The 53,885-nt window shown below is 66.9% G+C and carries 55 protein-coding genes, 1 tRNA gene and 1 riboswitch (1 of these 57 running past the window's edge); of the genes, 29 read left to right on the top strand and 27 right to left on the bottom strand.

The features are described from left to right. The 5 genes from cbiB to cobT form a co-directional block, all read left to right on the top strand. Positions 1-772: the 3' portion of an adenosylcobinamide-phosphate synthase CbiB gene (gene cbiB, locus AC1Q5S_RS06600; protein WP_303833890.1), read on the top strand. The gene continues 215 nt to the left of window position 1, outside the view; the window shows 772 of its 987 coding nt (coding positions 216-987); the start codon falls outside the window, past its left edge; it ends in the stop codon at positions 770-772. Next, a complete protein-coding gene (locus AC1Q5S_RS06595) occupies positions 769-1,980 on the top strand; it encodes an aminotransferase class I/II-fold pyridoxal phosphate-dependent enzyme (protein WP_303833888.1) in 1,212 nt (403 codons plus the stop codon). Before cbiB ends, AC1Q5S_RS06595 begins: the two co-directional genes overlap by 4 nt. 32 nt (positions 1,981-2,012) lie before the next feature. Next, the gene (locus AC1Q5S_RS06590) at positions 2,013-3,464 is read left to right on the top strand and encodes a cobyric acid synthase (protein ID WP_422204053.1); all 1,452 of its coding nucleotides are present in this window, start codon (positions 2,013-2,015) and stop codon (positions 3,462-3,464) included. A 21-nt stretch (positions 3,465-3,485) separates the two neighbouring features. Then, a riboswitch (cobalamin riboswitch) is annotated at positions 3,486-3,838 on the top strand. Positions 3,839-3,884: 46 nt separating this feature from the next. Next, complete coding sequence (gene bluB, locus AC1Q5S_RS06585) at positions 3,885-4,646, top strand: 5,6-dimethylbenzimidazole synthase (protein WP_492238561.1); 762 nt, start codon at positions 3,885-3,887, stop codon at positions 4,644-4,646. A gap of 97 nt (positions 4,647-4,743) precedes the next feature. Then, positions 4,744-5,805 carry a nicotinate-nucleotide--dimethylbenzimidazole phosphoribosyltransferase gene (gene cobT / locus AC1Q5S_RS06580; RefSeq protein ID WP_492238560.1) on the top strand — a complete coding sequence of 354 codons (1,062 nt, stop codon included), beginning with the start codon at positions 4,744-4,746 and terminating at the stop codon, positions 5,803-5,805. A gap of 131 nt (positions 5,806-5,936) precedes the next feature. On the opposite strand, the gene AC1Q5S_RS06575 is transcribed toward cobT, so the two are convergent. From AC1Q5S_RS06575 to AC1Q5S_RS06545, 7 genes are all read right to left on the bottom strand, one after another. Beyond that, entirely contained in the window at positions 5,937-6,659 is a 723-nt protein-coding gene (locus AC1Q5S_RS06575) for a lipoprotein intramolecular transacylase Lit (protein ID WP_303833939.1), read from the bottom strand. A gap of 31 nt (positions 6,660-6,690) precedes the next feature. Beyond that, entirely contained in the window at positions 6,691-7,146 is a 456-nt protein-coding gene (locus AC1Q5S_RS06570) for an anion permease (RefSeq protein WP_492238559.1), read from the bottom strand. Positions 7,147-7,276: 130 nt separating this feature from the next. Then, positions 7,277-8,407, bottom strand: coding sequence for a GGDEF domain-containing protein (locus AC1Q5S_RS06565; RefSeq protein WP_422204033.1), 1,131 nt, complete (start codon positions 8,405-8,407; stop codon positions 7,277-7,279). Between the two features lie 292 nt (positions 8,408-8,699). After that, entirely contained in the window at positions 8,700-9,620 is a 921-nt protein-coding gene (locus AC1Q5S_RS06560) for a dioxygenase family protein (protein WP_492238558.1), read from the bottom strand. A gap of 44 nt (positions 9,621-9,664) precedes the next feature. Beyond that, entirely contained in the window at positions 9,665-10,654 is a 990-nt protein-coding gene (locus AC1Q5S_RS06555; protein WP_303833878.1) for a tripartite tricarboxylate transporter substrate binding protein, read from the bottom strand. 32 nt (positions 10,655-10,686) lie between these two features. Next, positions 10,687-10,962, bottom strand: coding sequence for a muconolactone Delta-isomerase (catC, locus tag AC1Q5S_RS06550; protein ID WP_026435659.1), 276 nt, complete (start codon positions 10,960-10,962; stop codon positions 10,687-10,689). Between the two features lie 11 nt (positions 10,963-10,973). Then, positions 10,974-12,158, bottom strand: a complete 1,185-nt coding sequence (locus AC1Q5S_RS06545; protein ID WP_492238557.1) for a muconate cycloisomerase family protein — start codon at positions 12,156-12,158, stop codon at positions 10,974-10,976. Between the two features lie 150 nt (positions 12,159-12,308). On the opposite strand from AC1Q5S_RS06545, the gene cynR reads away from it, so the two are divergent. Then, complete coding sequence (gene cynR / locus AC1Q5S_RS06540; protein WP_303833871.1) at positions 12,309-13,217, top strand: transcriptional regulator CynR; 909 nt, start codon at positions 12,309-12,311, stop codon at positions 13,215-13,217. Between the two features lie 129 nt (positions 13,218-13,346). Here the strand turns inward: cynR and nth are convergent, their stop codons facing one another. Next, positions 13,347-13,985: an endonuclease III gene (gene nth / locus AC1Q5S_RS06535; RefSeq protein WP_303833870.1), complete on the bottom strand. Its 639-nt coding sequence runs from the start codon at positions 13,983-13,985 to the stop codon at positions 13,347-13,349. A 114-nt stretch (positions 13,986-14,099) separates the two neighbouring features. On the opposite strand from nth, the gene AC1Q5S_RS06530 reads away from it, so the two are divergent. The 4 genes from AC1Q5S_RS06530 to AC1Q5S_RS06515 all read left to right on the top strand — a co-directional run bounded on the left by AC1Q5S_RS06530 (position 14,100) and on the right by AC1Q5S_RS06515 (position 17,204). After that, positions 14,100-15,290 carry an aminotransferase-like domain-containing protein gene (locus AC1Q5S_RS06530; RefSeq protein ID WP_303833868.1) on the top strand — a complete coding sequence of 397 codons (1,191 nt, stop codon included), beginning with the start codon at positions 14,100-14,102 and terminating at the stop codon, positions 15,288-15,290. A gap of 11 nt (positions 15,291-15,301) precedes the next feature. After that, positions 15,302-15,529 (top strand): SlyX family protein, encoded by a 228-nt coding sequence (locus tag AC1Q5S_RS06525; RefSeq protein ID WP_303833866.1) that lies wholly within the window; start codon positions 15,302-15,304, stop codon positions 15,527-15,529. Between the two features lie 233 nt (positions 15,530-15,762). Beyond that, positions 15,763-16,758 (top strand): aldo/keto reductase, encoded by a 996-nt coding sequence (locus AC1Q5S_RS06520; protein WP_303833860.1) that lies wholly within the window; start codon positions 15,763-15,765, stop codon positions 16,756-16,758. A gap of 92 nt (positions 16,759-16,850) precedes the next feature. After that, the gene (locus AC1Q5S_RS06515) at positions 16,851-17,204 is read left to right on the top strand and encodes a DUF6172 family protein (protein ID WP_492238556.1); all 354 of its coding nucleotides are present in this window, start codon (positions 16,851-16,853) and stop codon (positions 17,202-17,204) included. 10 nt (positions 17,205-17,214) lie between these two features. On the opposite strand, the gene AC1Q5S_RS06510 is transcribed toward AC1Q5S_RS06515, so the two are convergent. Next, the gene (locus tag AC1Q5S_RS06510; RefSeq protein ID WP_492238555.1) at positions 17,215-18,471 is read right to left on the bottom strand and encodes a DEAD/DEAH box helicase; all 1,257 of its coding nucleotides are present in this window, start codon (positions 18,469-18,471) and stop codon (positions 17,215-17,217) included. 268 nt (positions 18,472-18,739) lie between these two features. On the opposite strand from AC1Q5S_RS06510, the gene AC1Q5S_RS06505 reads away from it, so the two are divergent. From AC1Q5S_RS06505 to AC1Q5S_RS06495, 3 genes are read left to right on the top strand one after another with little or no spacing between them, the layout of a single operon-like run. After that, on the top strand, positions 18,740-19,219 hold the full coding sequence (locus AC1Q5S_RS06505) for a DUF2721 domain-containing protein (RefSeq protein WP_303833854.1): 480 nt from the start codon (positions 18,740-18,742) through the stop codon (positions 19,217-19,219). Positions 19,220-19,229: 10 nt separating this feature from the next. Then, complete coding sequence (locus tag AC1Q5S_RS06500; protein WP_492238554.1) at positions 19,230-19,598, top strand: translation initiation factor Sui1; 369 nt, start codon at positions 19,230-19,232, stop codon at positions 19,596-19,598. After that, positions 19,598-19,843 (top strand): DUF3820 family protein, encoded by a 246-nt coding sequence (locus tag AC1Q5S_RS06495; protein ID WP_303833850.1) that lies wholly within the window; start codon positions 19,598-19,600, stop codon positions 19,841-19,843. The genes AC1Q5S_RS06500 and AC1Q5S_RS06495 overlap by 1 nt, the downstream gene beginning before the upstream one ends. Positions 19,844-19,915: 72 nt before the next feature. Here the strand turns inward: AC1Q5S_RS06495 and AC1Q5S_RS06490 are convergent, their stop codons facing one another. From AC1Q5S_RS06490 to AC1Q5S_RS06465, 6 genes are all read right to left on the bottom strand, one after another. After that, positions 19,916-20,536, bottom strand: coding sequence for a hypothetical protein (locus AC1Q5S_RS06490; protein ID WP_492238553.1), 621 nt, complete (start codon positions 20,534-20,536; stop codon positions 19,916-19,918). After that, positions 20,533-21,171 (bottom strand): SCO family protein, encoded by a 639-nt coding sequence (locus tag AC1Q5S_RS06485; protein WP_492238552.1) that lies wholly within the window; start codon positions 21,169-21,171, stop codon positions 20,533-20,535. The genes AC1Q5S_RS06490 and AC1Q5S_RS06485 overlap by 4 nt, the downstream gene beginning before the upstream one ends. Before the next feature lie 173 nt (positions 21,172-21,344). Continuing rightward, positions 21,345-21,935, bottom strand: coding sequence for a c-type cytochrome (locus AC1Q5S_RS06480; protein WP_422202637.1), 591 nt, complete (start codon positions 21,933-21,935; stop codon positions 21,345-21,347). A 12-nt stretch (positions 21,936-21,947) separates the two neighbouring features. Then, positions 21,948-22,568 (bottom strand): cbb3-type cytochrome c oxidase subunit II, encoded by a 621-nt coding sequence (locus AC1Q5S_RS06475; RefSeq protein ID WP_492238551.1) that lies wholly within the window; start codon positions 22,566-22,568, stop codon positions 21,948-21,950. Then, positions 22,558-24,225, bottom strand: coding sequence for a cbb3-type cytochrome c oxidase subunit I (locus tag AC1Q5S_RS06470; RefSeq protein WP_303833841.1), 1,668 nt, complete (start codon positions 24,223-24,225; stop codon positions 22,558-22,560). Before AC1Q5S_RS06470 ends, AC1Q5S_RS06475 begins: the two co-directional genes overlap by 11 nt. 292 nt (positions 24,226-24,517) lie before the next feature. Next, positions 24,518-25,429: an HTH-type transcriptional regulator ArgP gene (locus AC1Q5S_RS06465; protein ID WP_422202636.1), complete on the bottom strand. Its 912-nt coding sequence runs from the start codon at positions 25,427-25,429 to the stop codon at positions 24,518-24,520. 70 nt (positions 25,430-25,499) lie between these two features. Between AC1Q5S_RS06465 and AC1Q5S_RS06460 the strand changes: the two genes are divergently transcribed. Next, the gene (locus tag AC1Q5S_RS06460; RefSeq protein ID WP_422202638.1) at positions 25,500-26,135 is read left to right on the top strand and encodes a LysE/ArgO family amino acid transporter; all 636 of its coding nucleotides are present in this window, start codon (positions 25,500-25,502) and stop codon (positions 26,133-26,135) included. A gap of 319 nt (positions 26,136-26,454) precedes the next feature. Here AC1Q5S_RS06460 and AC1Q5S_RS06455 read toward each other — a convergent pair whose 3' ends face one another. Both AC1Q5S_RS06455 and ytfE read right to left on the bottom strand, forming a co-directional pair. Beyond that, positions 26,455-26,925 (bottom strand): group III truncated hemoglobin, encoded by a 471-nt coding sequence (locus AC1Q5S_RS06455; RefSeq protein WP_492238550.1) that lies wholly within the window; start codon positions 26,923-26,925, stop codon positions 26,455-26,457. Beyond that, positions 26,916-27,653 carry an iron-sulfur cluster repair protein YtfE gene (ytfE, locus tag AC1Q5S_RS06450; protein WP_422202634.1) on the bottom strand — a complete coding sequence of 246 codons (738 nt, stop codon included), beginning with the start codon at positions 27,651-27,653 and terminating at the stop codon, positions 26,916-26,918. The genes AC1Q5S_RS06455 and ytfE overlap by 10 nt, the downstream gene beginning before the upstream one ends. A gap of 91 nt (positions 27,654-27,744) precedes the next feature. Here ytfE and AC1Q5S_RS06445 point away from each other — a divergent pair, with 91 nt between their 5' ends. After that, positions 27,745-28,233, top strand: a complete 489-nt coding sequence (locus AC1Q5S_RS06445; RefSeq protein ID WP_303837235.1) for an RrF2 family transcriptional regulator — start codon at positions 27,745-27,747, stop codon at positions 28,231-28,233. Between the two features lie 59 nt (positions 28,234-28,292). Here the strand turns inward: AC1Q5S_RS06445 and serB are convergent, their stop codons facing one another. The 3 genes from serB to mfd all read right to left on the bottom strand — a co-directional run bounded on the left by serB (position 28,293) and on the right by mfd (position 33,335). Then, complete coding sequence (serB, locus tag AC1Q5S_RS06440; RefSeq protein WP_422202633.1) at positions 28,293-29,009, bottom strand: phosphoserine phosphatase SerB; 717 nt, start codon at positions 29,007-29,009, stop codon at positions 28,293-28,295. Between the two features lie 131 nt (positions 29,010-29,140). Then, positions 29,141-29,800, bottom strand: coding sequence for a hypothetical protein (locus AC1Q5S_RS06435; RefSeq protein ID WP_492238549.1), 660 nt, complete (start codon positions 29,798-29,800; stop codon positions 29,141-29,143). Between the two features lie 70 nt (positions 29,801-29,870). Further along, entirely contained in the window at positions 29,871-33,335 is a 3,465-nt protein-coding gene (gene mfd / locus AC1Q5S_RS06430; RefSeq protein ID WP_303837229.1) for a transcription-repair coupling factor, read from the bottom strand. Positions 33,336-33,429: 94 nt separating this feature from the next. Between mfd and AC1Q5S_RS06425 the strand changes: the two genes are divergently transcribed. Both AC1Q5S_RS06425 and ispF read left to right on the top strand, forming a co-directional pair. Continuing rightward, the gene (locus tag AC1Q5S_RS06425) at positions 33,430-34,272 is read left to right on the top strand and encodes an IspD/TarI family cytidylyltransferase (RefSeq protein WP_303837227.1); all 843 of its coding nucleotides are present in this window, start codon (positions 33,430-33,432) and stop codon (positions 34,270-34,272) included. 25 nt (positions 34,273-34,297) lie between these two features. Continuing rightward, positions 34,298-34,777 carry a 2-C-methyl-D-erythritol 2,4-cyclodiphosphate synthase gene (ispF, locus tag AC1Q5S_RS06420; RefSeq protein WP_303837225.1) on the top strand — a complete coding sequence of 160 codons (480 nt, stop codon included), beginning with the start codon at positions 34,298-34,300 and terminating at the stop codon, positions 34,775-34,777. 48 nt (positions 34,778-34,825) lie between these two features. On the opposite strand, the gene AC1Q5S_RS06415 is transcribed toward ispF, so the two are convergent. Both AC1Q5S_RS06415 and ompR read right to left on the bottom strand, forming a co-directional pair. Continuing rightward, the gene (locus AC1Q5S_RS06415) at positions 34,826-36,355 is read right to left on the bottom strand and encodes an ATP-binding protein (protein ID WP_303837223.1); all 1,530 of its coding nucleotides are present in this window, start codon (positions 36,353-36,355) and stop codon (positions 34,826-34,828) included. A gap of 7 nt (positions 36,356-36,362) precedes the next feature. Further along, positions 36,363-37,094 carry an osmolarity response regulator transcription factor OmpR gene (ompR, locus tag AC1Q5S_RS06410; protein ID WP_026435637.1) on the bottom strand — a complete coding sequence of 244 codons (732 nt, stop codon included), beginning with the start codon at positions 37,092-37,094 and terminating at the stop codon, positions 36,363-36,365. 216 nt (positions 37,095-37,310) lie between these two features. On the opposite strand from ompR, the gene AC1Q5S_RS06405 reads away from it, so the two are divergent. Further along, entirely contained in the window at positions 37,311-38,024 is a 714-nt protein-coding gene (locus tag AC1Q5S_RS06405) for an SIMPL domain-containing protein (RefSeq protein WP_303837221.1), read from the top strand. Between the two features lie 17 nt (positions 38,025-38,041). Here the strand turns inward: AC1Q5S_RS06405 and AC1Q5S_RS06400 are convergent, their stop codons facing one another. Further along, on the bottom strand, positions 38,042-38,446 hold the full coding sequence (locus AC1Q5S_RS06400; protein ID WP_422202630.1) for a hypothetical protein: 405 nt from the start codon (positions 38,444-38,446) through the stop codon (positions 38,042-38,044). Between the two features lie 71 nt (positions 38,447-38,517). On the opposite strand from AC1Q5S_RS06400, the gene AC1Q5S_RS06395 reads away from it, so the two are divergent. Beyond that, positions 38,518-39,417, top strand: coding sequence for an AraC family transcriptional regulator (locus AC1Q5S_RS06395; RefSeq protein ID WP_492238548.1), 900 nt, complete (start codon positions 38,518-38,520; stop codon positions 39,415-39,417). A 123-nt stretch (positions 39,418-39,540) separates the two neighbouring features. Here the strand turns inward: AC1Q5S_RS06395 and AC1Q5S_RS06390 are convergent, their stop codons facing one another. Then, positions 39,541-40,323: a 3-hydroxybutyrate dehydrogenase gene (locus AC1Q5S_RS06390; protein WP_492238547.1), complete on the bottom strand. Its 783-nt coding sequence runs from the start codon at positions 40,321-40,323 to the stop codon at positions 39,541-39,543. A 69-nt stretch (positions 40,324-40,392) separates the two neighbouring features. Between AC1Q5S_RS06390 and AC1Q5S_RS06385 the strand changes: the two genes are divergently transcribed. From AC1Q5S_RS06385 to rimO, 5 genes are all read left to right on the top strand, one after another. Next, positions 40,393-41,415: an alpha/beta fold hydrolase gene (locus AC1Q5S_RS06385; protein WP_303838167.1), complete on the top strand. Its 1,023-nt coding sequence runs from the start codon at positions 40,393-40,395 to the stop codon at positions 41,413-41,415. Next, positions 41,412-43,625: a RelA/SpoT family protein gene (locus AC1Q5S_RS06380; protein WP_303838169.1), complete on the top strand. Its 2,214-nt coding sequence runs from the start codon at positions 41,412-41,414 to the stop codon at positions 43,623-43,625. The genes AC1Q5S_RS06385 and AC1Q5S_RS06380 overlap by 4 nt, the downstream gene beginning before the upstream one ends. Before the next feature lie 108 nt (positions 43,626-43,733). Continuing rightward, positions 43,734-43,810, top strand: a tRNA-Val gene (locus AC1Q5S_RS06375). A 254-nt stretch (positions 43,811-44,064) separates the two neighbouring features. Then, a complete protein-coding gene (phaR, locus tag AC1Q5S_RS06370) occupies positions 44,065-44,628 on the top strand; it encodes a polyhydroxyalkanoate synthesis repressor PhaR (RefSeq protein ID WP_303838171.1) in 564 nt (187 codons plus the stop codon). A gap of 180 nt (positions 44,629-44,808) precedes the next feature. After that, the gene (rimO, locus tag AC1Q5S_RS06365) at positions 44,809-46,200 is read left to right on the top strand and encodes a 30S ribosomal protein S12 methylthiotransferase RimO (protein WP_492238546.1); all 1,392 of its coding nucleotides are present in this window, start codon (positions 44,809-44,811) and stop codon (positions 46,198-46,200) included. A 124-nt stretch (positions 46,201-46,324) separates the two neighbouring features. On the opposite strand, the gene efp is transcribed toward rimO, so the two are convergent. From efp to AC1Q5S_RS06350, 3 genes are all read right to left on the bottom strand, one after another. Continuing rightward, the gene (gene efp / locus AC1Q5S_RS06360) at positions 46,325-46,879 is read right to left on the bottom strand and encodes an elongation factor P (RefSeq protein WP_303838337.1); all 555 of its coding nucleotides are present in this window, start codon (positions 46,877-46,879) and stop codon (positions 46,325-46,327) included. A 148-nt stretch (positions 46,880-47,027) separates the two neighbouring features. Further along, positions 47,028-48,161, bottom strand: coding sequence for an elongation factor P maturation arginine rhamnosyltransferase EarP (gene earP, locus AC1Q5S_RS06355; protein WP_492238545.1), 1,134 nt, complete (start codon positions 48,159-48,161; stop codon positions 47,028-47,030). Then, the gene (locus AC1Q5S_RS06350; RefSeq protein ID WP_422204648.1) at positions 48,158-49,063 is read right to left on the bottom strand and encodes a LysR family transcriptional regulator; all 906 of its coding nucleotides are present in this window, start codon (positions 49,061-49,063) and stop codon (positions 48,158-48,160) included. Before AC1Q5S_RS06350 ends, earP begins: the two co-directional genes overlap by 4 nt. 138 nt (positions 49,064-49,201) lie before the next feature. On the opposite strand from AC1Q5S_RS06350, the gene AC1Q5S_RS06345 reads away from it, so the two are divergent. The 5 genes from AC1Q5S_RS06345 to AC1Q5S_RS06325 all read left to right on the top strand — a co-directional run. After that, entirely contained in the window at positions 49,202-50,422 is a 1,221-nt protein-coding gene (locus AC1Q5S_RS06345; RefSeq protein ID WP_492238544.1) for a CaiB/BaiF CoA transferase family protein, read from the top strand. Beyond that, the gene (locus AC1Q5S_RS06340; protein WP_492238543.1) at positions 50,419-51,405 is read left to right on the top strand and encodes a hydroxymethylglutaryl-CoA lyase; all 987 of its coding nucleotides are present in this window, start codon (positions 50,419-50,421) and stop codon (positions 51,403-51,405) included. The genes AC1Q5S_RS06345 and AC1Q5S_RS06340 overlap by 4 nt, the downstream gene beginning before the upstream one ends. Before the next feature lie 47 nt (positions 51,406-51,452). Next, positions 51,453-52,436: a Bug family tripartite tricarboxylate transporter substrate binding protein gene (locus tag AC1Q5S_RS06335; protein ID WP_492238542.1), complete on the top strand. Its 984-nt coding sequence runs from the start codon at positions 51,453-51,455 to the stop codon at positions 52,434-52,436. A 73-nt stretch (positions 52,437-52,509) separates the two neighbouring features. Next, positions 52,510-53,490, top strand: a complete 981-nt coding sequence (locus tag AC1Q5S_RS06330) for a Bug family tripartite tricarboxylate transporter substrate binding protein (protein ID WP_303838306.1) — start codon at positions 52,510-52,512, stop codon at positions 53,488-53,490. A 152-nt stretch (positions 53,491-53,642) separates the two neighbouring features. Further along, positions 53,643-53,885 (top strand): transposase family protein (locus AC1Q5S_RS06325; protein ID WP_492238541.1); only part of this gene is annotated, 243 nt, incomplete at its 3' end.

The raw sequence follows: 53,885 nt of genomic DNA, 5'->3' as shown, positions 1-53,885 counted from the left end.
CGCGTTTGTCTGGTGTGCGCTGGCTGCTGTGGTTTTGGTGATTTTCTGGGGCGCCCAATGGGTTGCGCTGCAACTGCACTGGCTGTTGGCGGCGGCCTTGCTGGCGCTGCTGCTCAAGCCGCTGTTTGCCTGGCGCATGCTGTGCGACGAAGTGCTGGCCGTGGAAGCAGCCCTGGCCCGTTCGCTGCCCGAGGGCCGCGAACGCCTGGCGCGCCTGGTGAGCCGCGATGTGGCGCAGCTCGATGCGCTGCAAGTGCGCGAATCGGCCATTGAGTCGCTGGCCGAGAACCTCAACGACTCGGTGGTGGCGCCGCTGTTCTGGTTCGCGCTGCTGGGCCTGCCGGGCGCTGCGCTGTACCGCTTTGCCAACACGGCCGATGCCATGTGGGGCTACCCCGGCATGCGCGGCGGGCGCTACTGGCAATGGGCGGGCAAATGGGCCGCGCGCGCGGACGATGCGCTGTCGTGGCTGCCCGCGCGCCTCACGGCGTTGCTGCTGGCGCTGGCCACGCGGGGGCTGTCGCTGCGCGAGCTGGCGCGCCAGGCGCGCAAGACCCCGTCACCCAACAGCGGCTGGCCCATGGCGGCGATGTCGATGGCCCTGGGCGTGCGGCTGGCCAAGCCGGGCGTGTATGTGCTCAACGGCAAGGGCCGGGATGCCGGGCCGCTCGATACGCGGCGCGCCGAAAAGCTGGTGTCCATGGTGGTGATGGTGCTGGTGCCGCTGGCCGCGGTGGTGCATGTCCTGGTGGTGCTGGTGGCGGCAGCATGAGCGTTTTGTTGGCAGCCCTGCCCCCCCATGGCGGCCCCGATGCGGCGGGTGTGCCACTGCACGATTTTTCGACCAACAGCAACGCCTGCGGCCCTTGCCCCGAGGCGTTGCACGCCGTGCAGCAGGCCGACGCCACCTGTTACCCCGACCCAGCCTACACCGCGCTGCGCGAAAGCCTGGGCGCCTTTCATGGCGTTGCGCCAGAGCGCATCGTGCTGGCCGGCAGCGCCAGCGAATTCATCCACCGGATCACGGCGCTGGCGGCGCAGCAGGGCGCGTGCGCGGTGGCGCTGCCTGCGCATTGCTATGGCGACTACCCGCAGGCAGCCCAGGCGCGGGGCCTGGCGCTGCTGCGGTCTCTAGGAGCCTATCGGACTTGGAGCGTCGAAAGCGAAAATCGGCCCCAGCGAGCCCAGTTTTTGCCGGAATCGCAGCCCCATAGCCGAGCTATGGGGCAAAAATACGGTGAAAAATGGGCCGCTGCGGTCGATTGGCAGCCGACGATTTCCAAGTCCGATAGGCTCCTAGATGCGGGCAGCGCCAGCCTGCAGTGGGCCTGCGAGCCGGGCAGCCCGCAAGGCCTGGCAGACCCCGCGCTGGGCCTGTGGGCGCAGGCCGCTGCCGATGCGGACCCCGCTGCTCCCCCGGTCCTGCGCGTGCTCGACTGCGCCTACGCGCCCCTGCGGCTGGACGGCGCGGCGTGGCCCGAGTCTTTCGCACCGTACTGGCAGCTGTGGACGCCCAACAAGGCCCTGGGCCTGACGGGTGTGCGGGCTGCTTACGCCGTGGCCCCGCCGGGCAGCGGGGCGCAGGTGCAGGCACTGTCTGCGCTGGCGCCATCATGGCCTGTGGGGGCCCATGGCGTGGCCATGCTGCAGGCCTGGGTGCAGCCCGGCGTGCAGCGCTGGCGGGCCGCCAGCCTGGTCACCCTGGCGGTCTGGAAGCAACGCCAGCTGGCCCTGTGCGAGCGGCTGGGCTGGGCCGTGCAGGGCGGCAGCCTGGCCAACTATTTCTGTGCCTTGCCTCCCGGCGGCCTGCAAGAGCGCGATGGGGCGCACCTGCGTGCTGCGGGTATCAAGCTGCGCGAGTGCACCTCGTTCGGTCTGCCGGGCTGGGTGCGACTGGGCGTGCGGCCCCCGGCTGCGCAAGATGCCCTGCAGGTCGCATGGCGTGCCCGCGCGCCAGATGCGGGAAAGAAGGATTCATGACACCACAAAACCCACCCCTGGCCCGCTGCGTGATGGTGCTGGGCACCACCAGCGGCGCCGGCAAAAGCTGGCTCACCACCGCGTTGTGCCGCTGGTACAGCAACCAGGGCCTGAAGGTCGTGCCGTTCAAGGCGCAGAACATGAGCAACAACGCCCGTGTGGTCGAAGGCGTGGAGGGTGCCTGGGGCGAGATCGGCAGCGCCCAATACTTTCAGGCCTTGGCCGCACGCGCCGCACCCGATGTGCGCATGAACCCGCTCCTGCTCAAGCCCGAGGCCGACACGCACAGCCAGGTCGTGCTGATGGGTCAGGTGAGCGCCGAATTGACCGCGCTGCCCTGGCGCGGGCGCAGCGAAAAGGTCTGGCCGCAGATTGCCGGGGCGCTCGACGCGCTGCGCGCCGAGAACGACGTGGTGGTGATCGAGGGCGCGGGCTCGCCCGCCGAGATCAACCTGCACGCCAGCGACATCGTCAACATGCGCGTGGCCCGCCATGCGCAGGCCCGCTGCCTGCTGGTGACCGACATCGACCGTGGCGGCGCCTTCGCCCACCTGTACGGCACCTGGGCGCTGTTGCCCGAGGACGAGCGTGCACTCATCCACGGTTTCGTGCTCAACAAGTTTCGCGGGGATGCCGCGCTGCTCGCGCCCGCGCCGCAGATGCTGCAGAACCTGACCGGCGTGCCCACCGTGGCCACCATCCCCATGCAGTGGCACCACGGCCTGCCCGAGGAAGATGGCGTGTTCGACGACCGCAGCACGGCGGCGGGTGCCGTGCACACCACCATCGCCGTGGTGGCCTACCCGCGCATCAGCAACCTCGACGAATTCCAGCCGCTCAAGAACGTGCCCGGCCTGCGCCTGCAGTGGGTGCGCAGCCCGGCCGACGTGGCGGGCCTGCGGCCGGCCGACTGGATCGTGCTGCCCGGCTCCAAAGCCACCGCCGCCGATCTGGCCTGGCTGCGCGCGCAAGGGCTGGACCGTGCGATTGCCGTGCATGCAGGGCAGGGCGGCACCGTGCTGGGCGTGTGCGGCGGCCTGCAGATGCTGGGCGAAGCGCTGATCGACCCCGAGGGCATCGACGGCAACGGCCCCGGCCTGGGCCTGCTGCCGCTGGTCACCGTGTTCGAGCCCGCCAAAACCGTGCGGCGCACGGCCGCGCAGTTTGGCCCGCTGGTGGGCGCCTGGGCGCCGCTCTCGGGCGTGCGCGCCGAGGGCTACGAAATCCACCACGGCCAGACCGCCCAGCACCCCGCCATGGCTGCCAAGGGCGACGTGGCGCGCGAGGTCATGCCCGGCATCGCGTGGCAGAACCCGGCGGGCAACGTGCTGGGCGTGTACCTGCACGGTTTGTTCGAGGACGCCGCCGTGCTGCATGCCCTGTTTGGGGCCCAGGCGCCCACGCTGGAGACGGTGTTTGAGGGGTTGGCCAATGGTGTGGCCCGGCACTTTGAACCGGGCGTGCTGGATGCGCTGATCGCGTAAGAAATACGCGGCCATCGGCTGCTATCATCGCGCCCCTCAGGTGCCCAATGCCGCAATGGCAAAGGGAGAATCGGGAAGGCGGTGCAAATCCGCCGCGTGCCCAACGCTGTAAGGACGATGCCGCGCACAAATGCCACTGGCTGCCTAGTGCAGTGTTTCACGCTATCTGTCACATAAAAAGGCGTCTTTTCGGCCCTGGCTGCGTTGCAAATCCTCGCGATACCGCCTGGTATCGCTGTGGTTTGAGCCTTGCCAGAACCAAAAATCCATCCTTTTTATTTGTGCCATCAAGCGTAAAACATTGCACTGGCCGGGAAGGTGTGCCAAGGCAGACGACTCCAAGCCAGAAGACCGGCCTGAGCCATTTTTAGCGCTGCAAGGCCGGGCAGCGCTGCCACTATTCACGCACAGGGGACTGCCATGAATACCAGCGCGGCGGCGCAAGCCACGCCCAGCGTTCACGCCTTCACACAAGAAGCGCGCGACGCCATTTACCACGCCATCTTTTCACGCCGTGATGTGCGCGGGCAGTTTCTGCCCACGCCCGTGCCCGACGAGGTTTTGAGCCGCATCCTCACCGCCGCGCACTACGCGCCCTCGGTGGGCTTCATGCAGCCCTGGAACTTTCTGGTGGTGCAGTCGCAAGACACCAAGCGCCGCGTGCACAGCGCCTTTGCCAAGGCCCATGCGGAAGCCGCCGACATGTTCGGGGGCTACAGGCGCGCCACCTACCAAAAGCTCAAGCTCGAAGGCATCGTCGAGTCGCCCGTAGGCATCTGCATCACCTGCGACCGCGAGCGCACCGGCCCGGTGGTGGTGGGCCGCACCCACATGAAGACCATGGATCTGTACAGCAGCGTGTGCGCCGTGCAGAACCTGTGGCTCGCCGCGCGCGCTGAGGGGCTGGGCGTGGGCTGGGTCAGCATCTTCCACCAGGCGGACTTGCAAGAGGCACTGGGCATCCCCAAGGGCATCACGCCCATCGCCTATCTGTGCGTGGGCTACGTGAGCCACTTCCACGACAAGCCCGAGCTGGAAACCGCCGGCTGGCTGCCGCGCTTGCCCATGGAAGACCTCGTGTACTTCGACCAATGGGGTCAGCGCGACGACCAGCAGCCCCTCATCGCCCACCTGCAGCGCGACCAGGCCGCCGCCCAGCGCGGGCGCGAAGCCATCGCCTGACCCTGCCGCCAAGCACCGCCCTGGTGCGCACCGCCATCCAATGCGCGGCCCCCTGTGTGCGGGCTGCGCCAAACCCCCATTGAAAGTTGAACAAACCATGAATGCCCACCTGCCGCTGATTGCCGGCATCGCCAACCCGCAACTCACCCAGGCCCTGCAGCACAAGCTGGACCACAAAACCAAACCGCTGGGCTCGCTCGGCCGCCTGGAAGCCCTGGCGCTCACGCTGGGGCAGATTCTGGGCACCGAAACCCCGGCGCTGAAGCAGCCGCAAATGGTCGTCTTCGCGGGCGACCACGGCCTGGTGGCGCGCGGCGTGTCGGCCTACCCCAGCGACGTCACCTGGCAGATGGTCGAGAACTTCCTGGCCGGCGGCGCCGCCGTGAGCGTGCTGGCGCGCCAGCACGGCCTGGCCCTGAATGTGGTGGACTGCGGCGTGGCCCGCGACATCGCGCCGCGCGAGGCCGCACCTGGCCAGCCCCGCCTGTGGCTGCGCAAGGTGGCTCCAGGTACGCAAGACGCCAGCATCGGCCCGGCCATGAGCGCCGCGCAATGCGCGCAGGCGCTGGCCAACGGCATGGAGGTGGTGCGCGGCCTGCCTGGCAATGCGCTGCTGCTGGGTGAGATGGGCATTGGCAACACCTCGGTGGCCTCGCTTTTGCTGGCGCGCTTGTGCGGTGTGTCGTTGAACGATTGCACCGGTGCCGGTACGGGCCTGGACACGGCCGGCATCGCCCGCAAGCGCGCGGTGCTGGAGCAGGCGCTGGCCGCCAATGCCCACGCCACGGCGCCGCTCGACGCCCTGGCCGCACTGGGCGGCTTCGAGGTCGCCACCATGACCGGCGCCGTGCTGCAGGCCGCCGCCGAGCGCCGCGCCATCGTGGTCGATGGCTTCATCACCACCGCCGCCGTGCTGGTCGCCGCGCGCCTGCAGCCCGCTGTGCTGCAACGATGCGTGTTTGCCCACAGCTCGGGCGAACCCGGCCATGCGCTCATGCTGGCGCAGCTGCAGGCCGAGCCCCTGCTGGACATGGGCCTGCGCCTGGGCGAGGGTTCGGGCGCCGCGCTGGCCTGGCCGCTGCTGCAGTCGGCCTGCGCCGTGCTGCGCGAGATGGCGAGCTTTGAGGCGGCGGGGGTGTCGGAGCGGGGTGCGGCGTGATGGGACCCCGGTGCTGAACGCGCAGGTCGCCATCGGCCTGTGGAAAGGCGGCGGTGTTGCTGCTGAATAAATAGCTGCCAGCGCTGAACCAATCAGGGCTGGCAGCCCTGTTTGGAACGCGACGGATCGCTCTATTTGCCGGGGCGGTATTTCAGCAGTCGGGGAAGGCCATACAACGCCACGCACCAAAGGGTCGTGAATACCGCCAGCAGCAGCACGGCGATAAAGGCAAAAATATCGGGCGCTTTCATCAGCGTGGTCATCAGCGAATCCTGGTAATAGAAGAACCACTGGTGGCCTGCGGGAAAGGCCTGTTCGTGAAACCAGTAAAACACCGCTGTGGGGCCGATGGCGAAGACGGCGGCGGCGATCACGGAAAAACCCACCAAAAATCCCCGCAGGATTTGATGCACGGGGGGCCATGGCATGTGCCGTTGCCACAGGATGAAAATCAAGACGAACCACAGCGCCAGGCTGGCCATTCCCACGCCATACAGCACATCAATCAGATGGGCCACGTCTTGCAGGTGGATGATTTCTGCCGCGTGCAACAGAGCGGCGGGTTGCCCGTTTTTCAGGGGGTAGGTGATTTCGGCCAGGCCTTTGCCGCCCGCATGCACGGCGTCGCTGATTTGTCCAAACAGGCGCCAGTGGTCTGGGGGTGTGGTGAATTCAAAATCCGCCTTGAAGCGGTTGTGGGGCGCGTATTGGGCAATGGTCTGGTCCAGCCCCAAAAGCCGGTAACCCACCGGGTAGGCAAAATGGCACTGCGCCAGCAATACCCAGCTGATCCAGGCAAGGGCGAGCAGTTGGCTGGTGAAGAACAGGGGCCAGAAAATGAATCGCTCCGTCATGGCGCAGTGGTTTGGTAGCTCCGATGGCTCTTTACATGAGAGCTGCGGGCGAATTATGCATAGGCGCCCGCAGCTCTTTTGATGCGTGCCCGTGGCCCAGCCGGCAGACAGCGTCATGTGGTCCACCATGGGCCAGTGAGTCAGCGAGAAAATCACCAGCAGCACCATGGCCACCAGGGTGAGAACGAAGCCGGTGCGCACGAAGTTGCGCGGTGAAGGTGCCGGTGCCGCAGGCAATCATGGCCTGGGGCGAGTTCACGGGCAGGATGAAGCCGATGCCCACCACGTACTGCAGCAGCATGGCCATGCCGATCACGTTGATGCCCGGCGTCTGCACGGCCATGAGCACGCTGATGACGATGGGAATCATGGTCGAGGCCAGGGCGATGGCGCTGGCACAGCCCAGGTGGGCCACGATGAGGTTGGCCAGCCAGCCAGCCAGCCAGCCAGCCAGCCAGCTGGCGGCGTAATTCCTTGCCTCGGTCATCCAGACGATCACGGCAAAGGCAGGATGCCCAGCATCCCCTGGTCCGCCACCGCCAGGCCCTGCGCAGCGGGCATCAGCACGATGGCGGCCAACGCCAGCCTGACCGGCTTGCTCGGGCAACGGCGCTGCGTTATCCCGAACAGGTCTGGTTGCGTCCCAGGTCCTTGGCCTGGTAGAGGGCCGCGTCGGCGCGTGTCAGCATGGCATCCAGGGTGTCCTGCGGGCCTTGCCAGGTGGCCACCCCGATGCTGAACTGGCAATCGAGCGGGTGCCCTGCCTGGAGCAGGGCATGGATGCGTTGTGCTGCATGGCGGGCTGCCGCGGCATCGGTGTCGGGCAGCAGAATCAGAAATTCCTCGCCACCGTAACGACCCAGCCGGTCTCCGCTGCGCAAGACAGACGCCGTGCAGGCCGTGAAATGCACCAGCACGGCATCACCGTGCTGGTGGCCGTGCGTGTCGTTCACCGCCTTGAAGTGGTCCAGGTCGAGCATCATGATCGACGGCCCTCGGCCATGGCGGCGGGCGCCCTCCAGTTCCTCGTGGCACAGCTGCATGATGGCGCGGCGGTTGAGCGTCTGTGTGAGCGAGTCGTGCATGGCCAGGTGCTCCAGCTCGGTGCGCAGCCGGTCGGTCGCCAGCAGGACGGCGCCAATGGACAGCATCAGCACCGTCAGCACATAGGCGCCGATGTAGGCCGTCTGGAAATGCGAAGGCTCCATCAGGTCGCTGTTGGCTTGGCCCATGGCGATCAAGGCGAAGCGCGCTACCAGTACCAGGATGTGCAACGCCAGCACGACCTGCACCAGCCGCATGGGAAAGCCCTTGCCGCCGTGGCGCCAGAGAAAGCGCAGATGCGCGCCATACAGCACCGCCATCAGCAGCGCGAAAATGGCAACCCGCAATCGATAGTTGGGCGCGACGTAGGTCAGCCATGTCAGCACCAGCAGGGACGCGGCGGCAACGCTGCCCCACAAGATCCACCCTCCGCCATGCCCCAGGAACCGGCGGCTACCGATGTAATAAACCGTTGCGCCCAGCAGCAGCGCCTGGTTCGCCAGCACGACGGTGAGGACAGGGGAGAGTTGACCCCGGCCGCTGAAGAGCAACGTTGCGACCAGCCACAGCACCGGGCTTGCCGCCCAATAGTCCAGCCCGCGGATGCTGGGCGGGTAATTGCGCCGCATGAGCCACAGCACCACCGCCATCATGGCCGACATGAGGCTGCCCATGGCAATGAGGGAGCGCGGATCGAGTGGCATCTTCCGGCAGGGGGTGATGGAACGATGTTGTAAGAAAATGTTTATTCCAGTATAGCCAGGCCACGTTTTCCGGGGGAGTCAATTGGTGGAGCGGCTGCCGGTTTTGCGGTGCAAATCCCGCAAAACCGGATGCAAAAAAGCCGCCCACGGATGGGGCGGCTTGCGGGGGTGCGAGCGCCGGGCCGCTCATGCGGTTTCGCTTTCAAACGTATAACTTCGTTGGGTCGCCTCGCCGTGCTGCAGCACGGTCGTCGGCTCACCGCCCGGTTATTCGCTTGAATGCAAAACCGTATCAGGCGGGGGTGGTCACACGTTCCATGCGCGTCAGCGGCAAGGCCTCGTCGGCGCTGGCGGCGTTTTGCATCACGAAGTTGAACCGGGTGCGCGTGAAGGGCGCGCTGATGCCCAGCGACTCGTAGCCCGCGGGCGCCACGTTCTTCTCCAGGCCCACGATGAGGCCATCGCGCGTGGCGAAGGCAAAGTCGTCGTCGATGTAGCTGTCGCCAGGAATGTTGACCTGCGTGGTCAGCGTGCGCATGCCGGGGGCCGCCACCAGGAAGTGGATGTGCGCAGGGCGGTTGCCATGGCGGCCCAGGGCCTCAAACAGCTCGGAGGTGGGGCTGTTCGGGGGAATGGCATAGCCCGGCGGCAGGAAGGAGCGAAAGCGGTACTGGCCCTTGGCATCCGTCTCGATGCGGCGGCGCAGTTCGTAGGGCTTCATGCCGGGGAAGAAGTGCGAATAGCCGCCCTGTTCATTGGCGTGCCACACGTCCACCGAGGCGTGGGCCACGGGCTGGCCGTTCAGGTCCAGCACCTGGCCTTCCATCACGAACACCTCGCCCTTGGGTTCGCCCTCGTCCAGGCGCGCTTCGCCCTGGGACATGGGAGCGCCGGCCACAAACAGCGGGCCTTCGATGGCGCGCGGCGTGCCGCCTGTGCGGCCGGCCTTGGCGTCGGCTTCGTCGGCGCGGATGTCGATCAGGCGGTCAAAGCCCAGGCCTGCGGTGATCAGGCCCGTCTGGCCCGCCGCACCCAGGCGCGTGAGCCAGCCGGCGGCGGCCCAGAACTCGTCGGGGGTCACATCCAGTTCGTCGATGGTCTTGAACAGGTCGGTGACGATGCGCTCGGTGAGCTGGCGCACGCGTGCGTTGCCGGGGGCGATCTTCCTGGTGTTGACCAGTTCCAGCAGCTGGGCTTGGGTGAGTTCGGACATGGATGTCTCCTCGGTGGGATGGAGTGGCATGGATGCCGGTGAAATCAGTCGAGCTTGATGCCGCGCTCGGTGATCAGCTTGGTCCAGCGATCGGACTCGCGGGCCAGGTGCTTGGCCAGCTCGTCGGGCGTGGAGCCCACGGGCTCGGCACCGATGGATTCAAAGCGTTTGGCCACCTCGGGGTCTTTCATGGCGGCCAGCAGGGCTGCGTTGAGCTTGCTGACGACGGCCTTGGGCGTGGACGCCGGCATGAACACGGCGAACCATGGCGATACCTCGTAGCCCGGCACGCCGGCCTCGGCCAGCGTGGGCACATCGGGCAGGGCGCTGGAACGCTTGGCCGTGGTCACGCCCAGGGCGCGCAGCTTGCCCGACTGGATGTGCGGGCGGGCCGAGGTGATGCTGTCGAACATGTAGTTGACCTGCCCGCCCAGCAGATCGGACACGGCCGGGCCGCTGCCCTTGTAGGGGATGTGCAGCATCTCGACCTGCGCCAGCGAGGTGAAGACCTCGCCCGCCAGGTGGATGGAGGTGCCGTTGCCGGCCGACGCGTAGGTGAGCTGGCCGGGGGCCTTGCGCGCGGCGGCGATCACGTCGCGCGCGGTCTTGACGTCGGGCTGGGTGGCGTTGGTGACCAGCACATTGGGCACCACGGCCAGCAGGCTCACGGGCGCGAAGTCCTTGATCGGGTCGTAGCTGAGCTTGCCGTACAGCGGCTTGTTGGTGGCCATGCCGATCGAGGTGATCATCATGGTGTAGCCGTCGCCGGGCTGCTTGGCCACGTAGTCGGCACCGATGTTGCCGCCCGCGCCGGGCTTGTTCTCGATGACGAAGGGCTGGCCCAGCGTCTTGCCGGCCTTTTCGCCCAGCGTGCGGGCGATGGCGTCCATGGCGCCGCCGGGCGGAAAGGGCACCACCCAGCGGATGGGCTTGGCGGGCCAGTTGGCCGCAGGGGCCTGGGCGTGCGCAGTGGGCAAGGCGGCGAGGGCCAGGCCGGAGGCCAGCAGTGCCAGCGTCTGTCGTTTCATCATCATGGTGGATGTCTCTTTATGGGGTTGCGAAAGGCTCAGATGGCCGAGGGGTGCTGCGCCAGGGGGGTGACGGAGATCTTCATGAACGGAAACAGCGGCAGCCCTTGCAGCAGCTGGTGCAGTTCGTCGTTGGACGCCACATCGAAGATGCTGTAGTTGGCGTATTCGCCCACCACGCGCCAGATGCTCTTCCAGCGGCCGTCGCGCTGCAGGTCCTGCGAATAGGCCTTTTCGCGGGCCTTGATCTCGTTGGCTTCTTCCACGGGCAAGTCGCGCGGAATGTTCACATCCATACGTACCAGAAACAGCATCGGTGTTCTCCTTAAGCGGGGGTGGGGGTGTGTGCGGCCATATCGACATGCACGGCGGTAAGACCCTGGCGGGCGCGGTCGAAGCGCTCGATCTGGGCCAGCGAAACCTCGACGCCAAAGCCGGGGCCATCGGGCAGCTGCAGCTCGAAATCGACGATGGGCATCTGGCGTTCGACGATGTCGTCCACCAGCAGCTGCGGACCGAACAGCTCGCAGCCGTGGTGCTGGCTGCCGAGCGTGGAAAACACATGGGCCGATGCGGCGCTGCCCAAAGATGTTTCGAGCATGGTGCCGCCGTACCAGCCGATGTCGGCCGCTTCGGCCACGGCCGCCACCTTGCGCGTGCGGACCAGGCCGCCATGCTTGGCGACCTTGAGCGAGAACACATGGCTGGCCTTTTCGCGCGCCAGCATCATGGCGTCCTGCGGTGTGCACACGGTTTCGTCGGCCATGATGACGGCGCCATCGAGCGTGGCGGTAAGGTTCCTGAGCGCCTCCACGTTCCACTGCGCCACGGGCTGCTCGATCAGCGTCACGCCGGCCTCGACCAGCTGCGGCAGGTAGCGGCGCGCGGTGTTGCCGTCCCAGGCCTGGTTCACGTCCACGGTGAGCGTGGCCTTGCCCTGCAGGCCGCGCGCGATCTGCGACACATGGGCCACGTCGTCCTTTGGCGCGCGGGCGCCGATCTTCATCTTGAAGATGTGGTGGCGCTTTTGTTCCAGGCGCAGGTGGGCTTCCTGCAGGTCGCGCTCCACGTCGCCGCTGGCCAGCGTCCAGGCCAGGGGCAGGCTCTGGTGCACCTTGCCGCCCAGCAGCTGCCAGGCGGGCAGGCCCAGCGTGCGGGCCACGGCGTCGATCAGCGCCATCTCCACCGCGCTCTTGGCGAACGCATTGCCCTTGCAGGCCTTGTCCATGCGCGCCAGGGCGGCTTCAAAACCGCCCGCATCCTGGCCGACGAGGGCAGGTGCCAGGTAGTGGTCGATGGCGTGCAGGATGCTTTCGGGCGACTCTTCGTTCCACGAAGGGCCACCGATGGTGGCGGCCTCGCCAAAGCCCGTGGCGCCATCCTGGAGCCAGACCTGAACAATGACCGGACTCTGGCGGCTGATGGAGCCAAACGAGAGCTTGTGCGGGCGGATCGTGGGAATGTCCAGAATCCGTGTCTGCATGCGTTCGATGGTGAAACGGCTGTGCATCGCTGTGTACCTTTTTTGGATGGGCCAGGAAATGACGCTGGCCCACCGGTGGACCAAAAATGCAAGGTTAGGTTGAATCCGTATGGGGTTCCAATGATTTATTTGCGACTTATCATTCGACGGAATCGAACGAATGAATGGGGTGTTCTGATGGAAATCCGGCAACTGCGCTACTTTCTCGACATCGCCCAGACCGAGCACCTCACGCAGTCGGCGCAGAACCTGTTTGTCACGCAGTCCACCTTGTCGCACGGGCTGCGCCAGCTGGAGCAGGAGCTGGAGATACCGCTCTTTGACCGGCTGGGCCGGGGCTTGCGGTTGTCGCAGGCGGGCGCGGCTTTCAGGGTGCACGCTGCGCGTGCGCTGCAGGAAATCGAGGCCGGGCGCATGGCGCTGGCCGACATGACGGGGCTGCAGGCGGGCACCCTCACGGTGGGTGTCATCCCCACCTTTCTGCACACCCTGGTGCCAGCCACGGTGGCGGCCTTCAGCATGGCCTACCCCAAGGTGAACATCGTGGTGCGCGACCTGCGTGCCGGCCCCATCGAGGAACAACTGGTCGAGGGCCTGCTGGACGTGGGCATTGCCTTTCACCCCACGCAGCGCGAGGAGATCGAGACCGAGCCCCTGTTCGAGGAGCGCATGCAGCTGGTGGTGAACCGCGCCCACCCGCTGGCGCGCCGCCGCACCCTGGCCGTCAAGGCCCTGGCCGAGGTGCCGTTGGCCATGCTGCCACGCGCCTTTGCCACGCGCCGCCTGATCGACGACAGCCTGCGCGTGGCCGGTGTGCAACCCTGGGTGCGCGTGGAGATGGAGTCGGTGGAGGGCCTGATCGACGTGTGCCGCTGGGGCGAGCTGGCCTGCATCGTGCCCGAGCGTGCCGCGCGCCAGGCGCCGGACATGCAGGCCATCCCGCTGCATTCGCCGCAGATGGTGCGCCACGCCGGCATCCTGTGGCGGCGCGGCGCCTCGCGCAGCCGGGCCGCCGTGGAGTTTGCGGCCTTGCTGCGGCCACGGCATCGGCTGCCCGGTGCGGGGCGGGGCGGAGCGGATATTTGAATGAATAAGGCCGATTGCGCTGATAGATGAAACACCGGATGCTCTAGAAATAATAGCTATTGTGGCCGTGCGCAAGGCGCTGTGAACGGCGCTGCCGCAGGCGTGTTGTGCGCCCGCTCCATCCGCCGGTCAGGGCGCGCTCGTCTTGGGCTGAAAGTCGCAGTAGGGCGCCACCCGGCATTCCCAGCAGCGCGGCTTGCGTGCCTGGCACACGTAGCGGCCCAGCAGGATCAGCCAGTGGTGCGAATCCACGGCGTAGGCGGCGGGCACCCGCTTCATCAGCTGCAACTCCACCGCCAGCGGGTTCTTGCCGGGGGCCAGGCCGGTGCGGTTGCTCACGCGAAAGATGTGCGTATCCACCGCCATGGTGGGCTGGCCGAAAGCCACGTTGAGCACCACGTTGGCCGTCTTGCGGCCCACGCCGGGCAGGGCTTCGAGCGCCTCGCGCGTGCGCGGCACCACGCCACCGTGCTGCGCGACCAGGATGCGGCAGGTTTCCATCAGGTGGCGCGCCTTGCTTTTGTACAGGCCAATCGTCTTGATATAGCCCTCCAGCCCGTCCAGCCCCAGGTCCAGGATGGCCTGCGGCGTGCCCGCCACGGGGAACAGTTTGCGCGTGGCCTTGTTCACGCCCACATCGGTGGCCTGGGCCGACAGCAGCACGGCGGCCAGCAGCTCGAACACGGTGGTGTATTCGAGCTCGGTGTTGGGCAGCGGGTTGGCGGCCTTCAACGTGGCAAAAAAGGGTTCGATCTGCGCGGTTTTCATGGCGGGCAGTGTAGGGGCTGCGAGTCCGCAGCGGCCCATCGATGCCTGTGGGCCGGAAATCTGCATTCCGATTGGCGACAATGGGCGATCTCCTGCCCACCTGAAATCCAAGCCATGCAATTTGCCGACCGCCTGAACAACGTAGAAACCTCCGCCATCCGCGAACTCTTCAAGCTGCTGGGCAAGCCCGGCATCATCAGCTTTGCGGGCGGGTTTCCTGACAGCGCCATGTTTGACGTGGACGGCATCCGCGCCGCCAGCAATGCCGCCCTGGCCGAAGAGCCTGGTGCTGCGCTGCAATACGGTGCTACCGAGGGCTACAACCCGCTGCGCGAGCAACTGGCCGCCTTCATGGCCAGCAAGGGTGCCAAGGATGTAGCGGCCGACAACCTCATCGTGACCACCGGCAGCCAGCAGGCCCTGGACCTGCTGGGCAAGACGCTCATCAGCCCCGGCGACAAGGTCATTGTGGAAGGCCCGACCTTTCTGGCCACCATCCAGTGCTTCCGCCTGTACGGCGCTGAACTCATCAGTGCGCCCATCGATGGCAACGGCGTGAAGACCGACGAGCTCGAAAAGCTCATTGCCGAGCACAAACCCAAGTTCGTTTACCTGATCCCCACCTTTGGCAACCCCAGCGGCGCCATGCTGAGCCTGGAGCGCCGCAAGGCCGTGCTGGAGATGGCGGTGAAGCACCAGACCCTGATCGTCGAGGACGACCCCTACGGCGACCTGTACTTTGGCGAAGCACCCCCGCCCAGCCTGCTCAGCCTGTCGGCCACGGTGCCGGGCAGCCGCGAGCTGCTGGTGCATTGCGGCTCGCTCAGCAAGGTGCTCTCGCCCGGCCTGCGCGTGGGCTGGATGATTGCCCCGGCCGAGCTGCTGGCCAAGGCCACCATGTGCAAGCAGTTCAGCGATGCACACACCAGCACCTTCGCCCAGGCCACGGCCGCCCAATACCTCAAGGCCGGCCGCATGCCCGCCACGCTGGCCCATGTGCGCAAGGTGTATGCCGAGCGCGCCCAGGCCATGGGCGACGCGCTGCGGAGCGGCCTGGGCGACGCCATCGAGTTCGTGCAGCCCCAGGGTGGACTGTTTGTGTGGGCGCGCCTGACGGGCGCGGGCGGCAAGGTGGCCGACGGCAATGTGCTGGCCAAGCGCGCGATTGAAAAGGGCGTGGCCTTTGTGCCCGGCACGCCGTTCTTCTGCGCCAACCCCGACCACGCCACCTTCCGCCTGTCGTTTGCCACGGCCGATGCGGACAAGATCCGCGAAGGCGTGGCGCGCCTGGGCCAGGCAGTGTGACCTGTCCATCCATGCCAGATACCAACGACCTCGGCAACCTCCTCCAGCGCCTGGAAAACCTGGAGGTCAAGGCCAGTTTTACCGAAGACCTGCTGGACCAGCTGAACATGGCCATCTACCAGCAGCAGCAACTGATCGACCGGCTCACGCACGAGATCATCGCCCTGCGTCAGCAGGCGCCCGAGGGCGGCTCCAACGGCCCGCGCAACCTGCGCGACGAGCTGCCACCGCATTACTGAGCGTCAGACCCCTCCCCATGTCGCCCTTTGCGGCAACCCCGGCGCTGGCGCCCGGCCAGGCGCTGTACCCGCACCTGCTGGCGCCGCTGGATGCCAAGCGTGCCATTGACCAGGCGGCACGGCTTTAACGGCGGGCGCGGCCAGGGCGATCACCGCAGTACCATGCGGTGCCGGGCTGCACATGGGGTGCCGGGCCGGTGTTCTCCGCTGTTCCCGTTCTTCAGGTCTGTTCCATGCAATACCGCAACCTTGGCAAAAGCAACCTCCAGGTCTCCCGTCTGTGCCTGGGCACCATGATGTTTGGCGATCAGACGCCGCGTGAAGAGGCCGCCGCCATCGTGGCCCATGCCCATGCCCAGGGGGTGAACTACATCGACACGGCCGACGTGTACACCAAGGGCGCTTCCGAATCCATGGTGGGCGAATTGCTGCGCGGCCAGCGCCACGACTGGGTGCTGGCCACCAAGCTGGGCAACGCCATGTCGGAGCGCAAGAATGAGGGGCACTATTCGCGCAGCTGGATGCTGCGTGAGGTCGAAGCCAGCCTGGGGCGGCTGCAGACCGACCATGTGGACCTTCTTTACCTGCACCGCGACTACAACGGCATGAACCTGGAGGAGCCGCTGTGGGCGCTCGACGCCCTGCTGCGCGCGGGCAAGATCCGCTACTGGGGCGTTTCCAATTTCCGGGGCTGGCGCATCACGGAACTGGTGCACCTGGCCCGGCAGATGGGCATGCCCGGGCCGGTGGTGTGCCAGCCCTGCTACAACCTGCTCAATCGCATGCCCGAGGTCGAGGTGTTGCCGGCCTGCGCCCACCATGGCCTGGGCGTGACGCCCTACAGCCCGGTGGCGCGTGGCGTGCTCACGGGCAAATACCTGCCCGGCCAGCCGCCGGTGGAGGGCTCGCGCGCGGCACGGGGTGACAGGCGCATCGCACAGACCGAATGGCGCGAAGAGTCGTTGCAGATCGCCCAGACCCTGCAGCAGCATGTGCAGGCGCGGGGCGTGACGCTGGCGCAATTTGCCACGGCCTGGGTGCTGGCCCATCCGGCGGTGAACTCGGTGATTGCCGGGCCCCGCACGCTGGCGCAGTGGCAGGACTACGCGCCCGCGCTCGGCTACACCCTGACCCGGGAAGACGAAGCGCTGGTGAATTCGCTGGTGGCGCCGGGCCATCCCTCCACGCCGGGATTCAACGACCCGGCCTACCCGCTGGACGGGCGCTAACCGGTTCGTGGGGGCGGCGCTGCGGCGCCTGTGCCGGCGTCGATTTGTCCTTGGCCGGGGTGCGGCAGTTGCCGCAGGCGGTACGATCGCCCATGAAAAAAACTTTCCCGCTCCACATCGAAGGCAAGAACAGCGACCGCGTCCTGGATGCCGTCAAGCATGAAATCCGCAAGTACATCAAGCGTGAGCGCGGCCGCCCGGTGCCGGCCGGTGCGGATTTCTGGGACTTCGACTGCAAATTCGGCAGCACCGCCGAAACCGCCGCAGTCGCCCACCTCTCCGCCCTGATCGGCCTGATTGACGGTGTGGCCCGCGAAGGCGGGACGCAGTTTTATGTCGAAATTCTGGCCAAGGGCGGGCATCGCCAGGCCCGTCCTGCGCCGGTGGGTGAAGAAGGCGAGGGCGCCACCAGTGACGGCAACGGCGCCGACGGATCCGCCGACTGATCGCCCGATCTCAATCCTTCCCGGCCGCCGCCTGCGCTGCTGCGGCCGCGGCGCGCAGCTTGTCTTTCTTGCTGGGCCGCTTGCCCTTGATGCCTCCGGTGCTTGCTGCCGTGGCCTCTGGCGGCACTTCGGTGGGCTCGAAACCAGCGATCTGTTCGCGCGGCAGCGCGAGGTGCTGGCGCTTCTCGATCAGGCGCCAATGCGCTTCGGTGTCTGCGCTGACAAAGCTCACGGCCACGCCGGCCTCGCCGGCACGCCCGGTGCGCCCGATGCGGTGCACGTAATCCACTGCCGAACGGGGCAGGTCGTAGTTCACCACGGCGGGCAACTGGGCGATGTCGATGCCGCGCGCGGCCAGGTCGGTGGTCAGCACCACCTGCCAGCGCTCGTCCCTGAACTCCTGCAGCACCTGCGTGCGCGCGCCCTGGCTCAGGCCGCCATGGAAAGGCGTGGCAAAGATGCCGGCCTTGTAGAGCTTTTCGGCCACATGCTCGGCGGCATATTGCGTGGCCACGAACACCAGCACCCGGCTCCATTGATGCTGCTGCACCAGGTGGCGCAGCAGCTGCGTGCGGCGGCTGGCGTCCACCGCGATGGCGCGTTGCACGATGGCCGGTTCACTGCCAGGGGTGTCGGCCACGGCCACGCGCACGGGCTCGTGCAGCAGCCCCTCGGCCAGTGACTGCACTGCGGTGGGGAACGTGGCCGAAAAGAACAGGTTCTGCCGCTGCGCCGGCAGCAAGGCCAGCACGCGGTTGAGTTCGTCGGCAAAGCCCAGGTCGAGCAGGCGATCGGCCTCGTCCAGCACCAGCAGCTGCACGGCGGAGAGTTTCAGGGCGTTGTGCTCCACCAGATCGAGCAGGCGGCCGGGCGTGGCAACCACTGCATCGGCCCCACCACGCAGCGCCATCATCTGCGGATTGATCGAGACGCCGCCAAACACCACGGCCACCTTGGGCGGCTGCGCCAGGTGCTGGCCCAGGCTGCGCACCACTTCCCCCACCTGGGCGGCCAGTTCGCGCGTGGGCACCAGGATGAGGGCGCGCACCTGCCGCGGGGTGTGGGCCGCGCCGGCTTGCAGCCGCTGCAGCAGGGGCAAGGCAAAAGCTGCCGTTTTGCCCGAACCCGTCTGGGCCGAGCCCACGACATCGGCGCCGCGCAGGATGGCCGGAATGGCGGCCTCCTGGATGGGCGTGGGCGCGGAAAAACCCATGGCCGTGGCGGCCTGGACGAGGGCGGGAGAGAGACCGAGGGCAGAAAATGGCATGGTGTGGGCAAAAAATTCAGGCCACCCCCTGGTGCCACTGCGCACAAGGTGATGGCCCGCAAGGAAAACGGTGCGGCAACCGGTGGACGGGCCACAGCGCTGTGTCCGCCGTGAAATACGCCTGGCCGACGGGGCTGCGGTGGAGCCGGCGCGCCAATGGCGGCGTGCCGGGTGCCACGCAACCTGCGGGCGTGCATTGTGCGCCACCTGCGCGGGTGGCGATAATCGCAGCCTGCCTGCCCCGGCGCTGCACAGGCCTTTTGACACCATGAACCTTGCCTTTGATTCGTCCACCATCACCCACAGCATCCAGCTGGCCGTGGCCCCGGTGTTCCTGCTCACCGCCGTGGCCGGCATGATTGGCGCTGTGGCCGGGCGCCTGGCGCGCATCATCGACCGGGCCCGCGTGGTGGAAGACCGGGCCCGCCACTCCGACGAGGCCGAGTTTCTGGAGCGCGCCGTGATCGAGCTCGGTTACCTGCGCACCCGCGGGCGCATGGCCAATGGCTGCATCGGCCTGCTCACCCTGTGCGGTTTTCTGATCGGCGTGACCATCATCCTGCTGTTTCTGGGCGAAACCACCGATTTCCGGGGCCACACCTGGGCCCTCGGGAGTTTTCTGAGCGGTGTGCTCTCGTTCCTGCTGGCGCTGGTGCTCTTTTTTGTGGAGACGGTGATGGCCACGCGCATCCTCAATTTCCACATGCTGCGCTCGCCGGTGTCCGCGCCCGCCGCCCGGCAACCCTGAGGCCGGCACCATGAAATCCCTGCGCGATCTGGCAGGCCTGGGTGGCCTGGTCTATTCCACCGACCATGGCCGCATGTGCCCCGGTTGCCGCCAGCCGCAGGCGCAGTGCGTGTGCAAGTTGGCGCCAGTGCCTGCGGGCGACGGCATCGTGCGCGTTGCGCGCGAGACCAAGGGGCGTAGTGGCAAGGCGGTCACGGTGGTCAAGGGCGTGGCGCTGGATGCCGATGCGCTGGCCGCGCTGGGCAAGCTGCTCAAGGCCGCGTGCGGAAGCGGCGGCACGGTGAAGGACGGCGTGATCGAGGTGCAGGGCGACCATGTGGAGCGCGTGATCGAGGTGCTGAAAAAGCGCGGCCACCAGGTCAAGCGCGCGGGCGGCTGATGAGGGACCCCACCGAGTTGCAGCGCCTGGTCACGGTGACCATGCCCTATGGCAAGTACAAGGGCCGCGTGCTGGCAGACCTGCCCGGCAGCTACCTCCACTGGTTTGCCCGCGAGGGCTTTCCACGCAGCGACCTGGGGCGTCTGCTGGCGCTCATGCACGAGATCGACCACAACGGCCTGTCGCCCCTGCTCGATCCCTTGCGCGCCGCTGCGGGCCTGCCGCCGCGCGCGCAAACCGACTGAGGCGATTTCTGCTGCGCTGAGGCCGCAGATTCCCGCGCATGGAAGCGCTTTAAGTTATTCAAAACAGAGCGTTCAGGCGTTTTCCACCGCGAGCGCATCACCCTCGCGCCGCACCATCCACCAGCCCACCCGCGCCAGCCAGCCCAGTGCCAGCAACGCCGCCAGACCCACCAGCCACTGCCCCAGGCGCGCCTGGTCGTCCAGCAGGTAGGCGTTGCACAGGCGCAGCGGCGTGTCGATGTAGAGCTGGCCCACCACGGCGGTCATGGGCAGCATGTTGCCGAGGAAGAAGCCCTGCACCACCCACCCCGCCGCGCGCCACGACAGCCGCAGCGCCGCGCCCGCGCCCAGCAGCGCGGCGCATTTGGCGGCTTCGATGGCGGGGTCGCGCAGCGCCAGGTCGAGCACGCGCGGCACCATCAGCACGGTCAGCACCATGGCCACGAACACCAGCCCGGCGATGCCGTGGGCATTGCAGCGCGCCAGCGCCGCGCGCGCACGCTGCGGCAGCGCGGCCGCCAGCAGCGCGCCGGCCCCCATCAGCAGCGGGAACTGCAGCACCATGTGGCGCCACATGCTGGCCTCCAGCGCCTGGCGCAGCGCGGGCCAGGCCAGCAGCGCGACCAGCGCCAGTCCCCAGGCGGCCTGGGTGCGGGGCGTGCAGGCCCATGCGGTCCGTGTCCACAAAATCATCGCGTACCCCGGGCGAGGTGGCGTGCGTAGTCCAGCGCGAGCTGCTGCTCTGCGATGTCGAACACGCGCACCATGCGGCCGTGCGCATCGAACACCAGCAGCGCGGCGTTGTGTTCGTAGTCGCCCCGGCCGTTGGGTACCACCACCACGCCCAGGCGGCGCAGCAGGGCCTGCTGCTGTGGCGCGTCGGGCACGCGCACGAAGCGCCACAGGGCGGGGTCGGCGTGCAGCCCGCGTGCATAGGCGCGCAGCGCCGCCGGGTCGTCGTGCGCGCCATCGAAGCTGATCGACAGCAGGCGCAGGTTTGCGGGGCGGCCCGTCTCGGCATCGGCCTGCAGCGCCGCCTGCAGCAGCTGGAACGTGCTGCCCAGCGACAGGCAGACGGTCTGGCAGCGCGTGTAGATGAAGTCGGCGATGGTCACGCCGCCACCCTGCGCCAGCAGCGCGGGCAGGTCGGGCGCTGCCACGCCCGGACCATCCACCGCCACGCGCGGTGCGTCCACGGGCTGCAGCGCCACCTCCAGGCGGCGCGCGCCCTCGTCGGTCCAGACCTGGAAGCCGTGCGTGAGCCAGTCCGCCGCCACGTAGCCGCACAGCGCCAGCAGCAGACTCAGCACGGCGGTGCGCAGCATCATCTCAGCGGCTCCACTGCGCTGCGCCCCACCTGCGACACATCACACTGGCGCGGCCCAAGCCAGGGCTCCCGCGCAAGGGCCGCCCCGCCGCGCTGGGAGCGTCCCCCTTCTCTCGAATTGCGCAGCAATTCGAGAGAAGGGGGAAGGCGCCGCAGGCGACACAGAGGGTTGTTTCATTTCAGCGCCTGCAGCGCGGCGCCACCCTCGAATGGCGTGCTGCGGTCGCTGGCCTTGCGCTCCTGTGCGATCAGGTCGGGCGCCACGGCAGCGGCCTGGTTGCCCCAGGCACTGCGGATGTAACTCGCCACGGCGGCCAGTTCGGCATCGCCCAGTTGCCGGAAGCTGGGCATGGCGCCCTGGTAGCTTTTGCCCGCCACGGTGATCTCGCCCGTCACGCCGTGCAGCAGGATGTTGGCCAGCACGCGCGGCTCGCCCTTCACCCACTCCGAGCCCGCGAGCGGAGGAAATACGCCGGGCAGGCCCTGGCCCGTGGCCTGGTGGCAGGCTGCGCACTGCGCGGCGAACAGCGCCTTGCCGTCCACGGCAGCGCCTGCAGCGGCCGGCGCGGGGCCAGAGAGGTCGGCCACCGTGCGGCGGTCACCCAGGGCGGCGTTGCCGAAGGGCTCGGACAGGAAGATGTAGCCCACCCCGAACAGCACCATGGCCAGCGTGATGGCGGCGGCTACCAGCGGCACGGGGCGGATGCGTTCCTCGGGGTCGGCGTTCTCGCGCTGTTGCGCGCGGTGGGTGTCGTCTTGGGACATGGCGGGTGCCTCTCAGGATGCGGGACGGGCGGCCGGGCCGGCGGCGCTGCGCGGCGGGGGCGGCAGCACGGGGTAGGTGTGGTCCAGGGCCTGCAGGTACTTCACGAGGTCCAGCGCCTCGGGGCGTGCCACGACCACCTTGCCCTCGGGGCCCTGGCCCGGTGGCAGCTTGACGACCTCGTCGCCCGGCTCGGCGGCGGCCTTGGTTTCGAACAGGTAGGGGTAGGACGGCATGATGGACCCCGGCACATAGGCGCGCGGCTGGTACAGGTGGCCCAGGTGCCAGTCCTTGCTGGGCTGGCGCGCGCCGATGCTGAACAGGTCGGGCCCGGTGCGCATGCTGCCCAGCAGGTGCGGCTTGTCGTACACGTAGTCGCCCGGCACCGAGGCGCGGCCCCAGCCGCGCGCATGGTCGGGGCCGAGGTTGCGGTCGCGCGGCTGCTGCGTGTGGCAGTACACGCAGCCGTTCGCGATATAGACCTCGCGCCCGCGCAGCTGCGCGCTGGTATAGGGCTTGAGTCCTTCGGGCGGCGTGATGTCGCGCACCTCCATGTAGGGCAGCACCACCAGCGCCGCCGTGGCCACGGCCAGGGACACCATGGCCCCTGCCGCCAGCTTGATTTCATTTTCCATGGACCAACTCCAGTGCCTTGGGAGATGCCGGCGCGAACAGGGCTGCCCCCGTGCGCGCCGGGCCGAAGCGCAGCGCCATGGCCAGGAAGTGGCCGGCGAAGACGAGGTGGCTGGTCACCATCAGCGCGCCGCCCACGCTGCGCCACTGCAGGTAGGGGATGGTCAACGCGACCGACTCCATGAAGGGCCGCGAAGCGTCGAGCATGGCCAGGCCCTGCAGCCAGCCGCCGATGGTCAGGCCAACGAAGTAGATGCCGATGCCGATGGCCGCGAGCCAGAACTGCAGCGAAATCAGGCGCGGGTACGGCCACTCCCAGTTGAGCACGCGCGGCAGCATGAAATAGATGGCGCCGAACAGCACCATGGTGACGAAGGCATAGGCCCCCAGGTGCGCATGCGCCACCGTGAAGTGCGTGAAGTGCGCCACCTGGTTGACGCTGCGCAGCGCCTCCAGCGAGCCCTGCACCGACGACAGCATGTACATCAGCCCGCCGAACATCATGAAGCGCAGCGTGGGCGAGTGGCGCACCAGGTGCATGCGGCCCCACATGGTGCCCGCCATGTTGATGGTGAAGGCCGCCACGGGGATGATCATCATCATGCTCTGCACGATGGACAGCGTGCTCAGCCAGCCCGGAATCGGCCCGCCGATCAGGTGGTGCCCGCCCACCTGGCCGTAGAAGAAGGCCAGCGTCCAGAAGCCCAGGATGGACAGGTTGTACGAACGCACGGGCCGCCCGATGATCTTGGGCAGGAAATAGTAGATGGCGCCCACACTGATGGGCGTGAACCACAGGCCCAGCACGTTGTGGCCGTACCACCAGTTGGTGGTGGCCTGCTGCACGCCGGTGTGCACGCCGGGCAGCTTGCCCACGAGGAACAACAGCGTGATCCACAGCAGCGCCGCCACCAGGTACCAGACGCTCACGTACAGGGATTCGACCTTGCGGTTGACCAGCGTGTACAGCACCGGTCCGATGATGCAGAGGAAGCCCGCGACGATGAACAGACCGATCTGCCACGGCATCTCCAGGTACTCCATGCCGTCGCTCCAGCCCGCGCCAATGGCGCCGATGGCGCTGGCGATGCCCGCATTGATGAGCGCACCGCCCAGCATCACCCACACGGCGCCGATGAGCGGCGTGCGCAGCAGGCGCGGCAGCAGCCAGACGATGAGGCCGAGCGCGGCGTTGGTGATCCAGCCGTAGAGCACCGCCGTCAGGTGCATGGTGCGCACGCGGCCGAAGGTCTGCCAGGCCTCGCCCACCAGCCAGTCGGGCATGTGCAGCTTGAGCGAGGCCGTGAGCCCCGCCGCGGAGCCCAGCACCAGCCAGAAAATGGCGAAGGCGATGAACATGAACACGGGGAAGGCGCTGGAGCGGTCGGCCTGCACGCGGTGCTCCAGCTCCTGCGGGTCGGGGGCATGGCCCTTGTGCGCGTCGTCGCCCGGTTCGGCGGCGGCCGCTTGCAGGTGAGCACGCCCGGCATCCTGCAGCGCCGGGTCGTCGATCTGGCCGATCTCGCCGCGCGCGAAGATGACCGAAGCCGCCCGGGGATTTTCAACCAGCAGGCCCTTGCGCATCGACCAGATGAAGACGAACAGCCCCATGATCGACAGCAGGAAGGCCCCCAGCAAACTCAGTATTGCACTGTCCATGGGTGGGTTTCCTTGTGGTTCTGGCGTGCGCCGCACGCCGCTTTTTTGACGCACTACAAGGACCCATCGGAAATCCTGTGGCAAGCGCTGGTGCGGCGGATTTTAAGATTCATAAAAAATGTATGTTTATCCGCACATCCAAGCCCATGCTGGCGCAAGTGTTAACGCATACTGGGGTGGAACCACGTACCCCATCCAAATGCCACGAACCGGTTTTAAAGGCGAAAAGGGCGAAAGTGACGGCGGCCTATCTGTAGGCGCTATTGGCTATGTTTTTGATGGCTTTTGATGCTCACGCTTTCTCTGTCGGCACCAGCCATTGGCGGGCCGCCGCCATCACGCAATCGGTCAGTCGCTCCAGGCTGGTCTGGGCCGAGCGGGCGTGCACCCAGTACAGCGGCATGGTCATGCCGGTGCCGGGCAGCAGTTCCACCAGGGTGCCGGCGCCGAGCTGGCGCTGGATCAGCCAACGGGGGTGCATGCCCCAGCCCATGCCCGCCTCGCAGCCGCGCACAAAGCCATCGTTGGACGGCACAAAGTGCTTGGGCGGACTCTGGCGCGAGGCCAGGCCCTGCCGTTGCAGCCACTGTTCCTGCAGGCGGTCCTTGCGGTCGTAGGTCATCATCGGCGCGTGGGCGATGGCCTCGGTGGTGACGCCGTGCGCGAAATGCTGCGCCACAAAGGCAGGGCTGGACGCTGCCACGTAGCGCACCGATCCCAGCGGCCAGGTGTTGCAGCCCGCAATGCTGCCCGCGCTGGCCGTGACGGCGGCCAGCACATCGCCTTCCTTGAGGCGCTGGGCCGTGTGGTCCTGGTCGTCGATGCGGATGTCCAGCAGCTCGTTGCCACCGCCTGTGAAAGCGGCCATGGCATCCATGAACCAGGTGGACAGCGAATCGGCATTCACCGCCAGCTTCAGCGTGGGGGGCGTGGCGTGGCCATCGGGCATCAGCGTGGGGTTGGTGCGGCGCAGTTCGTTTTCGAGCAGTGCCACCTGCTCCACATGCAGGCACAGCCGCCGCCCGGCCTCGGTGCCGGTACAGGGCGTGCCGCGCAGCACCAGCACCTGGCCCGTGCGTTCTTCGAGCTGCTTGATGCGCTGCGACACCGCCGAGGGCGTGACGTGCAGCCTGCGGGCCGCGCGCTCGAAGCTGCCTTCGCGCACCACGGCGGCCAGGGCCTGGAGGCCGGTGTAGTCGAGCATGAAAAATTGCTAACTTTGGTTCAGTTAAATTAATTTTACTTAATCCATGCCGCCACCCAGAATCGGTGGCATGTGGACTGCCCATGTTTCTTCTTCGTGGCTCGCCGGTTTCACCGTCTGCCTCTCGCTGATCGTGTCGATCGGGGCCCAGAACCTGTATGTGCTGCGCCAGGCCGTCAGCGGCCAGCATGTGCGCGCCTGCGTGGCCTGGTGCGTGGCCAGTGATGCGCTGCTGATCGGCGTGGGCGTGGCCGGTATGGCGCAGTTGCTGGGGCGCTCGCCTGCGCTGGCTTACTACCTCACCGTGGGCGGTGCCATCTTTCTGCTGGCCTATGGCCTGTTTGCCTGGTGGCGCGCGCTGGCTGCGCCGGATGCCAGCCTGGGGGGGGCGCAAGACGCGGCCCCGCGGGGTCTGCTGGGTGTGCTGGGCACCCTGGCGGTGATCACGCTGTTCAACCCCCATGTCTATCTGGACACCGTGGTGCTGGTGGGCTCGATTGGTGCGCGCCAGGACGGCGGCCTCAAGTGGGTGTTCGTGGCAGGGGCGGCCTCGGCCAGCCTGGTGTGGTTTGCGGCGCTGGCGCTGGCCGGGCGGCGGCTGCAGGGCCTATTTGCCAATCCCCGCGCCTGGCGGGTGCTGGATGCGCTCACGGGCTGCATGATGCTGGCGCTGGCGTGGTGGGTGTGGCAAGGGGTTGCGGGCTGAGGCAGGCCGGCAAGGTCAAGGGTGATTTGGTCGGGGATACGGGACCCTGCTGCGGTTCTGCCGTGGCTGGGCCGCGCAGGGCAGCCGGCCCGGCCGCTTCACCCATGCGGGTGCCCATCGGAAGATGGGGCCTCTGCCGCCGATCTGCGGGCCAGGTTGATGGGGCCGTGCCGTACGACTGGCGTGGGTCGGGCACCGCCAATGTGGTCACGGGTTCGGGCAATCGGTACAACCCAACTACGGCAACGCCATGAACAGCTGTGGCGGCGACATGGCTTTTCGCCAGGGCTGGGCGGTGAACCTGGATGAAACCCGGAGTTCAATGGCCGGCTTCTGACGGGTGATCCCCGGCGCTACCGCCAAACACTGGGTGCGTGCCGAAATACCCGAGAAACAGATTGCGGGCAATACCGTGGGCAGTGACCTGCAGATCGCGCGCCACCTCGGGTGCGAACAGCCGGGTGGTCTGCTCGCCCCACAGGCGCACCCACACGGCGAAATGCGCGGGTGTCACGCCCTGCAATGCCATGTGCTTGCCAAAGACATTGCCACGAAAGCTCTTGCTGCCCAGCGCAACGGTGCTCCAGAAGTCCACCATGCGCGCCAGATGGGGCTCCCACCGATCGCGCAGGGCCTCCTCGAACACGGGGCCCAGCAATGCGTCGGCCCGGACCGCGGCATAAAAGCTGTGCACCAGCTCGGTCAGGCTTTCCACGCTGGGTGTGCGCCACCCGCCGGTGTCGTTCTCACCGTCCGGCGTCTGGCGGGGCGCAGAGGGGTTCAGCTGCATCCGCAACCCGAGGAGCCGCAGCCTGCAGCCGCAGCAGGCGCTGCCTCGAACTGCGGAAACAGCACGTTGTTTTCGAGGTGGATGTGGTTGACCAGGTCGTCGCCAAACTGGGCGATGCCGGCGTACAGCGCGCGCCAGGTGTTGCAGGCACCGGCGGGCGGCGTGGCGTCGTGGGTGAGGGCGTTCAGCTGGTCAAGGGCCGCGCCATGGTCCGTATGCTCGGCACGCATCATGCCGATGGGCTGGCCCACGAACGGGTTGCCGCCCGACTTGAGCATGGGAAACAGGATGGCTTCTTCCTTTTGCATGTGCGACAGCAGTTCTTGCTGGATCTCTTCGAGCAGATCGCCCAGCCCGGCGGGCACATCGGGGTTGGCGCGGTGCACGGCTTCCACGCGGTGCGCCATGCGGATCAGTTCGGGCAACTGCACGCGATGCACGTCATGGTAGCGCGTGAGGATGTGGTCGATCAACGCGCCGGGTTCTTCCACCCCGGGCAGGGCGCTGGGGCGCTGCAGGGCTGCCAGCTCGGCCAGCACGCCATTCACGTCCAGACCTTTCTCGGCCGCGGCCGTTGCCAGGGGGACTTGGCCGCCGCAGCAAAAATCGAGTTTCAGGCGCCGGAACACGGCGGTGGCGCCGGGCAGCTGGACCGCAATCTGGCCGATTTGCTGATCGGCACTCAGGGCGGCAGGGGCGGATGCGGTCGATTCCAGACGGGCGTTCATGGCGAGGTCCTTTTAAGATTCATATGGTGTGAATATTTTATGGCATAAAATTCATGTCCACTACCTCTTTTAATTGACCTGTGGCAATCCAATGCGTCTGACCCAATGGACCGATTACACGCTGCGTGTGCTGATGTATTGCGCGGCGACTGAAGGGCGTGTGCAACCCGTCACCATCAGCGAGGTGGCGGAAAGCTATGACATTTCACGCAGCCACCTCACCAAGATTGTCCAGGAGCTGTCTGCCCAGGGCCTGCTGGAAACCACGCGCGGGCGCGGCGGCGGCATGCGCCTGATGAAACCCGCCGCAGAGATCAACATCGGTGCCGTGGTGCGTGCCACCGAAACCGATTTCAACCTGGTCGAATGCTTTGACCCCGCGCAAAACCAGTGCCGGCTGAGCAGCCACTGCTACCTCAAGGGCGTGCTGGGCCAGGCCATGCTGGCCTTTCTCGCCGTGCTGGACAAGGTGACGCTGGCCGATTTGCTGGCCGAACCCCAGAGCGTGGTGGCGATGCCCCAGTCGCGCCGACTGGCGGCGACACAGCCGGTGCCGGGGTTGCCGGATGCGGCCGGGTAGCGCCTGAAAACTTTTGTGTGACTGCCAGTTTCCGGCAGGATGCAGAAAGGGGTTGGTTCTCAGGGCCGCAGCACTTCCAGAAGCCGGTCCAGTCCACCCTGGTTGATGGCAATCTTGGCCTGCGCGCGCACGGCCGGCTTGGCGTGGTAGGCCACCGACAGGCCGGCGGCACCCATCATGGGCAGGTCATTTGCGCCATCGCCCACGGCAATCGCCTGCGCTGGAGAAATGCCCATGAGCGAGGCCACTTCCAGCAGCGTGCGGCGTTTTTCTGCACCGTCGCAGATATCGCCCCAGGCCTGGTCCACCATGCGACCGGTGAGCAGGCCATTGTCCACCTCCAGCAGGTTGGAGCGGGCAAAGTCGATGCCCAGGCCCGCCCGCACGCGATCGGCAAAGAAGGTGAAGCCACCCGACACCAGCAGCGTGGTGAGGCCGGCGGACTTGGCGGCGGCGATCAGCTCTTTGGCGCCGGGGTTGAAGCGCAGGCGCTCGGTGAACACCTGCTCCATGTGCTGCAGGGTCACGCCCTTGAGCAGGGCCACGCGCTGGCGCAGGCTTTCCTTGTAGTCGGTGATGAGGCCCTGCATGGCGGCCTCGGTGATGGCCGCCACTTCGGCCTTGCGGCCGGCGGCATCGGCGATTTCGTCGACGCACTCGATGTTGATGAGGGTGGAGTCCATGTCGAAGGCAATCAGCTTGTAGCTCGACAGGGACAGCGGGGGCTCAATGCCCTGGACAACAAGGCCCGGGGCGAATTCGGTGGCGTGGGTCATGGGAAACGGGGCTGCGTCATGGATGCGAAGGGCGCAATGGTAGCCCGTCGGCCGGTGCACCCGCCGCCGCTGGGACCCGCGGAACCCGGTGCCCAGCGGGAGCGCGGTAACCGTGGGGCGGGTTCTGCCGCCTACTTGGGAGGCCCCAGGTAGAGCGGGTCGGACCAGGTGGCCAGCCATTGCGGTTTGAAGGCCACGAAAATGGCCGTGAGCATGCCGGTGACAAACGCATCACCCCAGGCCATGAGCCAGCGTGCCACCAGTGAGAGCTCATCGCCCACCCCGGGCAACTGGTGGCCACTCCATTGCGACAAGGCGCCCGAGGCAAAGAGGCACAGCACCGTGCCCAGAAAGGCGCGGCCCAGCACATAGACAAAGAGGTGGGTTCCGAGAAACCGCCGAATCAGCGCCCCCACCATCAGCGCCAGGGTGGCAGGCACCACGCCTTGCCAGGCGATGGCTCCCAGCGCCTCGGGCCAGCCCATGGCGGGTGACAACAGGCAGGCGATCACACCCACCCCGATGAGTGCCGGTATCGCCAGCGGCCAGCCCAGCATCAGCACCACCATGCACGCACCCGACCACTGCAGTTGCAGCGGCATGGCATGCAGCGTGGGCAGGGCCCACATCCAGGGCAGCAGCACCAGCGTGGCGAGCAGCGGTGTCCATAGCGCGGCCGGGGCGCCCTGGGTTTCGTGCGCCAGCGGCTTGCGGCTGGCCAGCATGCGCCAGGGCCATGCGGCCAGGGCGGCAGCCAGGGCAAGGAAGGTGAGGGCGGCTTCCAGCCACATGGTGTTCACTATTGTTTGAATAGCATTTGGCGTTTTATGGAGCAGAGTCAGAGGCTTTTTTGATGAAAGTTCAGGCAGCAACCAGCGGCTGCCCCAGGCTGCGCAAGATGTCGCGCACCATCTGCGCGCGGTCCTTGGGCTCTTTCAGTTCGCGCTCGATGCGCAGCTTCTCGTTGCCCGCCAGCTTGATGTGCTTGTTCTTCTGGATCAGCTCGATGATGCGCATCGGGTCGATGGGCGGCTGGGGCTTGAAGGTGATGTTGATCACGCCGGGCGCGGCATCCACCTTCACCACGCCGTAGGGCTGGCTCAGCACGCGCAGGCGGTGCACGTCGATGAGCGTCTGCGCCTGCGGTGGCAGTTTGCCGAAGCGGTCCACGATCTCTTCGAGCAGGCCGTCGATCTGGTCGGGGTTTCTGGCCGTGGCCAGCTTCTTGTAGAACGACAGGCGCAGGTGCACGTCGCCGCAGTAGTCGTCGGGCAGCAGCGCCGGGGCGTGCAGGTTGATGTCGGTGGTGACCGACAGGGGGCTGAGCAAATCGGGCTCCTTGCCCGCCTTGAGCGCCTTGACGGCCTCGCTCAGCATCTCGTTGTAGAGCTGGAAGCCCACCTCCAGCATGTTGCCGCTCTGGTTTTCGCCCAGCACCTCGCCCGCGCCCCGGATCTCCAGGTCGTGCATGGCCAGGTAGAAGCCGCTGCCCAGTTCCTCCATCTGCTGGATGGCGTCGAGCCGCTGCTGCGCCTGCTTGGTCAGCCCTTCGATGTCGGGCACCATCAGGTACGCATACGCCTGGTGGTGGCTGCGGCCCACGCGGCCGCGCAGCTGGTGCAGCTGTGCCAGGCCGAACTTGTCGGCGCGGCTCATGATGATGGTGTTGGCCGTGGGCACGTCGATGCCGGTCTCGATGATGGTCGAACACAAGAGGATGTTGAAGCGCTGGGCCACGAAGTCGCGCATCACGCGTTCGAGCTCGCGCTCGGGCATCTGGCCGTGGGCCACGGCGATGCGGGCCTCGGGCAGGATTTCTTCGAGCTTCTGGCGGCGGTTTTCGATGGTCTCCACTTCGTTGTGCAAAAAGTAGACCTGCCCGCCGCGCTTCAATTCGCGCAGCACCGCCTCGCGGATCACGCCCGTGCCCTCGGTGCGCACAAAGGTCTTGATGGCCAGGCGCCGCTGCGGCGCGGTGGCGATGACCGAGAGGTCGCGCAGGCCTTCGAGCGCCATGCCCATGGTGCGCGGGATGGGCGTGGCCGTGAGGGTGAGCACATCCACCTCGGCGCGAAACTGCTTCATGGCCTCCTTGTGGCGCACGCCGAAGCGGTGCTCCTCGTCGATGATGAGCAGGCCCAGGTTGTGGAACCTGGTGGATTCGGAGAGCAGCTTGTGCGTGCCCACCACGATGTCCACCGTGCCGTCGCCGATGCCCTTGATGGCCGCCGTGATCTCCTTGCCCGAGCGAAAGCGCGAGACCTCGGCCACCTTCACCGGCCATTTGCTGAAGCGGTCCACCAGCGTCTGGTAATGCTGCTCGGCCAGCAGCGTGGTGGGCGCGAGGAAGGCCACCTGCTTGCCGCCCGTCACGGCCACGAAGGCTGCGCGCAGCGCCACCTCGGTCTTGCCGAAGCCCACGTCGCCGCAGACCAGGCGGTCCATGGGGCGGGGCGAGATCATGTCCTGGATGACGGCGTGGATGGCGGCGTTCTGGTCGGCCGTTTCCTCGAAGCCGAAGTCGTTGGCGAACTGCTCGTAGTCCTGCGGGCTGTAGCGGAAGGCATGGCCTTCGCGCGCCGCACGCCGGGCGTAGATGTTCAGCAGCTCGGCGGCCGAATCGCGCACCTGCTCGGCGGCCTTGCGCTTGGCCTTTTCCCACTGGCCGCTGCCGAGCTTGTGCAGCGGCGCCTCGTCGGCGCTCACGCCGGTGTAGCGGCTGATGAGCTGCAGCTGGCTCACGGGCACGTAGAGCACGGCCTTGTCGGCGTATTCCAAGTGTAAAAATTCCTGCATGGCGGGCGTGCCGTCGGGGTTCTTGTTGCCCACGTCCATGTTCACCAGGCCCCGGTAACGGCCGATGCCATGCTGGCTGTGCACCACCGGGTCGCCCACGTTGAGTTCGGCCAGGTCCTTGATCAGCGCCTCGACGTCGCTGACCTGCTCCTGCTTCTTGCGCCGGCGCGTGGTGGGGCCGGCGGCGAACAGCTCGGTTTCGGTGACGAAGTCGATGCCGTCCTCGATCCAGCGGAAGCCCACGGTCAGGCCGGCGGTGGCGATGCCCACCTTCTCGGCGGTGTCGGCCTGGAACTCGGCCAGCGAGTCGAAGGCCGGCGGGTTCAGCTGCGAAGCGCGCAAGAAGTCCAGCAGGCTCTCGCGCCGGCCATCGCTCTCGGCCAGCAGCAGCACGCGGTGCTGGGTGTTGCGGATGTGGGCGTGCAGGCGGGCCAGCGGGTCCTCGGCACCGCGCACCACCGACAGGTCGCCGAGCTGGTGAAAGTGCGGGTGGTCATCCACGTCCTGCACGCCAGGACGCAGCGACAGCTGGGCGTGTTGATTGGCGCGCGTGTAGAACTGGTCGATGGACAGGAACAGCGATTCGGGTGGCAACGCAGGGCGCTCCGGGTCGCCCTGGATCAGGCGGAACCGGTCTTTCGTGTCCTGCCAGAAGCGCTGGAAGGCGGGCTCCAGGTCGCCGTGCAGGACCACGGTCGCTTCGTCTCCAAGGTAGTCGAACACCGTGGCCGTGTCGTCAAAGAACAGCGGCAGGTAGTACTCGATGCCGGCCGTGGCCACGCCGGCGCCCATGTCCTTGTAGATGCGGCTCTTGGTCGGGTCGCCCTCCAGCATCTCGCGCCAGCGGCTCCTGAACTTGGCGCGCGCCTCGTCGTCCATGGGGAACTCGCGGCCGGGCAGCAGGCGCACCTCGGGCACCGGGTACAGGCTGCGCTGGCTGTCGGGGTCGAAGGTGCGGATGGAGTCGATCTCGTCATCGAACAGGTCCACGCGGAACGGCACCAGCGAGCCCATGGGGAACAGATCGATGAGTCCACCGCGCACCGCGTATTCGCCCGGACTCACGACCTGGGATACATGGCTGTAGCCGGCCAGCGTGAGCTGGGCCTTGAACCTGACCTCGTCGAGTTTCTGCTTGACCTGGAAGTGGAAGGTGTAGCCGGCCAGGAAGGAGGGCGGTGCCAGCCGGTACAGCGCCGTGGTGGCGGGCACCAGCACCACGTCGGCGTCCCCCTGGCTGATGCGCCACAGCGTGGCCAGCCGTTCGCTGATCAGGTCCTGGTGCGGCGAGAAGGTGTCGTAGGGCAGCGTCTCCCAGTCGGGGAACAGCGCGCAGCGCAGGCCAGGCGCAAAGAATGCCATTTCCTCGATGAGGCGCTGCGCATCGGTGGCGTCGGCCGCCACGATGGCGGTGGTGCGGCCACTGGCCTTGTCGCGCTCTGCCAGGCGGGCCAGCAGCAGGGCATCGGCGCTGCCCACGGGGCGGGGCAGGGTGAAACGTTTTCCGGGGGAGAGTTTGGGCAGTTCCATGCGGACGGTGTCGTCTGGGCCGCCGCATCCCCTGGGGCGCGAAACGCGCACGGGCCGGATGGGGGGCAGCCGGAGATTTTAGAATGAGCAATCCATGACCGCTCCGTTGCTGCCACCTCCGCTCGCCCCCTCGTCTGCCCAAGGGCGCTTCTGGGCGCTGGTGCCTTGTGCGGGCATGGGCTTGCGTGCCATACCCTCTGCCGCCACGCCGGTCGTGGCTCCGGCTGCGCCACCCTTGCCCAAGCAATACCATCTGGTGGCGGGGCACCCCATGGTCACGCACACCCTGGCGGCCTTTGCAGGGGTGAGCCGCCTGCTGGGCACGCTGGTGGCGGTGGCGCCGGGGGACCATTTTCTGGATGCCTACGCCCACCCTGCGTTTTTTACCGTGGAATGCGGCGGGCCCACGCGTGCGGATACCGTGCTGGGCGGCCTGCGGGCCCTGACGGAGCGCGGGGCACAGGCCAACGACTGGGTGCTGGTGCATGACGCCGCGCGCTGCCTGGTCACCTCGCAGCAGATTGACGCCCTGATCGACACCTGCCAGCACGACGGCGTGGGTGGCCTGCTCGCGCACAAGCTGGCCGACACGCTCAAAACATCGATTGACGGCCCCGGTGGCGTGCGCGTGGCCTCTACGGTGGACCGCAGCGACAAATGGCTGGCCCAGACGCCTCAGATGTTCCGCATGGGTCCGTTGAGAGCGGCCATCGAGCATGCGGGCTCGGGCGCCACCGACGAAGCCAGTGCCATGGAGGCGATGGGCCTGCACCCGCGGCTGGTGCCGGGCGGCGCGCAGAATTTCAAGGTGACCTACCCGGACGACTTCGCCCTGGCGGCCGCCGTGCTGGCGCAACGGGCGCATGGCGCCACGCTGGATCGGTTGGGTGGCGCATGCGGGCAGGCGGCGGCCTGTGGCAAAAAGACCATTTTTTGAGCCCCTTGCGGGCGAAGGTGACGCAATGAATTTCAGGATAGGCGAAGGCTGGGATGTGCATGCGCTGGTGCCCGGGCGCCGGCTGGTGATTGGCGGGGTGGAGATCGCCCATTCGATGGGCCTGCTGGGCCATTCGGATGCGGATGTGCTGTTGCATGCCATCACCGATGCCCTGCTGGGGGCCGCCGCGCTGGGCGATATCGGCAGCCATTTCCCGGACACCGACGCGGCATTTCGGGGTGCGGATTCGGGCGTGCTGCTGGCGGAAGCGGCGCGGCGGGTGCGCGCAGCGGGTTACGACATCGGCAATATCGACAGCACGGTGGTGGCGCAGGCGCCGCGCCTGGCCGCCCATATTCCGGCCATGCGCGCATGCATTGCGGCTGCGGTGGGCGTGGGCGAGGGGCAGGTGAACGTCAAGGCCAAAACCGCTGAACGCCTGGGGCCGGTGGGCCAGGGACTGGCCATGGAGGCCCGGGCCGTGGCGCTGCTGTTCCGGGCCTGACCCACGCGGGCGCGGCCAGCGCGGCCTGGCCCGCCACCCGGCATGCAATCAACCCATATGGTCTTCGGCGCGGCGGCGCGGAAGTTGCCGCTTGACGGAAGGGCGCTGCAGACGCTGCTTGGGGTCTTCGCCATCGGGCATGCTGGTGGCCCGCTGCAGCTGGATATGGGCCACCAGGCCGCCGGAGCTGGAGTTGGCCAGCGCAAAGATGCCACCCATGCGTTGCACGGTCTTGTCCACGATCGACAGGCCCAGCCCGGCACCTGCGGCAGCGGTGCGTGCTGAATCACCGCGAAAGAAGGGCTTGGTCAGATGGGACAGCTGCTCGGGCGGCACGCCGGTGCCGTGGTCGCGCACCTTGATCAGCACCCAGTTTTCGCGGCCCTTGGCGGCGATGTCCACATGGGTCACGGCCGTGTCCACCGTCTTGCCATAGCGGCGTGCGTTTTCCAGCAGGTTGGAGATCACGCGCGCCAGCTCCACTTCGTCGGCCAGCACGTTCAGGTCCTCGGGAACCGCCATGGTGATCTGCAGCTCGCGGTGGTCTTGCACCGCATAGACGCAGGACGACACCACACCGTGCAGGTTGACCGGGGCGAGGGTGGCATGGTCCGGACGGGCGTAGTCCAGAAACTTGTCGATGGTGGCGTCGAGCTGCACGATGTCCGCCACCATGTGTTCGCGGGCGATTTCGTCGGTCACGCTCATCTCGGTTTCGAGCCGCAGGCGCGCCAGGGGCGTACGCAGGTCGTGCGAAATGCCGGCCAGCATGACGGCACGGTCCTGCTCCAGCTTGGCGAGCTTTTGCGCCATGCGGTTGAAGCCGATGTTCACCTCGCGGATTTCGCTGGTCACGGCTTCTTCATCGAGGTGGCTGGCAGCAAAGTCGCCGTCGCGCACGCGGTTGGCGGCATACGACAGCTGCTTGAGCGGCTGGTTGATCAGCCGCGCAATGGCGGCGGCGCCGGCCAGCGACAGGGCACCTGCCGTGACCAGCCAGATCAACCAGGTGCGGCCACCGGCCGGGCTGAAGCGCGAACGGTCCATCAGCAGCCAGTTGGGGTCGCCATTGATGTTGAAACCCACCCACAGACCGTTTTCACCGTTCACGTTCTGGGCCACGATGGTGTCCGGGCCCAGGCGCTGGGTGAGCTCGTCGGTGAGACGGCTGCCCAGCGCGGTGCTGTCGAGCAGAGTGAACTTGTCGCCCGGCTCGCGCGGCAGGATGCGCACCCCTTCCTGGTCGGCCATGGTCTTGATGAGCGACACGCGCGCGATCGCATCGGCGTGCACCAGGGCGGCTCGGCTGAGGTTGACCAGCGAGGCAATCTGCTGGGCCGTGTGCAGCGTGCGTGGCTCGAATTCGAGGGCGCGCAGCGTCTGCAGCCAGGCCAGGATGCTTCCTACCAGCAACAGCGCCAGCAGAAAGAAGGTGCGCCAGAACAGATTCAACCCCACGCGCGCGCGCTGCTCGCGCGCGCGGCGCAAGGATTCCAGGGGGGCTGGGCTGGTGGCGTCGGACGGTGGGGTCACCGTTTGCCCAAGCGTGGGGTTCGCCCGGCCTTCAGAGTGGCGCATGAAGGGGTCAGCTCGTTCCGTCCGGTACGAAAACATAGCCTACGCCCCAAACGGTCTGGATATAGCGCGGTGCGGCAGCATCGACCTCCACCAGCTTGCGCAGGCGCGAGACCTGCACGTCCAGGCTGCGGTCGAAGGGCTCGAACTCGCGGCCGCGTGCCAGCAGCGCCAGCTTTTCGCGCGACAGGGGCTGGCGCGGGTGGCGCACCAGGGCCTTGAGCATGGCGAACTCACCCGTGGTCAGCGGCAGCTCTTCGCCATTGCGCTGCAGCGCGCGGGTGCCCAGATCGAAGGTGAAGGGGCCGAAGGTGACCACCTCGTTGTCGCCCGACGGGGCGCCAGGTGCCTCCTGGGCGGGGCGGCGGCGCAGCACGGCGTGCACGCGCGCCAGCAGCTCGCGGGGGTTGAAGGGCTTGCCCAGGTAGTCGTCGGCGCCCACTTCCAGGCCGACGATGCGGTCCACGTCCTCGCCCTTGGCGGTGAGCATGATGATGGGCGTGCGGTCGTTGGCGGCACGCAGGCGGCGGCAAATGGACAGTCCGTCTTCGCCGGGCATCATCAGGTCGAGCACGATGAGGTCGACGGTTTCGCGCAGCAGCAGGCGGTTCAGCGCCTTGCCGTCTTCGGCGACCATGACTTCAAAGCCCTCCTGGGTCAGGTAGCGGCGCAGCAGATCGCGGATGCGGGCATCGTCGTCCACCACCAGAATCTTGTCGGTGCGGTTGGTTGTTGTAGCCATGGTGAGTACGGGTCCAATTTGTAACAGAGCCAATTCTGACCAGCTTCAGCCCCGAAGTTCGGTATTCTGCCTGTTTTTTGACCAACTGTTACAAGTTTTGCCCTGGCACGCAGGCCGCTCACGCGGGCTTCACCAAGGGAGCCTTCACAGCGGTTACTGTGGGGGCGTGTGCGGTCCGGTGTGGCGCTGTACGTAGATCGAAAGAAAGGTCCTGGTATGAAGAATGCTATTCGTTTGATAGCTGCTAGCGCTTTGATGGTGAGCGCTGGAGCTGTTTTTTCTCAGAATTCGCAGACAACCGAGCCGCGCAACGTGGTGCAGCTGTCGGCGTCTGGCACGGTGGAGGTGCAGCAGGATCTGCTGGTGCTCACCCTCTCGGCCAGCAAGGACGGCCCGGATGCCGCTGGCGTGCAGGACCAGCTCAAGCAGGCGCTCGATGCGGCACTGGCCGAAGCCAAGCGCAATGCGCAGACGGGGCAGCTGGACGTGCGCACCGGCCCTTATGGCCTGTACCCGCGCTACGCCAAGGACGGCAAGATCAATGGCTGGCAGGGCCGGGCCGAGCTGGTGCTGGAGGGGCGCGACTTTGCGCGCATCACCGCCACGGCGGGCAAGATTCCGTCGATGCCCATCAGCCAGGTCGCTTTTGCGCTCTCGCGCGAGGCCCGTGCCAAGGTCGAAACCGAGGCGCAGACCCAGGCCATCGAGCAGTTCAGGGCCCGTGCGACTGAACTGGCCAAGGGTTTCGGCTTTGCCGGCTACAGCCTGCGCGAGGTGGCGGTGCACAGCAATGAGATGTCGCCCGGACCCCGCCCACGCATGGTGGCGATGGAGGCCAAGGCCGCGCCGTTGTCGGATGCGGCGGTACCCGTGGAGGCGGGCAAGGCGCAGGTGGTGGTGACTGTCTCTGGCTCCGTGCAGATGCGCTGAGCGCCAACATGTGCCTGTCACCGCCGGGGTGCCTGGCCGTGCTGCCGGCTTGTTTTCGGCGCGCCGCCAGTCACCATGGCCAGTGGTGTTGACCAGATGGTCGAAGCCGGCGCGCGTTGCCGGGTTTGCTGCGGCACAGCGCGCAGGTGTTCGGTAAAGGCACCGAAGGTGGTGATGTTGCCATTGTCGAACCGCAGTGCCACGGCCCGGCGGCGCAGGGCTGCAGTGTCGGCCACCGCGGCCTGGCGGCGGGAGGTGAGGAATACGTCACCGCCGCCCCTGGCGATGCGCAACGCGGTGTTGCGGCCCGGGCCCCGGCTGCCGCCGGTGGCCAGGGTGATGGGGGGTGTGTGCAGGGGGCATGGCGAACTTCGGTGGGTGGTGTCCTCCAGGGTCCGATCATGGCTTGAGTGGGTTGCCAAAACTCTTTCATTTTTTGCCTGATTCTCCAAAATCAGTGCCAGGCGACCTGCAAACCGGTACGCTCGGCGGTATGACAAGCCCCTTGTTCCAGGCCGTAAGCCGCTATGCCGAAGCCCATGCCCCTGCCCACCAGGGCGGTGTGGTGCAGACCCCCATCCCCGGACTGAGCACGGTGCGCGCTACCGAGCCCAGTGGGCTGCTGTACGCGATTGCCCGCCCCCGCATCTGCCTGGTGCTGCAGGGCTGCAAGCAGGTGGCCATGGGGCCGCAGACCTTCGGGTCCGCGGCGGGCGAGTCCTTGCTGATCACGGCCGATGTGCCCACGGTGAGCCAGATCACACGCGCCAGTGCGGTGGCTCCGTATCTCTCGATGGCGTTGGAGTTGAGCCTGCCGGTGATTGCCGACCTGTCGGCCCAGATGGGGGCGGTGCCCGGGGATGACCACGCTCCCGTGCGTGTGGACCCGATCGATGCCGAGGTGGCCGATGTGGCCCTGCGCCTCATGCGCCTGCTGGAGCGGCCCCAGGCTGTGCCGCTGCTGCACGCCTCGCTGGTGCGCGAGCTGCATTACTGGTTGCTGGCCGGGCGGCATGGTGCTGCCATCCGCCGCCTGGGCTGGCCCGGCAGCCATGCCCATCGGGTGGCGCGTGCGGTGGCGGTGCTGCGTACCGACTTTGCGCAGCCCCTGCCGGTGGAGAGCCTGGCTGCGCTGGCAGGCATGAGCCCGTCGTCTTTTCATCAGCATTTCAGGGCGGTCACATCGCTTTCGCCGCTGCAGTTCCAGAAGCAGCTGCGTCTGATCGAGGCGCGGCGGTTGATGCTGTCCGAGGGGGCCAGCGCCAGCCGCGCGGCTTTTGCCGTGGGCTATGAGAGCGTTTCCCAGTTCACGCGCGAGTACGGCCGGCTGTTCGGCCTGCCGCCGGTGCGCGACACGCAGGCCGCCAAGGGCCGGGCGCGTGCGGCAGCATGAGTGACGGGATTTGCCTTGCGCAACCTTTGAAATCCGGCAGAACTGCAGCCAGGCGGGGCGCTGCGCCCCATGGCCATGGCTTAGCGCCTGTTGACGATCCCCTGCGAGATCGTAAGCAGGCTCTTACTGTGCCGCCCAGCCGCCGTCCATGTTCCAGGCCACGCCGCGCACGTTGTTGGCGGCGGGGGAGCAGAAGAAAACGGCCAGCTCGCCCAGCTCCTCGGGTGTGGTGAACTGCATGGACGGCTCTTTTTCACCCAGCAGCAGCCGCTTGGCTTCTTCGTTCGAGATGCCGCGTTCTGCGGCCTTGGCGTCCACCTGCTTTTGCACCAGCGGCGTCAGCACCCAGCCGGGGCAGATGGCGTTGCAGGTGATGCCGGAAGCGGCATTTTCGAGCGCCGTCACCTTGGTCAGGCCCACGATGCCATGCTTGGCCGCCACATAGGCCGACTTTTGCGCCGAGCCCACCAGCCCGTGCACCGATGCCACGTTGATGATGCGGCCCCAGTTGGCCGCCTGCATGGCGGGCAGGGCCAGGCGGGAGGTATGAAAGGCGCTGGTCAGGTTGATGGCGATGATGGCGTCCCAGCGCTCCACCGGAAAATCCTGGATGCTTGCCACATGCTGGATGCCGGCGTTGTTCACGAGGATGTCCACGCGCCCGAACTGCGCGGCGCTGTACTTCATCATGTCTTCGATATCGGCTGCGCGGCCCATGTCGGCGCCGTGGTAGGCCACCTGGGCACCTACCGCCTGGCCGGCCGCCAGCACCTCGGCACGCGGGCCGTCCACGTCGCCAAAACCATTGAGCACAATGTTGGCGCCCTGGCGGGCCAGGGCTTTGGCGATGCCCAGGCCGATGCCACTGGTGGAGCCGGTAACGAGTGCGGTTTTGCCTTTGAGCATGGGAGCCTCTCCGAATGAATTACGATGCAATGCAGCAATTATCGAACGCTGTCGCCAGTACCCGCACCCATGATTGAACCTACGCTGAACTACGTACTGTGCCCTGGCGCTGCCTCCGAGGCGGGCCCCCATGGGCGTGCGCCGGCCAGCCCGCAAGCGCAGCATCGCATGGCGTACTGGGAGTGGAACAGCACCGGAAACCCGGCCCATCCGCATGTGGTGGTGTGCGTGCACGGCCTCACGCGCCAGGGGCGTGATTTCGACACCCTGGCGCGCACGCTGAGCCGCCATGCACGGGTCATTTGCCCGGACGTGGTCGGCCGTGGCCAGAGCGACTGGCTGGAAGACCCCGCCGGTTACCAGATTCCCCAGTACGCCGCCGACATGCTGGTCTTGCTGGGCCACCTGCAGCGGCAGGCCCCGGTGCAGGTGCTGGACTGGGTGGGCACCAGCATGGGCGGCCTGATCGGCATGGCCCTGTGTGGCCAGCCGGGGCTGGGCGTGGCCGATGAGTCCATCTCTGCCGACCGACCCGCCACCGGTGTGGGGAGCCTGTGGCCGCTGGCCGTGCCGGTGCGCCGGCTGGTGCTCAATGATGTCGGCCCCGCAATCGAATGGGATGCCTTGCAGCGCATCGGCCAGTATCTGGGGGCTCCCGTCCGCTTTGATTCGCTGCAGCAGGCGGCCGATGCCATGTGGGCGATTTCGTCGAGTTTTGGCCCGCACACCGCTGCGCAGTGGCTGGAGCTGTCGCGGCCCATGGTGCGGGCCTTGCCGGCCGGCGGCCTGGCGCTGCACTACGACCCCGCCATCGCGCAGTCTTTTGGGGCCATGACGCCCGAGGTCTCTGCCGCCGGAGCACGGCAGCTGTGGCAGCTGTATGACCGCATCCAGGCGCGCACGTTGCTGCTGCGCGGCGCGCAGTCCGATCTGCTGGCGCCAGAAACCGCCCAGGCCATGGCGCGGCGCGGACCGAAGGCGAAGCTGGTGGAGTTCGAGGGCGTGGGGCACGCCCCCACCTTGATGGCGCAAGACCAGGTGACGGCAGTCACCGACTTTCTCCTGGCACCGGAAGAGGCGGTGGTCGCATGAAAACGCACCCTCCTGCCGCCGCTGTGCCGGCCTCCACCGCCGACACCTTGCCGCAGCTCATTGCCGCAACGGCCCATACATTGCCCGAGCAGGTCAATGCCCTGGCGCGGGCGCGCGCCTTTGCCGAGCCCCTCATGGCGGGCGAGACGCTCGATTCCGGTGAAAACACCCTGGCCCATGCGGACGCCGTGGCCGCCATCCTCAAGGTCATTGGCGGATCAGAGGCCATGCAGGCAGCCAGCTACCTGGTGTATGCCTGCGGACACCTGAACAAGCCCCAGGAGGTGATCGCCAAGGCCTTTGGCGACAACTTTGCGGCCCTGGCGGTGGAAACCACCAAGCTCATGCGCGTGCAGCGCCAGGCGCGAGGGGCCCAGCAACTGGACGACCCGGCGGTGCAGACCGAGAACGTGCGCAAGATGCTGCTGGCGTTCTCGCGCGACCTGCGCGTGGTCATGCTGCGCCTGGCGTCCCGACTGCAGACACTGCGGTTCCATGCCGCCAGCAAGCGCCCCGTGTCGCCCAGCCTGGCGCGCGAATCGCTGCAGGTGTTTGCACCGCTGGCCAACCGGCTGGGCATCTGGCAGGTGAAATGGGAGCTCGAAGATCTGTCGTTCCGGTTCCTGGAGCCCGATACCTACAAGGAGGTAGCCCGCCTGCTGGACGAAAAGCGCGGGGAGCGTGAGGTCTACATGGAGCAGTTGCGCACGCGGCTGGAGTCTGACCTGCGCGCGCGCAGCATCAGTGCCAGCGTGCAGGGGCGGCCCAAGCACATCTACAGCATCGTCAAGAAGATGCGCGGCAAGTCGCTCAATTTCGACCAGGTGCTGGACATCCGGGCGCTGCGCGTGGTGGTGCCATCGGTGAAGGACTGCTATGCCGCCCTGAGCTGGGTGCACGAACAGTTCACGCCCATCGTGGAAGAGTTCGACGACTACATCGCGCGCCCCAAGCCCAATGGCTACCAGTCGCTGCACACCATTGTGCGCGACGCTGCCGGCAAACCGATCGAGATCCAGATCCGCACCCAGGCCATGCACGACCATGCCGAGCACGGCGTGGCGGCGCACTGGGCCTACAAGGAGGCGGGCAGCAAGGGCTATGCGGGTGTGTCGGCCAGCGGCGAATACGACGCCAAGATCGCGGTGCTGCGCCAGTTGCTGGCCTGGGAGCGCGACCTTGTCGGAACGGTGCAAAACCGGGGTCTGTTTGACGACCGCATCTATGTGCTGACCCCCGAAGCCGCCGTGGTGGAGTTGCCCCAGGGCGCCACACCCGTGGACTTTGCCTATGCCGTGCACACGAGCCTCGGCCATCGGTGCCGCGGCGCCAAGGTGGATGGCGCCATGGTGCCGCTCAACACGCCGCTGCAGAACGGCCAGACCGTGGAAATCACCACCGTCAAGGAAGGCCGCCCCTCGCGCGACTGGCTCAATGCCGAGTTGGGCTACCTCACCAGCAACCGGGCCAGGGCCAAGGTGCGAGCCTGGTTCAATGCCCAGGCCACCCACGAAACGGTGGCCCGGGGGCGCGAGGCGGTTGAAAAGCTGCTGCAGCGCGAAGGCAAGACGGCCATGAAACTGGACGACCTGGCGGTACAGCTGGGGTTCAAGTCGGCCGACGCGCTGTTCGAGGTGGTGGGCAAGGACGAGTTTTCACTGCGCAGCATCGAAACCCTTTTGCGCCCGCCAGAGCCGGTACTGCAACCCGACGATTACCTGCTGCTGAAAAAGACCCGCACCAACGATTCCGCCCCCAAGGGCGGCGTGCTGGTGGTGGGGATCGACTCCCTCATGACCCAGCTGGCCAAGTGCTGCAAACCTGCGCCACCCGACGATATCCGCGGTTTTGTCACCCGGGGCAAGGGCGTGAGCGTGCACCGGGCAGACTGCAGCAATTTCCGGGAGATGGCGGCGCGCAGCAGCGAACGGGTGATCGAGGTCGCATGGGGTGCACCCAAATCCGCGGTGGGTGCTGCGGTGTATCCCGTGGACGTGGCGGTGGAAGCGACCGATCGCCAGGGTCTGCTGCGCGATATCTCTGAAGTGTTTGCCCGGGAAAAGACCAACGTCATCGGCGTGCAGACCCAGTCGGTCAAGGGCACGGCCTGGATGACCTTCACCGTCGAGGTCGCCGATTCCGGGCGGCTGAACAAGGTGCTGGGCATTGTGGCCGGCGTTGCCGGGGTGCGCGCTGCACGGCGGCGCTGAGTTGCGTGCCGGTATCCGCGAATGCCGGTGCTGCTCTGCCCATGATTTGTTGAAGGGCCAGCCAGACAGGCTGATTTTTATGGCTATAATCGATGTCTAAACAACGACAGGCGCGTAGCTCAGCTGGTTAGAGCACCACCTTGACATGGTGGGGGTCGTTGGTTCGAGTCCAATCGCGCCTACCAACTCACCATTGGTACAAAGCCTTCCAGATCAACGGTCTGGAAGGCTTTTTTATTGGTGTCGCTGTGGGCGGAGGTGGTTGGGGGACGCAGCGTTGCCGTCTGGCCCGCTGCACCCATCCAAGGGGTAGCGCATTCTCCACGCGCAATGGACACCATGGGGCAAGGCCGGTCGGCCTGAGCCGTGCCGGGCCATCAGGGTAATCCTTCGCCGGCACAGTGCGCCTCACTCTCTAGAATCTGTTGCACTGCAATAAATGGGCCGCAGGCCCGAGGAGTCCGTAGTGCCCGACAAGAAAAGCGCCCCCGCCGCCAAGATAGCGCAGCGCGTGGTCAAGAAATACCCGAATCGCCGTCTGTACGACACGGATACCTCCACCTACATCACCCTGGCCGAAGTGCGCCAGCTTGTCATGGAACACCAGAATGTGGTGGTGCGCGATGCCAAGACGGGCGAAGACCTCACGCGCAGCATCCTGTTGCAGATCATTCTGGAGGAAGAAGCGGGTGGCGCGCCCATGTTCACCGAAGCGGTGCTGGCCAACATCATCCGCTTCTACGGCCACGCGATGCAGAGCTTCATGGGCGCCTATCTGGAGAAGAACGTGCAGGCCTTCACCGAGGTGCAGGCCAAGCTGGCCGAGCAGTCCCAAAGCGTGACGCCAGAGATGTGGGCGCAGTTCATGAACCTGCAGTCGCCCATGCTCAAGGGCATGATGGGCAACTATGTCGAGCAATCGCAGTCCATGCTGACCCAGATGCAGGAGCAGATGCAAAAGCAGACCGAGCAAATGCTCGGCGCCTTTGGAATCAAGCGATGACCCCCTGAGTCGCCTGCGGCGCCTTCCCCCAAGGGGGACGCCGCCAGCGCGGCGGGGCGGCCCTTGCGCGGCGGCCGCTGGCTTGGGTGGCGCCCGTTTCGCAGGTTGCGGGGCTTGGCAGGCGTTCGAGGATTTGGTCATATTCCCTGCCCAACGCCAGAACTGGGACAATACAGGGATATGAGCGAAGCACTCTCCCCCCCAAAAATCCCCAAGGTCGGATTCGTCAGCCTCGGCTGCCCCAAGGCGCTGACCGATTCCGAGCTGATCCTGACGCAGCTGAGCGCCGAGGGTTACGAAACCTCCAAAACCTTCGACGGTGCCGATCTCGTCATCGTCAACACCTGTGGTTTCATTGACGATGCCGTCAAGGAAAGCCTGGACACCATCGGCGAGGCATTGGCCGAGAACGGCAAGGTCATCGTCACCGGCTGCCTGGGTGCGCGCGCAGGCGAGGGCGGCGGCAACATGGTGCGCGAGATGCACCCCAGCGTGCTCGCCGTGACAGGCCCGCACGCCACGCAGGAGGTGATGGATGCCGTGCACCTGAACCTGCCCAAGCCGCACGATCCATTTCTGGACCTGGTGCCGGGCAGTTTCGGTGTGGCGGGCATCAAGCTCACGCCCAGGCACTATGCGTATCTGAAGATCAGCGAGGGCTGCAACCACCGCTGCACCTTCTGCATCATCCCGTCGATGCGCGGCGACCTGGTGTCGCGTCCGGTGGGGGATGTGCTCAGCGAGGCCAAGGCCCTGTTCGAAGGTGGCGTGAAGGAGTTGCTGGTAATCAGCCAGGACACGTCGGCCTATGGTGTGGACGTGAAATACCGCACCGGTTTCTGGGACGGCAAACCCGTCAAGACGCGCATGCTGGAGCTGGTGCAGACGCTGGGCGAGATCGCCGAGCCGTATGGTGCCTGGGTGCGTTTGCACTATGTGTACCCCTACCCCAGCGTGGACGAGATCCTCCCGCTCATGGCCACGGGCAAGGTGCTGCCGTACCTGGATGTGCCGTTCCAGCACAGCCACCCCGACGTGCTCAAGCGCATGAAGCGCCCGGCCAGCGGCGAGCGCAACCTCGAGCGCATCCAGCGCTGGCGCGAGGCCTGCCCCGAGCTGGTCATCCGCAGCACCTTCATTGCGGGCTTTCCGGGCGAGACGGAAGAAGAGTTCCAGCACCTGCTCGATTTTGTGCGCGAGGCGCAGATCGACCGCGCGGGCTGCTTTGCCTACAGCGACGTGAATGGCGCTGCCGCCAACGAGCTGCCCGGCATGCTGCCTCTGGAAGTGCGCGAAGAGCGCCGTGCCCGCTTCATGGCGGTGGCCGAAGAGGTGTCGATTGCCAAGCTGCAGCGCCGCGTGGGCGCCACCATGCAGGTGCTGGTGGACCATGCCCCCGCTTTGGGCAAGAAGGGCGGCCGGGGCCGCAGCTATGCCGATGCCCCCGAGATTGATGGCGTGGTGCATCTGCTGCCACCGGAGAAGATCAGCAAGCAACTCAAGGTGGGTGAATTCACGCGTGCGCGCATCGTGGGCACGCAGGGGCATGACCTGGTGGCCGTGCCGGTGTGACCCTGCCGGTTGCTGCTATGGTTTGAATAGCTGCTGGCGATTTTCCTTCCAACGCTAAAGTCAAAAATGATCCATGAAAAAGGCTTCCCTCGGGAAGCCTTTTTGTTGAGCGGAGGCGCAAGCCTCAGACGCGCTTGCGGTATTCGCCGGTGCGGGTGTCGATTTCGATCTTGTCGCCTTGGCTGACGAACAGGGGCACGGGCACTTCGAAACCGGTGGCGATCTTGGCGGGCTTCAAAACCTTGCCGGAGGTGTCGCCCTTGACGGCGGGTTCCGTCCAGGTGATTTCGCGCTCGACGCTGGTGGGCAGTTCGACCGAGATGGCCTTGCCGTCGTAGAACACCACTTCCACGGCCATGCCGTCTTCCAGGTAGTTCAGCGAGTCACCCATGTTTTCGGCTTCCACTTCGTACTGGTTGTACTCGGTGTCCATGCAGACATACATGGGATCGGCGAAGTAGGAGTAGGTGCACTCCTTCTTGTCGAGGATGACGTTGTCGATCTTGTCGTCGGCCTTGAACACGACTTCGGTGCCGAAGTTGCCGATCAGGCTTTTGAGCTTCATGCGCACGGTGGCGGCGCCGCGGCCACCGCGGGCGTATTCGGTCTTGAGGACGACCATGGGGTCCTTGCCGTGCATGATGACGTTGCCGGCGCGGATTTCTTGAGCGATTTTCATAGCAGGTTGCTTGGGTTGGGGCCGCTCAACGCAGGGGCGGGTGACCTTCAGGGCCTGAAGGAGCGCCGTGCCCATGCATGTTCCGCGGCGGGAATGCGCTTGGGGCTTGCACGATGTGCCGCACCCGTTTTGCGCAAAGCCTTGAATTTTACCGTTTTTCGGCGACAAAGCCCAAAAGTTGTGCCACCAGATTGTCCTGCGTCAGAAGGCGTGCACGGGCGGCTGCAATGCAGGCGGTCCACTCCGACAGGGTGCCGTCGTCGGGCCATTGCAGCGGTGCGCTGTCCAGCCCGTTCCAGGTGGCGTGGAATTGCCGCAGCGATGCGGGGGCCTGCAGCCAGTCGAGAAAGGCCCACAGCTTGTCGTGGTGGGCGTTGTCATGCTGCGGGTAGATGTGCCACACCAGCGCCTGCCCGGCCCACAGCGCCCGCACCAGCGAGTCTTCGCCGCGCACGGCGTTGAAGTCACAGGCCCAGAGCATCTCGTCGAACGCCGCCTGCGGGCGGTGCGGAAGGTATGAAATAGATAGCTGCTCGCGATTGTCCGATAAGCGCTGGAGGGCGATCTCGCCCCTGCCTTCTGCCAAGACTGCCTGCACAGCCGCCGTGGGGCGGCCGGGGGTGACCAGCAGCTGCGTGGGCTGCGCCTGGCATTGCCGCAGCAGATCGGGCAGGGCGGCGGGCTCATAGCAGAACAGCGACACCCAGCGGTGCCCCGGCCCGATACCGCACCGGCCGAAGGCCGCTGCGTGCGCGGCGCGCCAGGCGCTGCGGTCGAACGCTTCGCGTCTGGCCATCAGATCGGGCTCGCGCAGCAGGCCACCGGTGGCGGGGGTGAAGCCCGGGTAGAAAAACCAGCGGGTCCAGCCGGCGGCGGGGCCCGTGAGCAGAGGGGAGGGCAGCCGGTGGTTGCGCTCCACGTACGCCTCTGCCGACAGGTATTCGAGATTGATCCAGACGGGTTTGTGGCCCCTGGAGATTTTCTGTTTTGCACTGTACGCTATGAATTCAGGAGCGATTTCGCAGCCGAACGCTTCCAGCATCACGTCGGGCGGGGCCTCGTGGGCGGCTGGCACGGGCGCATCCCAGGCGCGCACATCCACGCTCGGGCAGCCGTCGGGCGCCATCCATTGCAGGGCCGAGGCGTCGTCCACCCACAGGCGCACCTGCTGGCCTTGCCCGGCCAGTTGCGTGGCCAGGCGCCAGCACACGCCGATGTCGCCAAAGTTGTCGATCACGCGGCAGAAAACATCCCATTGCAGGGCGGCGATGGGAGCGGTCATGGCGTGGTGGCCGCTTGCGGCGGGGTGCGCAGGTGGTCCACCAGCAGCCGCGCGACGCTGGACAGGGCTTCTTCGGCGCGCACGCACAGCATCAGCCGCCGCTGCGCCCAGGGCTCGTTCAGCGTGATGGCCCGGATGGCCAGCGTGCCGCGGTAGAGCGAGGCGCTGCCGCGCGGCATCACGCCAATGCCCAGGCCGGCGGCCACCATCAGGCACAGCGCGTCGTAACTGGTGACCTGGATGCGCAGCCGCAGGGGCAGGTCCACCTCGGCGGCGGCGCGCATGAGCTGGTTGTTGACGGCGCTGCCCGGGTGCATGCCGACAAAGGCAAAGGGCAGGGCTTCGGCCAGGCGCACCGCCTTGCGCCGGGCCAGCAGGTGGCCCGTGGGCACGATCAGCACCAGTTCGTCGCTGCGGTAGGGCAGCAGCGTGAGGCGCTCGCCATAGTTGCCATGGTTGAGGATGCCCACATCGGCGGCGTTTTCGGCCACGGATTCGGCAATCGCCGTGCTGATCTGTTCCTGCAGGCGCACATCGACCTGCGGGTGCAGCGCCAGAAAGCTCTGCAGCTCGCCCGGCAGGAACTGCGTGATGGCCGAGATGTTGGCCACCACGCGCACATGGCCGCGCGTGCCACTGCCGTATTCGCGCATCTGGCTGGCAATGCCATCGAGGTCGTTGAGCACGCCGCGCGCCAGGTTCAGCAGGGCAAACGCTGCCGCCGTGGGCTCGGTGCCGCGGTTGCTGCGGGTGAACAGCGCCACCTGCAGCGCGGCCTCCAGGTCGGCCAGGCGGCGGCTCACCGCCGATGCCGCCAGATGTTCGCGCGCGGCGGCGGCGGCGATGGTGTTTTCTTCCATCACGGCAACGAACAGGCGCAGGGAGACGGGGTCGAGTTTCATGGGGTGCATGGATCGTACCTTGTCGCCATGCCGGTTTGCGATGGCAGCTTCGCGCATCAGCGTTTTACGGCTGGCGCGGGCCTGCGCATGATGCGGGCCAGACCCACACAGGCTACATGCCTGCGGAGATGACACTGCATGAATTCACCGCAATCACTTCAGGCCCTCACCCCTGCCGCCCTCGCTGGCGTGCGCGTGGTCGAAATGGGCCAGCTCATCGCCGGGCCGTTTTGCGGCAAGACGCTGGGCGAGTTTGGCGCCGATGTGATCAAGATCGAAGCCCCCGAGACGGGTGACCCGCTGCGCAACTGGCGCCTCATCAAGGAAGGCACTTCGGTCTGGTGGCAGGTGCAGTCGCGCAACAAGCGCTCGGTGGCGCTGGACCTGCGCCAGAAGGAGGGCCAGGATATTGCCCGCCAGCTGATTGCCGAGGCCGATGTGCTGATCGAGAACTTCCGCCCCGGCACGCTCGAAGGCTGGGGCATGTCGCCGCAAGAGCTGCAGGCGCTCAACCCCGATCTGGTGATGCTGCGCATCTCGGGCTATGGCCAGACCGGCCCCTACCGCGACCTGCCGGGCTTTGGCGTGATTGGCGAGGCCATGGGCGGGCTGCGCCACCTCACCGGCGAACCCGGCCGCGTGCCGGTGCGCGTGGGCGTGTCGATTGGCGACACGCTGGCGGCGCTGCATGGCACCATCGGCGTGCTCATGGCGCTGTACCACCGCAAGGTCAACGGCGGCCAGGGCCAGGTGATCGACGTGGCGCTGCACGAGGCCGTGTTCAACGTGATGGAAAGCCTGATCCCCGAATACAGCGCCTTTGGCGCCGTGCGCGAGGCCGCAGGCAGCGCGCTGCCGGGCATCGCACCGTCCAACGCCTACCCCTGCCAGGACGGCTGGGTGCTGGTGGCGGGCAATGGCGACAGCATCTTCAAGCGGCTGATGGACACCATTGGCCGCCCCGACCTGGCCGCCGCGCCAGACCTGACCGACAACGCGGGCCGGGTGGCCCGCGTGCAGGAGCTCGACGCCGCTATTCAAGCGTGGAGCGCGCAGCGCACCGTGCAGCAGGTGCTGGATGCCCTGGGCGCCGCCCGCGTGCCCGCCGGCAAGGTCTACACCGCCAAGGACATCGCCGAAGACCCGCATTACCGCGCCCGCGACATGCTGCTCTCGCAGACCACGCGCGATGGCTACACGGTGGAGGTGCCCGGCATCGTGCCCAAGCTCTCGGCCACGCCCGGCACGATCCGCAGCAGTGCGCCGCACCTGGGCGACGATACCGATGCCGTGCTGGCAGAGGCGGGTCTCACGGTCGAACAGATTGCGCTGCTGCGCAGCAAGGGAGTGATTCAATGAGCAACGAAGCGACTGCCACGGTCTGGAACGGCGCGGGCCGCCGCATCCATATCCAGGAAGTGGGCACGCGCGACGGCCTGCAGATGGAGCAGGCCTTTGTGCCCACCGAGGACAAGATCGCGCTGGTGAATGCGCTGTCGAGTGCGGGCCTGTCCAAGATCGAGGTCACCTCGTTCACCTCGCCCGCAGCCATCCCGGCACTGAAAGATGCCGAGATCGTCATGCGCGAGATCACGCGCCGCCCCGGCACCGTCTACACCGCGCTGGTGCCCAATATGCGCGGCGCCGAGCGCGCCATCGAGGCATGCACCGATGAGCTCAACCTCGTCATGTCGGTGAGTGCCACGCACAACCTGGCCAACCTGCGCATGACCCAGGCCCAGTCGTTTGCCGCGCTGGCCCAGGTGGTGGCCACGGCGCAAGGTGCGCAGGTGGCGGTGAATGTGTCACTGTCCTGCGTGTTCGGCTGCCCCATGGAGGGCGATGTGGCCCCGGCCGAGGTGCTGGGCTGGGTGCAGCGTTTTGCCGACCTGGGCGTGCGCGGCGTCACGCTGTGCGATACCACGGGCATGGCCTACCCGACCCAGGTACACCAGCTCACGGCCGCTGCCCGTGCGCGCTGGCCGGGTGTGGATTTCACACTGCATTTCCACAACACGCGCGGCATGGGTTTGGCCAATGTGCTGGCGGCCATCGACGCGGGCGCCGACCGGTTCGATGCCTCGCTGGGCGGCCTGGGCGGCTGCCCCTATGCGCCGGGTGCCAGCGGCAATGTGTGCAGCGAGGAGATCGTGCATGCGCTGCAGCTCATGGGCTATGACACGGGGGTGGATCTGGCGCAGCTCGTTGCCGCCGCGCAGCGCCTGCCCGCGCTCATCGGCCACGACATTCCCAGCCAGATTGCCAAGGCGGGGCCGCGCCTGGCGCTGCACCCGGTGCCTGCCGATTTCGAAACAATTCGCGAAAGAGCGCTTTCCCGCTGAATACTGGCGCGCACAGCATTCCCCCATAACACCAGGAGACAAAAGCCATGACCTTCCATCCCACCGCGTTGTCCCGCCGCCTCTTCACCGCCGCCGTGCTGTGCTCTGCCGCACTGGCGGCGGGCGCGCAGGACAAGTTCCCCTCCAAGCCCATCACCGTGGTGGTGCCCCAGGCCGCTGGCGGTGCCAACGATGCCATCGCCCGCGTGCTGGCGCAAAAACTCACCGAGCAGCTGGGTCAGAGCGTGATCGTGGACAACCGCCCCGGCGCGGGCGGCACGTTGGCAACTGCAGCCACGGCCCGCGCGCGCAACGATGGCTACACGCTGCTGCTCACGGCTGACAGCGCCCATGTGATTGGCCCCGCGCTGTACAAGCACCCGGGTTTCGATCCGGTCAGGGACTTCACGCCCGTGGCGCCCGTGGCCACGGCAGGCTATGTGCTGGTGGCACACCCATCCTTTCCCGCCAACACCGTGGCGGAAATGGTCGCGCTGGCCAAGGCCAGCCCTGGCAAGTATTCGATCGCTTCGGCGGGCAACGGTACGCTGAACCACCTGATCGGCGAGATGCTGCAAAAGGCTGCGGGCATCCAGCTGCAGCACATTCCCTACAAGGGTTCGGCGGCGGCCGCCACCGATGTGGTGGGCGGGCAGGTGCCCCTGTCGGTGCAAAGCCTGCCCTCGGCCATTGCCTTCATCAAGGCGGGCAAGCTCAAGGTGCTGGGCGTGGTCAACGAAAAGCGCGTGGCCGCCTTGCCCGACGCGCCCACCATTGGCGAAACCCTCAAGGGCTTTGGCCAGGCGCCCTGGTACGCGCTGTTTGCCCCGGCCGGCACGCCCGCGCCCATCGTGGCAATGTTGCAGGCCGAAGTGGCCCGTGCGCTGGAACACAAGGACGTGGTCGAGAAACTGGCCGCCGTGGGCTGCGAACCCTTCAAGGGCACGGCCGCACAGCTGGGCGCGCTGGTGCAGGTCGACCTGCCCAAGTGGAGCCGGGTTGTCAAGGACACCGGGGCCACGGTAGATTGAGCAGGTGGGCGGTGGCACCCGAGCCCTCGCCCCGCCGGACACTATGCAACCACAGTGAAAACGGAGACATCGCATGAAAACCCATCGCCAGCCATTCACCACCCTCGCCATCGCCGCGCTGACCCTGGGCCTGGGCAGCGCCGCCTGGGCGCAAGGCGCCTACCCCACCAAACCCGTGACCATGGTGGTGCCCACCGCCGCCGGCGGCACCACCGACCTGTCGGCGCGCATGGTGGCGCAGGCGCTCGGCCCGGTGCTGGGCCAGTCGGTGGTGGTGGACAACAAGGGCGGTGGCAACGGCAACATTGCGGCCAGCATCGTCAAGCGGGCCGAGGCCGATGGCTACACGTTGTTCATGCAGTATTCGGGCTACCACGTGATCTCGCCCCACCTGACCAAGGTGGCGCAGTGGGCGCAGAGCGACTTCCAGCCGGTTGCCAACGTGATTTCGGCGCCGCAGATCATCGTGGTGCGCAATGACCTGCCGGTGAAGTCCTTGCCAGAGCTGATGGCTTACGCCAAGGCCAACCCGGGCAAGCTCAACTACGCCTCTTCGGGCAATGGTTCGCTGCAGCATGTGACCGGTGCCATGCTGGAGCAGCAGGGCGGCATCAAGATGGTCCATGTGCCCTACAAAGGCACGGGCCCCGCGCTGCAGGATCTGCTGGGCGGCCAGGTGGACCTGACGTTTGGCACCGCGCCGCCCTTCATGCCCCATATCGCCGGCGGCAAGCTGCGCGTGCTGGCCGTGACCGGCAAGGAGCGCCTGCCCAGCCTGCCCGATGTGCCCACCACCGCCGAGGCGGGCTACCCCGGTGTGAACGCCACGTCGTGGTTTGCGCTGTTTGCGCCGGCTGGTGTGCCCAAGCCGGTGGTGGACAAGCTCACCGCCGACATCCGCACCGTGGTGCAGAGCGCTGCCTTCAAGCAAAAGGCGCAGGAGCAGGGCGCGACGGCCGACTACCAAAGCCCCGCGCAACTGGGCGAGAAGGCCAGGACCGATCTGGCCAACTGGGCCAGCGTGGTGAAAAGTGCCAAGATCGAGGCTGAGTAAAGGTGTGTTGGCGGCTTGTCCAGGAAAGATAAGCGCAAGCAGCTATTAAAAATATAGCGTTCTGCCGCAGGCTCCAGGGCAATCGCATCTAAAAAATAGAGTCAAATCCAACGACACTGCAGGGCTTGAGTAATCTGCCAAGCGCTGTTTAGATGAGCCTGCTGCAACACCTGCAAAGCATCCCGGACCCCCGCATAGAGCGCACGCGCCGCCACGAACTGCAAGCGATCCTTGCTGTGGCGCTGTGCGCCACCATCGCAGGAGCGGACAACTGGGTGGAGGTGGCCGAGTTCGGCGAACAGCACCAAGACTGGTTTACCCGCTTCGTGCCATTGCGCTGTGGAGTTGCCTCGCACGATACCTTTGCGCGGGTGTTTCGCCTGCTCGATGCCCGG

The sequence above is a fragment of the Acidovorax sp. GW835-FHT14B10 genome (assembly GCF_058793725.1).
This window is presented reverse-complemented; position numbering and strand designations above follow the sequence as displayed.

Coding starts and splice junctions, on each gene's coding strand:
- AC1Q5S_RS06595 (WP_303833888.1), top strand. CDS start 769: ATGAGCGTTTTGTTGGCAGCCCTGCCCCCCCATGGCGGCCCCGATGCG.
- AC1Q5S_RS06590 (WP_422204053.1), top strand. CDS start 2,013: ATGGTGCTGGGCACCACCAGCGGCGCCGGCAAAAGCTGGCTCACCACC.
- bluB (WP_492238561.1), top strand. CDS start 3,885: ATGAATACCAGCGCGGCGGCGCAAGCCACGCCCAGCGTTCACGCCTTC.
- cobT (WP_492238560.1), top strand. CDS start 4,744: ATGAATGCCCACCTGCCGCTGATTGCCGGCATCGCCAACCCGCAACTC.
- AC1Q5S_RS06575 (WP_303833939.1), bottom strand. CDS start 6,659: ATGACGGAGCGATTCATTTTCTGGCCCCTGTTCTTCACCAGCCAACTG.
- AC1Q5S_RS06570 (WP_492238559.1), bottom strand. CDS start 7,146: ATGACCGAGGCAAGGAATTACGCCGCCAGCTGGCTGGCTGGCTGGCTG.
- AC1Q5S_RS06565 (WP_422204033.1), bottom strand. CDS start 8,407: ATGCCACTCGATCCGCGCTCCCTCATTGCCATGGGCAGCCTCATGTCG.
- AC1Q5S_RS06560 (WP_492238558.1), bottom strand. CDS start 9,620: ATGTCCGAACTCACCCAAGCCCAGCTGCTGGAACTGGTCAACACCAGG.
- AC1Q5S_RS06555 (WP_303833878.1), bottom strand. CDS start 10,654: ATGATGATGAAACGACAGACGCTGGCACTGCTGGCCTCCGGCCTGGCC.
- catC (WP_026435659.1), bottom strand. CDS start 10,962: ATGCTGTTTCTGGTACGTATGGATGTGAACATTCCGCGCGACTTGCCC.
- AC1Q5S_RS06545 (WP_492238557.1), bottom strand. CDS start 12,158: ATGCACAGCCGTTTCACCATCGAACGCATGCAGACACGGATTCTGGAC.
- cynR (WP_303833871.1), top strand. CDS start 12,309: ATGGAAATCCGGCAACTGCGCTACTTTCTCGACATCGCCCAGACCGAG.
- nth (WP_303833870.1), bottom strand. CDS start 13,985: ATGAAAACCGCGCAGATCGAACCCTTTTTTGCCACGTTGAAGGCCGCC.
- AC1Q5S_RS06530 (WP_303833868.1), top strand. CDS start 14,100: ATGCAATTTGCCGACCGCCTGAACAACGTAGAAACCTCCGCCATCCGC.
- AC1Q5S_RS06525 (WP_303833866.1), top strand. CDS start 15,302: ATGCCAGATACCAACGACCTCGGCAACCTCCTCCAGCGCCTGGAAAAC.
- AC1Q5S_RS06520 (WP_303833860.1), top strand. CDS start 15,763: ATGCAATACCGCAACCTTGGCAAAAGCAACCTCCAGGTCTCCCGTCTG.
- AC1Q5S_RS06515 (WP_492238556.1), top strand. CDS start 16,851: ATGAAAAAAACTTTCCCGCTCCACATCGAAGGCAAGAACAGCGACCGC.
- AC1Q5S_RS06510 (WP_492238555.1), bottom strand. CDS start 18,471: ATGCCATTTTCTGCCCTCGGTCTCTCTCCCGCCCTCGTCCAGGCCGCC.
- AC1Q5S_RS06505 (WP_303833854.1), top strand. CDS start 18,740: ATGAACCTTGCCTTTGATTCGTCCACCATCACCCACAGCATCCAGCTG.
- AC1Q5S_RS06500 (WP_492238554.1), top strand. CDS start 19,230: ATGAAATCCCTGCGCGATCTGGCAGGCCTGGGTGGCCTGGTCTATTCC.
- AC1Q5S_RS06495 (WP_303833850.1), top strand. CDS start 19,598: ATGAGGGACCCCACCGAGTTGCAGCGCCTGGTCACGGTGACCATGCCC.
- AC1Q5S_RS06490 (WP_492238553.1), bottom strand. CDS start 20,536: ATGATTTTGTGGACACGGACCGCATGGGCCTGCACGCCCCGCACCCAG.
- AC1Q5S_RS06485 (WP_492238552.1), bottom strand. CDS start 21,171: ATGATGCTGCGCACCGCCGTGCTGAGTCTGCTGCTGGCGCTGTGCGGC.
- AC1Q5S_RS06480 (WP_422202637.1), bottom strand. CDS start 21,935: ATGTCCCAAGACGACACCCACCGCGCGCAACAGCGCGAGAACGCCGAC.
- AC1Q5S_RS06475 (WP_492238551.1), bottom strand. CDS start 22,568: ATGGAAAATGAAATCAAGCTGGCGGCAGGGGCCATGGTGTCCCTGGCC.
- AC1Q5S_RS06470 (WP_303833841.1), bottom strand. CDS start 24,225: ATGGACAGTGCAATACTGAGTTTGCTGGGGGCCTTCCTGCTGTCGATC.
- AC1Q5S_RS06465 (WP_422202636.1), bottom strand. CDS start 25,429: ATGCTCGACTACACCGGCCTCCAGGCCCTGGCCGCCGTGGTGCGCGAA.
- AC1Q5S_RS06460 (WP_422202638.1), top strand. CDS start 25,500: ATGTGGACTGCCCATGTTTCTTCTTCGTGGCTCGCCGGTTTCACCGTC.
- AC1Q5S_RS06455 (WP_492238550.1), bottom strand. CDS start 26,925: ATGCAGCTGAACCCCTCTGCGCCCCGCCAGACGCCGGACGGTGAGAAC.
- ytfE (WP_422202634.1), bottom strand. CDS start 27,653: ATGAACGCCCGTCTGGAATCGACCGCATCCGCCCCTGCCGCCCTGAGT.
- AC1Q5S_RS06445 (WP_303837235.1), top strand. CDS start 27,745: ATGCGTCTGACCCAATGGACCGATTACACGCTGCGTGTGCTGATGTAT.
- serB (WP_422202633.1), bottom strand. CDS start 29,009: ATGACCCACGCCACCGAATTCGCCCCGGGCCTTGTTGTCCAGGGCATT.
- AC1Q5S_RS06435 (WP_492238549.1), bottom strand. CDS start 29,800: ATGTGGCTGGAAGCCGCCCTCACCTTCCTTGCCCTGGCTGCCGCCCTG.
- mfd (WP_303837229.1), bottom strand. CDS start 33,335: ATGGAACTGCCCAAACTCTCCCCCGGAAAACGTTTCACCCTGCCCCGC.
- AC1Q5S_RS06425 (WP_303837227.1), top strand. CDS start 33,430: ATGACCGCTCCGTTGCTGCCACCTCCGCTCGCCCCCTCGTCTGCCCAA.
- ispF (WP_303837225.1), top strand. CDS start 34,298: ATGAATTTCAGGATAGGCGAAGGCTGGGATGTGCATGCGCTGGTGCCC.
- AC1Q5S_RS06415 (WP_303837223.1), bottom strand. CDS start 36,355: ATGCGCCACTCTGAAGGCCGGGCGAACCCCACGCTTGGGCAAACGGTG.
- ompR (WP_026435637.1), bottom strand. CDS start 37,094: ATGGCTACAACAACCAACCGCACCGACAAGATTCTGGTGGTGGACGAC.
- AC1Q5S_RS06405 (WP_303837221.1), top strand. CDS start 37,311: ATGAAGAATGCTATTCGTTTGATAGCTGCTAGCGCTTTGATGGTGAGC.
- AC1Q5S_RS06395 (WP_492238548.1), top strand. CDS start 38,518: ATGACAAGCCCCTTGTTCCAGGCCGTAAGCCGCTATGCCGAAGCCCAT.
- AC1Q5S_RS06390 (WP_492238547.1), bottom strand. CDS start 40,323: ATGCTCAAAGGCAAAACCGCACTCGTTACCGGCTCCACCAGTGGCATC.
- AC1Q5S_RS06385 (WP_303838167.1), top strand. CDS start 40,393: ATGATTGAACCTACGCTGAACTACGTACTGTGCCCTGGCGCTGCCTCC.
- AC1Q5S_RS06380 (WP_303838169.1), top strand. CDS start 41,412: ATGAAAACGCACCCTCCTGCCGCCGCTGTGCCGGCCTCCACCGCCGAC.
- phaR (WP_303838171.1), top strand. CDS start 44,065: ATGGGCCGCAGGCCCGAGGAGTCCGTAGTGCCCGACAAGAAAAGCGCC.
- rimO (WP_492238546.1), top strand. CDS start 44,809: ATGAGCGAAGCACTCTCCCCCCCAAAAATCCCCAAGGTCGGATTCGTC.
- efp (WP_303838337.1), bottom strand. CDS start 46,879: ATGAAAATCGCTCAAGAAATCCGCGCCGGCAACGTCATCATGCACGGC.
- earP (WP_492238545.1), bottom strand. CDS start 48,161: ATGACCGCTCCCATCGCCGCCCTGCAATGGGATGTTTTCTGCCGCGTG.
- AC1Q5S_RS06350 (WP_422204648.1), bottom strand. CDS start 49,063: ATGAAACTCGACCCCGTCTCCCTGCGCCTGTTCGTTGCCGTGATGGAA.
- AC1Q5S_RS06345 (WP_492238544.1), top strand. CDS start 49,202: ATGAATTCACCGCAATCACTTCAGGCCCTCACCCCTGCCGCCCTCGCT.
- AC1Q5S_RS06340 (WP_492238543.1), top strand. CDS start 50,419: ATGAGCAACGAAGCGACTGCCACGGTCTGGAACGGCGCGGGCCGCCGC.
- AC1Q5S_RS06335 (WP_492238542.1), top strand. CDS start 51,453: ATGACCTTCCATCCCACCGCGTTGTCCCGCCGCCTCTTCACCGCCGCC.
- AC1Q5S_RS06330 (WP_303838306.1), top strand. CDS start 52,510: ATGAAAACCCATCGCCAGCCATTCACCACCCTCGCCATCGCCGCGCTG.